Origin of the sequence: Acinetobacter sp. SH024 (genome assembly GCF_000163635.1) — a bacterium.
Lineage (GTDB): Bacteria > Pseudomonadota > Gammaproteobacteria > Pseudomonadales > Moraxellaceae > Acinetobacter > Acinetobacter pittii.
Window position 1 is genome coordinate 147,644 of sequence record NZ_GG753602.1, and the last position, 51,476, is coordinate 199,119.

At 40.5% G+C, this 51,476-nt stretch carries 41 protein-coding genes (1 of these 41 cut by a window edge); 16 read left to right on the top strand and 25 right to left on the bottom strand.

Translation table 11 applies throughout. From position 1 onward, the window contains the following. The 3 genes in view from nusA to HMPREF0013_RS17300 are tightly spaced (at most 10 nt apart) and all read left to right on the top strand, a layout consistent with a single transcriptional unit that may run on beyond the window. Nucleotides 1-250: the 3' end of a transcription termination factor NusA gene (gene nusA / locus HMPREF0013_RS17290; protein WP_002115134.1), read on the top strand. The gene continues 1,235 nt to the left of window position 1, outside the view; 250 of the gene's 1,485 nt are visible here — the last part of the coding sequence; its start codon lies off the left edge, out of view; the stop codon is at nt 248-250. A 10-nt stretch (nt 251-260) separates the two neighbouring features. Further along, nucleotides 261-2,960: a translation initiation factor IF-2 gene (gene infB, locus HMPREF0013_RS17295; RefSeq protein WP_005804148.1), complete on the top strand. Its 2,700-nt coding sequence runs from the start codon at nt 261-263 to the stop codon at nt 2,958-2,960. Beyond that, nucleotides 2,960-3,361: a ribosome-binding factor A gene (locus tag HMPREF0013_RS17300; protein ID WP_002114836.1), complete on the top strand. Its 402-nt coding sequence runs from the start codon at nt 2,960-2,962 to the stop codon at nt 3,359-3,361. Before infB ends, HMPREF0013_RS17300 begins: the two co-directional genes overlap by 1 nt. A gap of 57 nt (nt 3,362-3,418) precedes the next feature. Here the strand turns inward: HMPREF0013_RS17300 and HMPREF0013_RS17305 are convergent, their stop codons facing one another. From HMPREF0013_RS17305 to HMPREF0013_RS17375, 15 genes are all read right to left on the bottom strand, one after another. After that, nucleotides 3,419-3,823: a Na+/H+ antiporter subunit G gene (locus HMPREF0013_RS17305; RefSeq protein ID WP_005065884.1), complete on the bottom strand. Its 405-nt coding sequence runs from the start codon at nt 3,821-3,823 to the stop codon at nt 3,419-3,421. 12 nt (nt 3,824-3,835) lie between these two features. Next, a complete protein-coding gene (locus tag HMPREF0013_RS17310) occupies nt 3,836-4,111 on the bottom strand; it encodes a monovalent cation/H+ antiporter subunit F (RefSeq protein ID WP_005065886.1) in 276 nt (91 codons plus the stop codon). Then, nucleotides 4,108-4,635: a Na+/H+ antiporter subunit E gene (locus tag HMPREF0013_RS17315; protein ID WP_005065887.1), complete on the bottom strand. Its 528-nt coding sequence runs from the start codon at nt 4,633-4,635 to the stop codon at nt 4,108-4,110. The genes HMPREF0013_RS17310 and HMPREF0013_RS17315 overlap by 4 nt, the downstream gene beginning before the upstream one ends. A 2-nt stretch (nt 4,636-4,637) precedes the next feature. Further along, a complete protein-coding gene (locus HMPREF0013_RS17320) occupies nt 4,638-6,449 on the bottom strand; it encodes a monovalent cation/H+ antiporter subunit D (RefSeq protein WP_002114796.1) in 1,812 nt (603 codons plus the stop codon). Beyond that, entirely contained in the window at nt 6,449-6,817 is a 369-nt protein-coding gene (locus HMPREF0013_RS17325) for a Na+/H+ antiporter subunit C (protein ID WP_002115033.1), read from the bottom strand. The genes HMPREF0013_RS17320 and HMPREF0013_RS17325 overlap by 1 nt, the downstream gene beginning before the upstream one ends. Next, nucleotides 6,814-9,663 (bottom strand): monovalent cation/H+ antiporter subunit A, encoded by a 2,850-nt coding sequence (locus HMPREF0013_RS17330; protein ID WP_005804152.1) that lies wholly within the window; start codon nt 9,661-9,663, stop codon nt 6,814-6,816. The genes HMPREF0013_RS17325 and HMPREF0013_RS17330 overlap by 4 nt, the downstream gene beginning before the upstream one ends. A gap of 295 nt (nt 9,664-9,958) precedes the next feature. After that, a complete protein-coding gene (locus HMPREF0013_RS17335; RefSeq protein ID WP_002115059.1) occupies nt 9,959-11,344 on the bottom strand; it encodes an AAA family ATPase in 1,386 nt (461 codons plus the stop codon). A gap of 23 nt (nt 11,345-11,367) precedes the next feature. Continuing rightward, nucleotides 11,368-12,870 carry a UvrD-helicase domain-containing protein gene (locus tag HMPREF0013_RS17340; protein ID WP_002114901.1) on the bottom strand — a complete coding sequence of 501 codons (1,503 nt, stop codon included), beginning with the start codon at nt 12,868-12,870 and terminating at the stop codon, nt 11,368-11,370. A 9-nt stretch (nt 12,871-12,879) separates the two neighbouring features. Then, the gene (gene hisIE, locus HMPREF0013_RS17345; protein WP_005804153.1) at nt 12,880-13,653 is read right to left on the bottom strand and encodes a bifunctional phosphoribosyl-AMP cyclohydrolase/phosphoribosyl-ATP diphosphatase HisIE; all 774 of its coding nucleotides are present in this window, start codon (nt 13,651-13,653) and stop codon (nt 12,880-12,882) included. A gap of 174 nt (nt 13,654-13,827) precedes the next feature. Beyond that, entirely contained in the window at nt 13,828-14,214 is a 387-nt protein-coding gene (locus tag HMPREF0013_RS17350) for a VOC family protein (protein ID WP_005804154.1), read from the bottom strand. A gap of 26 nt (nt 14,215-14,240) precedes the next feature. Next, complete coding sequence (locus HMPREF0013_RS17355) at nt 14,241-15,554, bottom strand: FAD-dependent oxidoreductase (RefSeq protein WP_005804155.1); 1,314 nt, start codon at nt 15,552-15,554, stop codon at nt 14,241-14,243. A 125-nt stretch (nt 15,555-15,679) separates the two neighbouring features. Further along, nucleotides 15,680-17,299, bottom strand: a complete 1,620-nt coding sequence (locus tag HMPREF0013_RS17360) for an ABC1 kinase family protein (protein WP_005804156.1) — start codon at nt 17,297-17,299, stop codon at nt 15,680-15,682. Nucleotides 17,300-17,311: 12 nt separating this feature from the next. Next, nucleotides 17,312-17,980 (bottom strand): ubiquinone biosynthesis accessory factor UbiJ, encoded by a 669-nt coding sequence (locus HMPREF0013_RS17365; protein WP_002115145.1) that lies wholly within the window; start codon nt 17,978-17,980, stop codon nt 17,312-17,314. Between the two features lie 11 nt (nt 17,981-17,991). Further along, complete coding sequence (ubiE, locus tag HMPREF0013_RS17370) at nt 17,992-18,939, bottom strand: bifunctional demethylmenaquinone methyltransferase/2-methoxy-6-polyprenyl-1,4-benzoquinol methylase UbiE (protein ID WP_002114829.1); 948 nt, start codon at nt 18,937-18,939, stop codon at nt 17,992-17,994. A 147-nt stretch (nt 18,940-19,086) separates the two neighbouring features. Next, on the bottom strand, nt 19,087-19,794 hold the full coding sequence (locus tag HMPREF0013_RS17375) for an FFLEELY motif protein (protein WP_002115047.1): 708 nt from the start codon (nt 19,792-19,794) through the stop codon (nt 19,087-19,089). Nucleotides 19,795-20,003: 209 nt separating this feature from the next. On the opposite strand from HMPREF0013_RS17375, the gene HMPREF0013_RS17380 reads away from it, so the two are divergent. Then, on the top strand, nt 20,004-21,422 hold the full coding sequence (locus HMPREF0013_RS17380; RefSeq protein WP_002115082.1) for a polyphosphate kinase 2: 1,419 nt from the start codon (nt 20,004-20,006) through the stop codon (nt 21,420-21,422). A 22-nt stretch (nt 21,423-21,444) separates the two neighbouring features. On the opposite strand, the gene HMPREF0013_RS17385 is transcribed toward HMPREF0013_RS17380, so the two are convergent. Next, the gene (locus tag HMPREF0013_RS17385; protein ID WP_002114989.1) at nt 21,445-21,951 is read right to left on the bottom strand and encodes a hypothetical protein; all 507 of its coding nucleotides are present in this window, start codon (nt 21,949-21,951) and stop codon (nt 21,445-21,447) included. Between the two features lie 168 nt (nt 21,952-22,119). On the opposite strand from HMPREF0013_RS17385, the gene HMPREF0013_RS17390 reads away from it, so the two are divergent. From HMPREF0013_RS17390 to recD, 3 genes are all read left to right on the top strand, one after another. Further along, complete coding sequence (locus tag HMPREF0013_RS17390; RefSeq protein WP_005804159.1) at nt 22,120-25,755, top strand: exodeoxyribonuclease V subunit gamma; 3,636 nt, start codon at nt 22,120-22,122, stop codon at nt 25,753-25,755. A gap of 3 nt (nt 25,756-25,758) precedes the next feature. Beyond that, the gene (locus HMPREF0013_RS17395) at nt 25,759-29,457 is read left to right on the top strand and encodes a UvrD-helicase domain-containing protein (protein ID WP_005804160.1); all 3,699 of its coding nucleotides are present in this window, start codon (nt 25,759-25,761) and stop codon (nt 29,455-29,457) included. A gap of 108 nt (nt 29,458-29,565) precedes the next feature. Then, a complete protein-coding gene (recD, locus tag HMPREF0013_RS17400) occupies nt 29,566-31,317 on the top strand; it encodes an exodeoxyribonuclease V subunit alpha (protein WP_025464143.1) in 1,752 nt (583 codons plus the stop codon). 701 nt (nt 31,318-32,018) lie between these two features. On the opposite strand, the gene HMPREF0013_RS17405 is transcribed toward recD, so the two are convergent. After that, on the bottom strand, nt 32,019-33,317 hold the full coding sequence (locus tag HMPREF0013_RS17405; RefSeq protein WP_002114785.1) for an EstA family serine hydrolase: 1,299 nt from the start codon (nt 33,315-33,317) through the stop codon (nt 32,019-32,021). 210 nt (nt 33,318-33,527) lie between these two features. On the opposite strand from HMPREF0013_RS17405, the gene rpsO reads away from it, so the two are divergent. The 3 genes from rpsO to HMPREF0013_RS17420 all read left to right on the top strand — a co-directional run bounded on the left by rpsO (nt 33,528) and on the right by HMPREF0013_RS17420 (nt 37,439). Next, the gene (gene rpsO / locus HMPREF0013_RS17410; protein WP_002114951.1) at nt 33,528-33,797 is read left to right on the top strand and encodes a 30S ribosomal protein S15; all 270 of its coding nucleotides are present in this window, start codon (nt 33,528-33,530) and stop codon (nt 33,795-33,797) included. A 257-nt stretch (nt 33,798-34,054) separates the two neighbouring features. After that, a complete protein-coding gene (pnp, locus tag HMPREF0013_RS17415) occupies nt 34,055-36,142 on the top strand; it encodes a polyribonucleotide nucleotidyltransferase (protein ID WP_170814194.1) in 2,088 nt (695 codons plus the stop codon). Between the two features lie 85 nt (nt 36,143-36,227). Continuing rightward, nucleotides 36,228-37,439: a magnesium transporter CorA family protein gene (locus HMPREF0013_RS17420; RefSeq protein WP_002114783.1), complete on the top strand. Its 1,212-nt coding sequence runs from the start codon at nt 36,228-36,230 to the stop codon at nt 37,437-37,439. 230 nt (nt 37,440-37,669) lie between these two features. Here the strand turns inward: HMPREF0013_RS17420 and HMPREF0013_RS17425 are convergent, their stop codons facing one another. The 6 genes from HMPREF0013_RS17425 to HMPREF0013_RS17450 form a co-directional block, all read right to left on the bottom strand. Further along, nucleotides 37,670-37,999, bottom strand: coding sequence for a chaperone modulator CbpM (locus HMPREF0013_RS17425; protein ID WP_002114963.1), 330 nt, complete (start codon nt 37,997-37,999; stop codon nt 37,670-37,672). Between the two features lie 11 nt (nt 38,000-38,010). After that, a complete protein-coding gene (locus HMPREF0013_RS17430) occupies nt 38,011-38,967 on the bottom strand; it encodes a DnaJ C-terminal domain-containing protein (protein WP_005804162.1) in 957 nt (318 codons plus the stop codon). 146 nt (nt 38,968-39,113) lie between these two features. Next, complete coding sequence (locus HMPREF0013_RS17435; RefSeq protein ID WP_002115157.1) at nt 39,114-39,725, bottom strand: LysE family translocator; 612 nt, start codon at nt 39,723-39,725, stop codon at nt 39,114-39,116. 137 nt (nt 39,726-39,862) lie between these two features. After that, the gene (locus HMPREF0013_RS17440) at nt 39,863-40,738 is read right to left on the bottom strand and encodes an Hsp33 family molecular chaperone HslO (RefSeq protein ID WP_002114728.1); all 876 of its coding nucleotides are present in this window, start codon (nt 40,736-40,738) and stop codon (nt 39,863-39,865) included. A gap of 162 nt (nt 40,739-40,900) precedes the next feature. Continuing rightward, nucleotides 40,901-42,745 (bottom strand): monovalent cation:proton antiporter-2 (CPA2) family protein, encoded by a 1,845-nt coding sequence (locus HMPREF0013_RS17445; protein ID WP_002114812.1) that lies wholly within the window; start codon nt 42,743-42,745, stop codon nt 40,901-40,903. Between the two features lie 76 nt (nt 42,746-42,821). Beyond that, nucleotides 42,822-45,050: a primosomal protein N' gene (locus HMPREF0013_RS17450; protein WP_005804166.1), complete on the bottom strand. Its 2,229-nt coding sequence runs from the start codon at nt 45,048-45,050 to the stop codon at nt 42,822-42,824. Nucleotides 45,051-45,198: 148 nt separating this feature from the next. On the opposite strand from HMPREF0013_RS17450, the gene gspF reads away from it, so the two are divergent. The 4 genes from gspF (at nt 45,199) to HMPREF0013_RS17470 (ending at nt 48,107) form a co-directional block, all read left to right on the top strand. Further along, the gene (gspF, locus tag HMPREF0013_RS17455) at nt 45,199-46,404 is read left to right on the top strand and encodes a type II secretion system inner membrane protein GspF (RefSeq protein WP_005065941.1); all 1,206 of its coding nucleotides are present in this window, start codon (nt 45,199-45,201) and stop codon (nt 46,402-46,404) included. Between the two features lie 23 nt (nt 46,405-46,427). After that, complete coding sequence (gene gspG, locus HMPREF0013_RS17460) at nt 46,428-47,012, top strand: type II secretion system major pseudopilin GspG (protein WP_025464144.1); 585 nt, start codon at nt 46,428-46,430, stop codon at nt 47,010-47,012. A 267-nt stretch (nt 47,013-47,279) separates the two neighbouring features. Next, nucleotides 47,280-47,624 carry a hypothetical protein gene (locus HMPREF0013_RS17465; protein WP_005804170.1) on the top strand — a complete coding sequence of 115 codons (345 nt, stop codon included), beginning with the start codon at nt 47,280-47,282 and terminating at the stop codon, nt 47,622-47,624. 144 nt (nt 47,625-47,768) lie between these two features. Beyond that, complete coding sequence (locus HMPREF0013_RS17470) at nt 47,769-48,107, top strand: tRNA-binding protein (RefSeq protein ID WP_005804172.1); 339 nt, start codon at nt 47,769-47,771, stop codon at nt 48,105-48,107. Nucleotide 48,108: 1 nt separating this feature from the next. Here HMPREF0013_RS17470 and lnt read toward each other — a convergent pair whose 3' ends face one another. Continuing rightward, a complete protein-coding gene (gene lnt / locus HMPREF0013_RS17475; protein ID WP_002114914.1) occupies nt 48,109-49,668 on the bottom strand; it encodes an apolipoprotein N-acyltransferase in 1,560 nt (519 codons plus the stop codon). Further along, entirely contained in the window at nt 49,665-50,504 is an 840-nt protein-coding gene (locus HMPREF0013_RS17480) for an HlyC/CorC family transporter (RefSeq protein ID WP_002114976.1), read from the bottom strand. The genes lnt and HMPREF0013_RS17480 overlap by 4 nt, the downstream gene beginning before the upstream one ends. Nucleotides 50,505-50,688: 184 nt before the next feature. On the opposite strand from HMPREF0013_RS17480, the gene tusA reads away from it, so the two are divergent. Continuing rightward, the gene (gene tusA / locus HMPREF0013_RS17485; RefSeq protein WP_002053527.1) at nt 50,689-50,946 is read left to right on the top strand and encodes a sulfurtransferase TusA; all 258 of its coding nucleotides are present in this window, start codon (nt 50,689-50,691) and stop codon (nt 50,944-50,946) included. Nucleotides 50,947-51,078: 132 nt separating this feature from the next. Further along, nucleotides 51,079-51,459 (top strand): hypothetical protein, encoded by a 381-nt coding sequence (locus HMPREF0013_RS25220; protein ID WP_002114996.1) that lies wholly within the window; start codon nt 51,079-51,081, stop codon nt 51,457-51,459. Nucleotides 51,460-51,476 lie beyond the last annotated feature (17 nt).

The following is a 51,476-nucleotide window of genomic DNA, read 5'->3' on the forward strand; positions in this document are numbered from 1 at the left end:
AAGTCGTGCAAAAGAAGCAGCCCTTACTGATGCTTTGAAACAGCAAGAAAATATTCAAGAACCGAGCGCAGACCTTCTCACTATGGAAGGCATGACTTCTGAGATCGCTTACTCGCTTGCCGCTCGCGGTATTATTACTGTCGACGATTTGGCAGATCAAGCTACTGACGATATCTCTGATATTGAAGGACTTGGTCATGAAAAAGCAGGTCAATTGATCATGAAAGCTCGCGAATCATGGTTTAACTAGGAGATGAAATATGACGGACAAGTCGATTAAAGAGTTAGCTCTCAGTGTAGGACGTCCTGTTGAGAAGCTCCTAGAACAGGCTCGTGAAGCAGGTTTGCCTCAACGTACAGCAGACGACATTATTACCACTGAACAACAGGATACTTTGGTCAATCACTTGAAAAAAGTTCATGGTCAGGAAAGTGGTAACACAGGAAAAATTGCGTTGAAACGTAAAACAACCAGTACCGCTAAAGTTGCAAGTACTTCAGGTAAAGCAAAAACGATTAACGTAGAAGTACGTAAAAAGCAGGTTTTTGCTAAACCAAACCCTGAACAAATTGCAGCTGAAGCAAAAGCACGTGCAGAAGCTGAAGCAAAAGCACGTGTAGAACAGCAAACGCGTGAAACTGCCGAGCAAAAAGCGCGTCTTCAAACAGAGCAAAAAGCTAAAGCAACTTTAGATGCGATGCGTGCTGCTCATCAACAAGATAGTGCTGCACAGACAGCTCCAAAAGCTGCTGTTGTAGTGAAAAAGCGTGGTGGTGGTACAGTTAAACCTGCACCAAAACCAGCTGAAACTCCAGAACAGAAAAGAGCTCGTGAAGAGCAGTCAGCTCAGTTAAAAGCAACTGAAGAAGCTGCACGTCGTAAAGCAGCTGAAGAAGCTCAGCAACGTACACTTGAACAAATGCGCAAAATGGCGTCTAAGTATTCAAATGACGATGCTACTACGACAATTCGTGTGATTGATGATTCTCCACTTGCTTCAGGTCTAGTTGGCCAAGCTTATGAAGATTCATTTAAGCAAGAAGACCGTGAAATTAAACGCGGTGGCGCAACCACTAACCCACGTGCTGGGAAGAAAGGTGGTCGTCGTGGTCAAGAAGAGCAAAGCTTTGTTAACCATAACAAACGTGGTTTAAAATCAAGCCAAGCGAATAAGCATGGATTTGAAAAGCCAGTTAAAAAGCAAGTTTATGATGTAGAAATCGGTTCAAGCATTGTTGTTGCCGATCTTGCTCAAAAAATGGCGATTAAAGTACGTGAAGTTATCAAAACACTTATGAAAATGGGTGAATTGGTTAATCAAGATCAAGCTATTGATCAAGACACAGCGGCACTTGTTGTAGAAGAAATGGGCCACAACCCTGTTTTAGTTTCTGATACACAAGCGGAAGATAACTTGCTTGAAGCAGCTGAAGAAGCTCGTGGTGAGCAAACAACTCGTCCGCCAGTTGTTACCATTATGGGTCACGTTGACCATGGTAAAACATCATTGCTTGACCGTATCCGTCGTTCGAAAGTAGCGGCTGGGGAAGCAGGTGGTATTACCCAGCATATTGGTGCATATCACGTTGAAACAGACAAAGGAATTATTACATTCCTTGATACACCGGGACATGCGGCATTTACTTCAATGCGTGCACGTGGTGCTAAAGCAACAGATATCGTTGTATTAGTTGTTGCTGCAGATGACGGTGTAATGCCACAAACTGCAGAAGCAATTGACCATGCTCGTGCAGCAGGTACTCCAATTATTGTTGCAATCAACAAAATGGATAAAGAATCTGCTGATCCAGACCGTGTGTTAAATGAATTAACAACGAAACAAATCGTTCCAGAAGAATGGGGTGGTGATGTTCCGATTGCTAAAGTTTCTGCACACAGTGGACAAGGTATTGATGAACTCCTTGATTTAATTCTTATTCAATCAGAATTGATGGAATTAAAAGCATCTGCTGAAGGTGCTGCGCAAGGTGTTGTTATTGAAGCATGTGTTGATAAAGGCCGTGGTGCAGTAACTTCTATTCTTGTTCAAAACGGTACATTAAACATTGGTGACCTTGTTCTTGCAGGTTCATCTTATGGTCGTGTCCGTGCAATGTCTGATGAAAACGGTAAGCCGATTAAATCAGCAGGACCATCTATTCCAGTAGAAATTCTGGGTCTTCCAGATGCTCCAATGGCGGGTGATGAAGTTCTTGTTGTAAATGACGAGAAGAAAGCGCGTGAAGTTGCCGATGCTCGTGCTGACCGTGAGCGTCAAAAACGTATTGATCGTCAAAGTGCTATGCGCCTTGAAAATATCATGTCGTCAATGGGCAAAAAAGATGTTCCTACAGTGAACGTTGTTTTGAAAACAGACGTACGTGGTACTTTAGAAGCATTGAATGCTGCTCTACATGAATTATCTACTGACGAAGTAAAAGTTCGTGTAATTAGCTCAGGTGTTGGTGCGATTACTGAGTCTGATGTAATCCTTGCTGAGTCTTCAGAAGCTGTATTGTTAGGCTTTAACGTTCGTGCCGATACGACTGCTCGTCAACGAAGTGACCAAGATGGTATTGATATTCGTTACTACAGCATCATCTATGAATTAATTGATGATGTGAAAGATGCCATGAGCGGTAAACTTGCTCCTGAACATCGTGAAACAATCTTGGGTGTTGCGGAAGTACGTGAAGTATTCCACTCAAGTAAGTTTGGTGCAGCCGCAGGCTGTATGGTACTTGAAGGCACATTACATCGTAATAAACCGATTCGCGTATTACGTGATGATGTTGTAATTTTCCAAGGTGAGCTTGAATCTCTTCGTCGTTATAAAGACGTTGTTGATGAAGTTCGTGCCGGTATGGAATGTGGCCTTGCGGTGAAAGGTTATAAAGACATCAAACCACAAGATAAGATCGAAGTGTATGATGTTCAATTGATTAAACGGAGTCTTTAATGGCGGGTAGCCAACGCTTAAAGCGCATGGCGGATTCAGTACAACGTGAGTTGTCTGAGCTGATCCGTCAAGAGCTTAAAGATCCTCGCTTAGGTGGTCTAGTGACCATCTCTGCGGTGAAAGTCAGTGCGGATATGGGTTATGCTGAAGTTTATGTCACCGTTATGGGACGTGAACTCGGCGATGAGCAAAGTGAAGCAGCAAATAAAGAAACTTTAGATGTATTAAATAAAGCCTCTGGTTTCTTGCGTCATGAATTGAGCCGTCGCATTAAGACTCGTATTACGCCTCGCTTACGTTTCCATTACGATAAGACGAATGCATATGGTAACTATATGTTTGGTCTAATCGAAAAAGCGGTACAAGATTTACCAGAACGTAAGTCAGATGACCAAGAGTAATTAAAACTCAAAAATAAAAAAGCCACCTTCGGGTGGCTTTTTTATTGATTCAATTTCTTATTCTTTAGGAGGTTCCATTGGCGGTTTGTTTTGTGAAAAGCGTTGACCAATTTTGTACCGGTCCCAAGGGAGCGGGCGTTCAATGGCTTCAGGTACTTCACCACTCAGTGAGCGTAAACGTAAATGTAGCGCAGCTTGAGCAATCAAATTAGCCGAAACTGGTGCGGTAATGAAAGCTAAAAGGGTAATGAGTAGCTCGGCAAAACCGAAACGACCTTGGAAAGCAAAAAAGATCATTGAAGCGATCAGAAAGCTTCCTAAGCCGAGCGTACTCGATTTAGTTGGCGCATGTAAGCGCATGAATAAATCAGGTAAACGGACCATACCGATTGAGCCAACTAACATGAAGAAGGCGCCAAAAACCAGAAAGACCGAAACAATAATTTCCATTGTAAATTGCATTTTGACCTCTCCTTAATCGATAACATGACCGGTTGTGAAGTAACGTGCTAAGGCGGCTGTAGATACGAAACCTAACATCGCAACCAATAGTGCTCCTTCAAATAGAGAAGTCGTCATCCAATAAATGCCTAACACAACAATAAGACAAGTTGCATTGAGGAAAAGTGTATCGAGCGCTAAAAGGCGGTCTACAATTGATGGGCCCATAACCAGTCTGAAAAGGCAAAGTAGCATCGAGATTGTAACGGCAATCAAGCTAATACCTAGAGCATAGGGTAGGATTGTCATGCACTTGCCTCCGTTTTACTTTTCACATCAAAAATTTCCATAAGAGGAATTTCATAACGTTCTTTGATGTCTTGAATATCAGATTCGATATTATCTGTGCTTAAAGCATGAACCAGAATATCTCCGCGTTCCTGATCGATACCCGCAGAAACCGTACCTGGTGTTGTGGTAATGATCATTGCCAGTAAGGTGTTGACCTGCTCATGTTCTGTCTCTAAAGGTACGCGATACCATTTAGGGTGTAATTTTTTAGTAGGTCCCAAAACAAGTTTTGCGACCTTAAAGTTAGAAATAATAATATCCCAAAGAACAACAAAACATAGTTTAACTGCAGGTTTCCAGTGAATATGCGGTGTGCGGGTAATAAACGGTTTGACTAAACGAGGGATGATTAAGCCCAAAAGCATCGCAGTCAAAAGATCACTCGCATCAAGACTATGCGCCAGCATCAACCAAAATAAAACGATGAGAACCGAAACAAATGGATGTGGAAACCAGCGTTCAAGCAAATGAGTTAACTGCATTGTTATGGCTCCATAGGTTTCAATTGACTTTCATCAACAATGGTAGGCGTTTGGAGTTTGTCTTGTTGCTGAATTTGTCGTTGTTTATATTCAGAAATATGTTCGCCATTGAACGTATCTTTCGAAATAATATCTGGAACAAGATAAGCATTATGATCTTCAACCTCACCGCCATACTTGGTTTCTGGTAAGTAAGCTGGGTCATATGGTTGCACACTGATGACTTCACCGTTTTGATCTACTTTAAGAATAGAGTGTTGGTAAAGTGCATGGTCTTGGATCTGCTCTGCGGTGCTTAATGTGTAATGCTGAATTGGTGCAGCAAAGACAACATAAGCGATTAAACCAGCTAGTAATAGATAGATGACTTGATCGTTACGTGGTGGTGCGCGTTCCGGCAAAGCACGATAAAGAATATAAGCTGGATGGATTGGATCTTGTTCTGGAGCAGATGCGCGCCAGAATAAGATAAAACCAACACGTGTGAGTGCAATAATACTTAATAGGCTCACAACAAGCACAACACCAATAATCCAGCCTTGATAGCTAGCTTCAACTGTCGCTTGTAAAATGAATACTTTTCCAAGAAAACCACTAAAAGGTGGTAATCCAGCCATCATCATCGCAATCAAGAAATAAGTCAGCATAGCTGCTTTTTCTTGTTTGATTCTTGGGGCAACTTTTAAATGATCTTTAAAATCTCCACGTTGTGAAGTGATCCATCCACAAAATAGATAAAAAGCTGCACCAATCAATGTACTGTGCACTAAGTAATATAAAGCACCAGACCATGCCTGCGTATTAGACATGGCAATTGCTGTAAGCAAGGTACCAATTGAAGAAAGGACCATAAAGCCAACAAATCGACGTAAACGATCTGCTCCAATTGCTGCAATCACCCCATAAAGAGAAGTAATTAAGCCAATAGGCAATAACCAGCTTTTTAAGATTTCTTGACTAAGCGCATCGTCAAATACTGTTCCATTTACACGTAGAATAGAATAGATCCCGACTTTAGTCATAATAGTGAAAATTGCAGCTACAGGCGTACTTGCAACGGCATAGGTTTTTGGTAGCCAAAAACCGACAGGAAGCATTGCTGCTTTAATACCGAAAACAACAAAGAGAAGTAACGAACCAGCGACTGCTAATTTGTGTTGATCTGCTTCAAGTGTCGGTATAAGACGTGAGACATCCGCCATGTTGAGGCTACCTACACTGCCATAAATCATACCAAGCCCAATTAAGAAGAGAGCAGAGGCTAAAAGATTGATAATGACATAGTGAACGCCAAGCTGAAAACGAGGTTTGCCTTGTCCATGTAAGAGCAACACATACGAAGCCATCAACAGGATTTCAAAAAAGACGAAAAGGTTAAATAAGTCGCCTGTTAGAAATGCTCCACAGATTCCCATTAATAGGAAATGTACCATGGCATGGAAATAGCGACCACGCGTATCCCAGTTATCACTTGCATACCATAAAACTGGTACTGCTAATGCGTAAGTCAGTGCCAGCATAAAAGCTGAAAGACGATCGAGTACAAGCACAATACCAAATGGCGCTGACCATTCACTTAATTGGTAAACAGTAATTTGCCCCGTGCTGGCGTAACTAAGATAAACAATAGCGGTAATTAATCCGGCAATTGCTGAGATAAGGCTAATGCCACGACGCCAAGGTTGGCGCCAGTCATCTTTTAAAGCACCTGCCCCAGGGTTACCTAACAGTAATAAGATAAAAGCAGTAAATGCTGGGATGAGAATGCTAAAAATAGGCGTGTGTTGTTGCCAAAAAGATAAAAAATCAAACATCACGGCTCATCCTCACGTGGGTCGTATGTTGGGGAAGCATCTTCTTTAGCATCAACATGATCACTACCTGATTCATAACGGCTACGTAGCGCAAGTTGTACAATAAACGCTGTAGTTGCAAAACCGATCACGATGGCGGTTAACACCAACGCTTGAGGGAGTGGATCGGTTATTTTTGTTGTTTCAGTTAAAATTGCCGGTGAGCTGATTTGTAATCGACCCATAGCAAATAAAAATAAGTTTACTGCATAACCGATTACAGCCAATCCGAGCACAACAGGGAAAGTACGAGCACGTAAAATCAGATAAATACCTGTGGCAACAAGTAAACCAATAGCAGAAGCCAGTAAGAATTCTAAACTGATCATGATGATTCCTCCCGATGTGGTACAGGACCGGACATACTCGAATGACGAGAGTCGCCTAATACAGAGATGAGCAACATTGTCGCGCCTACAACGGTGATATAAACACCCAAGTCAAAACTTGCAGCTGAAGCTAGATGTAGTTTTCCTAGAATTGGTAATTCAACATAGACATGAGCACTTGTGAGGAACGGACGTAACCAGAACCATGCTGCTATACCAGTCAGACCTGCAATCGTTAATCCTGTTCCAATCCAGACTTCGTAAAGGCGGCCAGACTTCGCTTTTAACAGCTGTTCTGCTTGATCTTGACCTAGTGCAATATATTGAATGATTAGCGCCATTGAGGTGATTAGACCTGCAATGAAGCCACCGCCTGGATAGTTATGTCCTCGCAAAAAGATATAAACACTGACGACAAGCGCTAGAGGTAATACCCAAGAGGCCGTAATACGGAACATAAGCGGAGAAGGATTAAAACGGTAGGTGAGGCCTTGCGTCATGGTGGTGCCGTGTACACGCATACCATCCATTAAACATAGGGCACCAATCGCAGCAATGCCTAATACCGTAATTTCACCGAAGGTATCGAAGCCACGGAAGTCAACTAAAATGACATTTACAATATTTGAGCCACCACCAAGTGGTAAAGACTGTTGGGCAAAGAACCAAGAAATTGAATTATGATCACGGGTTAAAATCAGCCAAGTAATCCAGCCAATTCCTAGTCCTCCAATAATTGCTAAGGCAGCATCTCTCAAACGTCTAGAACGACGAGATTCATACGGCGTGAGCTGTGGAAGTAAAGATAAGCTCATCAATAAAAGAACAGTCGTTACAACGTCTACTGTAATTTGAGTCAGCGCTAAATCTGGTGCTGACATGGTGACGAAGACCATCGTTACCACTAGACCAATTGCACCACTAATAAGTACTGCCTTAATACGCTCATGGTGGAACCAGAGCATCATCCAACAGCCTGAGAACAACGTCAGCCAAAGAACTACAGCAATCCATGGAGCATGGGTGAGTTCACGTGTACCTGTGCTCAGCCCTTGATTGAGTAAAGGCAGAGTGACCATGATGATGCTAAAAGCAATGATCCAGAACAAATAACTTTGCAATGAACCATTTTCAGTTTTTTGTTTGATTTTTCGGCTTGTAAGCAGCAGATGTTTTAAAAATAAATCAAATAAGATGCGGCCTTGTAATTTGCCTAGACGTGGGTCAAGGTCAATTTTACGAATCATGCCGTCTTTTGCTAAGGCAAAGTAGAACAGCGTACCGCCTACTAAAGCAATAATACTCATCACAAGAGGAGCGTTGAATCCATGCCAAATTGCAAGGTGTGTACCCGCAAATTCTGGTTGCATTAAGCTTGCTCTAGTTACGCTATTGACCAGTGGTTCTACCAATAACGAAGGCAGAACGCCAACCAAGATACAGAGCACAGCAAGAAGAATGGCTGGAGCACGCATCCCGATAGGTGGTTCATGTGCGTCTTTATTTGGCACTTGTTTGCCAATTGGGCCGTCAAAGAAGACACCATGTACTAAGCGAATTGAATAACTTACTGCGAAGATACCAGCCAGAGTTGCAATGATGCTGGCAAAGATAACCGTTGAACCTGAAAGATTTGCCAATAGCTCGGTAAAGAACATCTCTTTTGAAATAAAGCCGTTGGTAAGTGGTACACCTGCCATAGAGGCAGCGGTGATCATGGTGAGTGTGGCAGTGAAAGGAAGTAATTGCCAAATACCACTGAGTTTTCGAAGATCACGTGTGCCAGTTTCATGATCAATAATCCCTGCAAGCATAAACAGCGCTGCTTTAAATGTTGCATGGTTAATAATATGGAAAATAGCAGCGGCAACCGCTAAAGGAGAACCGATCCCGAGTAAACAAACAATAAGTCCTAAATGACTAATGGTTGAATAGGCTAACAGTCCTTTTAAATCTTCTTTGAAAATAGCAAAACACGCTGCCATACAGAGCGTAAATAGGCCGACAAACGTAACGATATTGTGATAGATCGCAGCGCCTATAAAGATTGGAAGTAAGCGGGCAAGTAGGAAAATCCCGGCTTTTACCATGGTCGCAGAGTGCAGGTAAGCGGACACTGGTGTTGGTGCCGCCATTGCATTAGGTAACCAAAAATGAAATGGGAACTGAGCACTCTTTGTAAATGCGCCAAGCAAAATAAGCAATAACATTGGAATAAAAAGAGCGTGGGCTTGGATCGCATCTTTCATGCCCATGATTTCGCTAATTTCATAGGTCCCAGTGATTTGTCCTAAGAGAACAAATCCACCTAGCATTGCTAAACCACCCATTCCTGTAATGGTGAGTGCCATCCGAGAGCCACGTTGAGCAGCTTCATAATGACTCCAATAACCCACTAACAAGAAAGATGAAATACTGGTGAGCTCCCAAAAGACTAATAAAATAATAAGATTATTAGAGAGCGAAATACCCAGCATTGCTGCCATAAACAGCATGAGTAACGTATAGAGTTTACTTAATGAATTTTTAGGGCCTAAATAATAATAGGCGTATATATAAATGAGTGTACCGATACCGGTAATAAGTAAAGAGAATAATAAACCAAGAGCATCGAGCCTGAAGCTCAGATTGATCCCTAATTGAGGTAGCCAATCCCAGCTTTGTTGAATGCTTGCACCACCAAGCACAGTTTTAGCTTGAGTCAGTAATAAACCAAAACTGGTTAAACTGACTCCAATTGCCCCTAAAGCCGTTACTCCACGCGAGAACCGTTGAAGCAATGAAACAAGGGTGGTGCCTAATATTAACGGTAATAAGATAATTATCGGTAGCACACTCGTATCCATATGTGATTTAGGCCGAAACCTAAAGGTGAAATTTTAATTTCAGAATAGATAGGAATTCAAAGAGAGTTCCAAAGCTTATTATTCCGAAAACCCAACCAAATTAGAAAATAAAGCGAGAAACAAGTTGTATTGCGCAACTTGAAGAATAAAAACGCAAAATGAAATTTATTGTACACTAAAAAAGCATTGAAAATCTGATGTTATTACATGTAGTAACAACATCTAGTTATTTTAATGCCTAAAAAACCGTACTCCACCATATATTCTGTGAGTGTGGTTTTTTTGATTATAAAATTCAAACCGAAGGGCTTTCTTCTGGTGTGTCTCCCGCATGAATCATCTTTAATAATTCATTTTTTTGTTGTTCATTTAACCCCTGAATCTGCTGAAATAAAACCTCAATCTGTGCTGGTGTTGGATCTATTAAACTCAGAGGCTGTGCTTCTATAGATGGTGTTAAAGGTTCGCTTCTTTGAAGTAAGGTATAGATATGTTCAAGCTGTTGCTTGGTCGTATTTAGGTCCAGATGGCTAATTTTACCATGCTCTAATTTTAGGCATTGATAGGTCGAGGCATGTTCAAGTAGCTCTTCACGACTTCCTGTTGCAATAATTTGTAGGCGTGGAAATGCTTGATGAAGCCGATTTAAGATTTCGGAGCAATGCGTTGAGTCGAGCTGTGTATCAATCTGGTCAATGAGTAAAACTCCATCCCCCTCAAGACAAGGGTTTAGGCTTAAAGGATTGAGCAGACATAGTCGGCGGGCTATATCACCTACTAAAGCAATCCAGGTTTTTGTTGTATTTGAAAGTTGCTGAAAAGGTAAGGTTTGATCTTCATAGTCGACCATGAGTTGCAGTCGAGGCTGATATTGTAGATATAGATCTTTAAGCTCAGGCAGAACTATACTTAATGCATTCTTGAGGGCGTAGAGATTGGGTGAAGTGAGCTGTTTAGGTTGCCCAGATAATTCTTTTTGAAGCTCATTTAATAATTCTGTTTGATCTTGCTGATCTGATTGTTTCGATCTAATCCGTTGTACTAGATATGCAGCTTGAGCATTTTCGATATCGCTAATTTCTCGTAACCATTCAAAAAAGCGAGTAAAAGTTGTAAACGGTAGTGGACTAATGTCATAGGCTGAAATGGCTTGAGTAATGCCGGGTAAATTTTTATTAAGCAGATTAATATCATTTACAAATCGCTCGGTTGGGTAGTAAGCGATTAAGGGAAGCCCCTGTAATGGATCTTTTTTTATGACTTGTTGATAAAGAGCCATGGTTTGATCAAGTTGCTGAGTTTCAACTTGGCTCACTCCAATCCCGCTTGCATTTAAGGTTTTAAAAAGTTTCCAGCTACACAGCGAAGAATCTACCTGCTGAGCAGAGGTACTTTCTGGTAGATGACCAATTTCAGAAGGAACTTGAATGGTCACTTCAATTTTTGATTGTAGACGCGACTGAGTAATGTCTTGATCAGGCATGACAATACCGGGACTACGCAAATCTTTAAGGCGAGCAGGGAGCCAAGTTAAAGCATGGTAAGTATGTTTGAGCAACATACTTTTACCAGTTGCCTGTTCACCTAAAATTAAGGTGATTGGCTGTTTTTCATAGTGAAAGTGTATTTTAAGGTCGTGAAACAGAGCAATATGTTTAAATTGAACAGATTTAAGTTTCATAGGCTCACCTAAATATGAGCGCTTCAACCAACCGACTGACGAAGACTTAAAGGCGCCCTTAGTTTTAATTGTTGTATCAGATCATAAAGATGATGGATATTTAGACTTACTTTAGCACGAGTACAGGCAACGTACAGTAGTCTTAACTCTTCATCAGTAATCTTGTGTTCTAACCCATTAATTTTAAATTGATAGTCATCTTCAATATGAACACGGTTCCATTCTAAGCCTTTTGCTTTATGGGCTGTAGAGATGACATAGTCAGCTTGCTCAAGTGGTGTAATCTTTGCAAGCGCTTTTTTTAGTGGGTCAGTGCCGTGATCATCCACCAATTTAACCAATGGTTTAATATCACTACCTTCATTGGTTTCACAGTATTCATGGACATCATGCCATGAGTTGAACCATGCTAATTCAGGCACATCAGTAACCCGTTTTCCTTGTTTTAAGAGACTTGCAGCATCTACAAAACGGTTTAGTTTTTGATGGTCAGCTTGCAAACTCACTTTATCGCCGTGAACTAAACCAGCTAATAAAAGTTCCATGGCCCGAGCATTGGTACGGCATAAAATCGCATCACGCATTTTGGTATGCGGTTTATTTACGACACTTGATTTCTGATTTGGATTACCAAGCAAAGGAACAGTTTCATTTAATCCGCCTAGCAATGCATTGGCAACATCTGCAATCGTTTCACCAAAACGAAAAGAAGTGGTGAGGCGAGACTCTGGCAACGGTAATTGTTGCATCGCATTGATTGCACCACGCCATGCATAAATTTGCTGATGTGCATCACCTACATAGATGACCTGCGTACTTTTTTGGCGAAGTAAAATACCCAGCATTAAAGGGTCGGCATCTTGTGCTTCATCAAATAGTACATAATCGGCTGGGATGTTAGGTTCAGACAAAGCCCAAAGTTTGAGGTAAATATCATGACCAATTCCTGCCTGATGATTTGGGTCGATGGACTCTAACCAACGGCGCTCTACAGCAGGGTAAAGGTGAGTTTGTAGCTCGGTAATATCATCCGGATGTAACCAGTTGGGCGCCTGAATATGTCGAGGAGCTGGATATTGAGAACTGGTTGAACAGAAATAGCTGACAGCATTAGCGACAAGGCTTGCGAGGCGACTTGGCATTAAGACGTATTTTTCATAACGTCCACCCATCATGCGTCGTAAAGTAATAGGTTCTAGTCGATATTCTTTGGCAATAAAGCTTGGACTTAAGCGAGGTAAGCGTAATTTATCAGTCACACCGCGTGGCACACTGCGAAACGCGAGTGAGTGAAAAGTCCGGCAGTCTACATTACGATGAAATTTGTTTTGTGCTTCACCAGCAATTGCTTTGTTAAAAGCCAAATACATACCGCGCCGTTCAGGCATGGCATCACTAATCATTTGTAACGTAGTAGTTTTACCTGTACCCGCATAGGCAATCACTTTAAATGATTGCCCAAGACGTCCGTTATCTATGGCAATTGCTTGCTCATAGGTGGCTTTAGGTTTTTCGATATTCGACACTGAGTGATTTTAAACCTTGTTGCGGTTAGCTTTTTCAACTAAACCAGATAAACCCTGACGACGAGCTAATTCGTCAATAATAAGTTGTGGATTAAGATCGAAATAACCCAACATGACAATGCTATGGAACCACAAATCGGCAGTTTCATAAATCAAGTCATTTAAATTGCTTTCTGTATTTTGAGCAGCGTAGTCTTTCGCAGCAATAATAGTTTCTACGCTTTCTTCGCCGACTTTTTCTAAGATTTTATTGATACCTTTTTTATAAAGGCTTGCAACATATGAAGTGTCTGCTTCTGCTTGCTTACGCTCTTGCATCAATTGCCCTAAGTGAGCAAGTACATCCACTTGTTCAGTAGTATAAGCATGATCGTGGCTTTCAGTTTTAGCATTGTCACCATAAATTGCAGTAGGGTCTTTTAATTGTGCATCGACAATTTCCCAGCCCTGTGGGGTGAGTTTACGGTAGAAACAAGACTCACGACCTGTATGACATGCGATACCGCCATGTTGCTCAACCTGTAATACAATCACGTCGCCGTCACAGTCTAGACGAATTTCATGGACAGTTTGAAAGTGACCTGATTCTTCACCTTTGTGCCAAAGTTTTTGGCGAGAGCGAGAGAAATAAACAGCCTGATTTTTTTCTGCTGTAAGTGCAAGTGATTCACGGTTCATCCACGCTACCATCAAAATACGTCCGGTTTGATGATGTTGAGCAATGGCAGGGATAAGACCTTGTTCGTTAAATTTTACTTCATCGAGCCATTGCGTGTTATTCATGAGGAATCACCAAAGAAATAGGAACTATAAATTGATTTCAATCAGATGCTAAAAAATAGCTTGTATAGTGTACGGCATCAACGTCGCTTTGCGGAAAAATTCTTTGCGCTTTTTGCCTTTGTCATAGTAATACGCATCTTGTAACGCTTACCAGTCGGTATCTTATTCAAGTGGCTAAGACGTGAGGATATTTGAAATCTCAATCAAATTTTGATCTGGATCGCGAATGTAAACTGAAATAATAGGATGCATTGCACCGGTACGTTCAACGGGGCCTTCCTCAATTGTAATATTTAATTGATTAAGGTGTGCAATCACTTCGGAAATGGGAGTTTCTGAAATAAAACACAGGTCGGCAGATCCAGGAGTTGGCTGTAGTGCCTTGGGTTCAAACTCATTGCCTTGCTGATGTAAATTTATTTTTTGATTTCCAAACTGTAGAGCCTTTCTATCACCTTTAAAAGTGATGACCTCAAACCCTAAGACGGTTTGATAGAAATTACAGGTAGTTTCAATATTTGAGACGGTTAAAACAAGATGATCAAGATGGCTGATTTTCATGTGTTATTCACTATCATTTAGTTGGGTTAATAGTCCGACAGAGATTCACTTTTTAAATGAAAAGCACTGTTTTCTTTAGGCAATTGAGCAACCTGATCATAGTCAAGTTGTTGGAATGGACCTGTCTTTAAGCCTGAAATTGTAATTGCCATTTCTTTTCGAAAATAAGGGATTTGATACATCCAAGGGAAAACTAAATCTCTTAAACCTCCAGCCCACCAATGGTCAGATTGATAAAGTGGTGTTAGTAAACGACTGAGAAATTGATAAAACTGGGTAGATGAACGGCGAAGCTGGTGATAATGCTGCCAGAGTAGGGACCAATCAATATTTTGGTTCTTTTGAGCTTGTTGCAATGATTGAGAAAAAGCCCAAGCATCCAATAATGCCATATTAGCCCCTTGTCCTAACTGTGGACTCATTGCATGAGCTGCATCTCCAATTACTCCAACTCGACCCTGACCAAATTGAGTCAGGACGACATCGCGGTAGTTTGCAGATAGCCATTTAGGCTGAGTTTGACTGTTATACAAAATTTCTTTCAGCCATTCTGCAACTTTGGACCAACGTTCTGAGACTTGCTTTAACCAAGCTTGTTTAGCCTGCTCATCTTGTAAAAAGCTTTGTAGTTGTGGTGTAGGTAGACTCCAAAAAACACTTGAAAGGCGCTGTTGAGGTTCAGTTGGAATCGCTCCTGTAGGAAGAATTCCCATCATAATTTTCGAGCGATCATAAAATTGATGCAGAATTTCAGAATCGAGAACTTGGCACTCAGGCACGATACTCCACGCCGCACCCCAAGGGTAGGATTGGTCAACCTTTACCCATGCTTTAGGTCTTAATTGACTACGAGCACCGTTGGCAATAAGTAGGCCATCAAAGCAAGCATCAACCTTTTGGTTTTTATGTATGCTGAATAGCCGAATTTCATCGTTACGTTCTTCAAAACTTTCAACAGAGTGGCTCATACACCAAGTAATTTGGCTTGAATACTCGCTAAGTTTTTGAGTGAGTACATGACATAAAGTGGCTCGGTGTAGACCTAGGCCATAAAGATTTGCTGATGCTTCATGATAATGACTGTTAACTAAAAGACGCTTGTCTGGAAGTTGGCCTTCTAAGCCTGTGACTTTTGCACCTAATGTTAGAGCTTTATCGAGCACACCTAAGTGTTCAAATACTGCTAAGCCCGCAGGTTGGAGTAATAAACCAGCACCTACCGGAGATAACTCATCAACTTGTTCAAAAATAGTAACGTTATTGCCTTGGCGGGCGAGCAAAATGGCGGTGGCTAAACCTGCTGTACCTGCACCGATAATGGCAAAATGAGGTGTTTTCATTGTTTGTTCTTTTGAAGCATTTATAGCTTCAATTTAGCAATGAACGAATAGCTGATCTATAAATTTTTTGAAAATTAAATTTTTTCCATAAAAAAAATCCCTTGCACTGGCAAGGGATTTTGAACTTATTTCAATATACGCCAAAGCGCTAATAAGCTACTCAGCACAATTAGAATAATCGAAACAAACCAAGGACTAATAATCGCAATAGTCAGTAAAATCACCATGCTACTACCGAACATCCAGCTACGGCGTTGCTGATGCTCCATTTGCAAACGAAGTTGTTGAATTTCGCGTAACTGGCGGTCTTGCCAAGCCGACTGATTTTTTAAACCATTTAAGCTATCAATAATTAAACTTGGGAAATCTTGAGCACCTAAAAGCAGGTCAGGTAATTGCTGGCCGAGTTCTTTTACATTTTTGACGGGGTTCATGTTGGATTTGACCCATTCCGTCAAAATTGGTTTTGCCAATTTCCAGATGTCGAGCTTCGGATAAAGATCAGTACCTAAGCCTTCTACATGCACTAAAGTTTTGAGTAGCAGCATGAGCTGTGGTGGTATCTCAAGATGGAAGCGTCGAGCAATATCCATGACTTGAATTAAGATACCCGCAAAATCAAGTTGATCCATTGGTTTAGACACCATTGGCCCAACAGTGCGGCGCATTTCACGTGCTAAAGCGTCTTGGTCTGTACCTGGTGGAATCCAGCCAGCTTGATGCACAATTTGAATGAGCTGCATAAAGTTACTGTTCATGACCGCAAGCAACATGCGGGCAACCGTCATCTGGTCGTGTTTAGATAGCTCGCCCATAATCGCACAGTCCAGTGCAATAAAGCGTGGATTGTTTGGATTAATGGTTTCTACAAAGACATTACCAGGATGCATGTCGGCATGGAAAAAGTTATCGCGGAAGACTTGCGTGAAGAAAATGGTTAACCCTTTTTCTGCAAGTTGTGCGCGGTCCATGCCTAGACGGTCAAAGGTTGCCGTATCTGAAATCGGCACACCAGTAATGCGCTCAGCCACCATGACATCTTTGGTGTCCATGTAGACTTCTGGCACATACATCATGGTTGAGCCAGTAAAGTAATGACGCATACGACGGGTGTTATCCGCCTCAATACTCAAGTCGAGTTCGTTTAAAATGATCTGGCGGTAGTCTTGAATAATTTCGGTGAGATGCAACGCACGAGCAGCTTCAAGGCGGCTTTCTAGCGTGTTGCCTAACCATGCCAAAATTTCAAAATCTTGTAAGATTTGATTGCGGATGTCAGGGCGAGTCACTTTAACCACAACTTCGCGACCATCATGTAATGCAGCAGTATGAACTTGGGCAATTGATGCAGCAGCTAATGGCTGGTCATCAAATCGTGCAAACAAGGTATTAACGTCAGCTTTTAACGATTCTTGAATACGTTGTTTGGCAACATTGCTATCAAAAGGTTTTACCTGATCTTGAAGTAAGACCAATTGAGCGAGTATTTCAGGTGGAATTAAATCACGTCGAGTTGACAATAATTGACCAAGCTTGATTGCAAGCGGCCCCATCTCTTCTAAAGCTTCTTTGAGCTTTAAAGGATTTTTACGTTCGCGACTTGACCATGCAGCTGGGTGCATTTTAATAACACTTAATGCACGTTGAGCTTTAACTGGTAATTCATCCGCAGGGAACAACGTATCGAGTCTATAGTGCGCTGCAATACGCCAAAGTTCGAGTAAACGTGAAACGTGCGGAATCATATACAGTCTTACCTAGTCTTGAGAGGGTTGTAGTTGTGTGTTGAGTTGCTGCAATCTTGCTTCTAGACGGTCAATGTCTTGATTAAGCTTGCGAGTTGCTTGAGTTAAATCATCCATTTCCCAACGAGGGGCAAATAGACCACTATCTTCTTTTAATGCGTCTTCTGCAAAAAATAGATGACTTTGAAGAGAGCGTTTTAAATGTTTGGGTGCAAGTTGAATCTTGCCAATTTCGTGGGCGAGTTGAGGACCGACCCATCTTGATAAGTGCGAAGCTAAATCTGGTTCAGCTTGCTGCATAATCTTTTGAATATCCTGTAGCAGGTGGTAATCACCTTGCAATGGAATATTGCCAATCTGATCTGGATCGCTGACCAATAATTTAATCAGTTCGACGACATCTTTAACATGCAAAGTTGCTGTTGCTTCAGAAATTTTGAATTGCGCATCAAAAGGGCGCTGTTCAAAAATAGAAGGCTTTTCACTATGACCTGTTACGGTAGGTTCAAGACGTACTTTTTCTTGGTCAAAGAATACATCGACAGAAAGCTGCGGGCTATCAATCACAACACGCAGCATTTTGCCCTGTAACTGATTAAGCTGAATGCGTGTAACCGCATCCAGATCGATCAGATGATGAATGATACGTTCGACTGCACCGAGTGCCAGAATCGACCACATATCGTTATCCCTTACAGTTTAAAGCCACGGTGAACGGCAACGATACCAGCAGTAAGGTTGTGATAGTCACAGTTCTGGAAACCAGCATTTTCCATCATACCTTTTAAAGTACGTTGGTCTGGATGCATACGGATTGATTCAGCCAAATACTTATAGCTTTCTGAGTCATTCGCAACCAATTTACCCATGATCGGTAAAGCAGTGAATGAATAGAGGTCATAAAGTTTTGAGAATGGCTCAAATACAGGTTTAGAAAATTCAAGAATCAGTAAACGGCCACCTGGTTTTAATACACGGAACATAGAAGCAAGTGCTGCGTCTTTATCTGTCACGTTACGTAAACCAAAGCTAATGGTTACAAGGTCAAAGCTGTTGTCTGCAAAAGGTTCTAAAGTTTCTGCATTGGCAAGAACGAAGTCAACATTGGTACAGCCTGCATCAATTAGACGGTCACGGCCAACATTGAGCATAGATTCGTTAATGTCTGAAAGTACAACGTGACCTTGCGGACCAACTTCACGGCTAAATACTTTTGCTAAGTCGCCTGTACCGCCAGCAATGTCTAACACGTGTTGACCACGGCGAACACCAGACATGTTAATTGCAAAACGCTTCCACAAACGGTGAATACCAAATGACATTAAGTCATTCATCAAGTCATATTTGCTTGCAACTGAATGGAAAACTTCTGCAACTTTTTGTGCTTTATCTTCAGTTCTAACAGTTGAGTAACCAAAGTGTGTGGTTTCACCAACGTTGCCAGTATTACCAGCACCACGAGGTAAATTGTATTTAGGTACAGAACCATTCACAGGTGTGTCTGTTAAGGTTTGCTGTAAAGTTTGTTGTTGCCCTTGAGGAGTACCTTGAGGTAAAGGTGAGCTTAGGAATGGGCTAACTTTGTCTGAACTTTGTGCCTGCTCAGTTGGAGATGTTGGCTTTTGGTTTTCGTTAGACATATTGTCTCTCCTAGACTCAAACTCAAGTGAAACGGAATAAGTTCTGCATGATGACAGATTTTGTCTATTTTTACAGGCATCATCATGCAAATATAATGAATAAAATCTCAACTTCGTGAGGTTGAGTTTTTCTATGTGCCGACCTTATCACACTCTAAACGGATTCGGATGCCCTGAATGTACATTTTCAATAATCTGGCGTTCTTTTTCAGTAAAAGTCTTGATAAAGGTCTCGGCTGATTTTAACGGTTTCATCGCACTAAAACCATCTTGAATGAAATCATACATCAATTCGAAGTGATATTTTTGGGCAATACCTTTACACATTTTAAAAGCAGTAAACATCATAAATGAACGCATGTATTTATCGAGTGCTACTCCTAAATCGTCAAGCAGAGCAAGCTGCTGGTAACGAGCTTCTGCTTGATCGAGCTTAATTAAGGTTAAACGCATAATCTCATCAGTGAGTACGGTATCTGCCGGATAGTCCTCAAGAAGTTGCATTGCTACTTGCTCATCAAGTTGAGTTGCAAGTACAGCTAAACTTACCGATTTAGTGCCTGTTTTAATTGCATTTTCAGGTAAGACTTTTTCTGCTTTATGCGCATATTTCAATAAGCGTTCGATTTGAGCTGCAAGAGCATCAAATTCTGGGCCACCATATAAACGATTTAAAAAGTACTCTGACATGAGCTTGTGCGCTGGCAGATTAAAAAAGTCATGATGCGTATCTTTCATCCGCTCTTTTAGCCATGTTTGTACATCTTGCAAACGCTGAGCAAGCACCGGATTATCGTGATAATTAAATGTTTTATATTGTTGTAAAAGTTCATCAAAAGCAGCGAGTTTAGACATTTAAGGCTCTAATATTGGGCTATTTGCAAAAAATCATAAAAGGCATTGTAACCTTGTACTATGGCGAGTAGATGTAAAAAAAATGATTCATGCGTCAATTCTTAGACAGATTTTTGTCGCAATGACATAATTTGTATAGCAATTCATCATTTAACCGCATAAGTTAAAGATCATCGAAATTAAACAATAAAAGATTAGAGCTGTGGACTATGAGTGAACAACAACCAAAATTTGAGATTCGTGATGAAGAACAGCTTTCAGTCGACTTGATTGAAGCACAATATGCGTTAAAAGAAAGTCGGGGCAAACCCAACGCTAAAAGCACACTGATATTAATGAGTGGTATTGAACTGGCTGGAAAAGGCGAGGCTGTTAAGCAACTTCGTGAGTGGTTAGACCCTAGATATTTACGAGTCAAAGCAGACGCGCCACGTGTGCTGACAGATACAGAAGCATTTTGGCAATCTTATTCGGGTTTTATTCCTACCGAAGGTCAAATTGTGGTGATGTTTGGTAATTGGTATAGCGATTTGCTCGTTACCGCAACGCATGTATCTGAACCTTTAGATGAGGCACGCTTTGATGCTTATGTTGAAAATATGCGGGCATTTGAACAAGATCTAAAAAATAACTATGTCGATGTCGTTAAAGTCTGGTTCGATCTTTCATGGAAATCGCTGCAAAAACGTTTAGATAAAATAGATCCATCTGAACAACATTGGCATAAGCTCCACGGCCTAGACTGGCGTAATAAAAAACAATATGACACTTTGCAAAAGTTACGCCGTCGTTTTACCGATGATTGGTACATTATTGATGGCGAAGATGAAAAGCAACGTGATCAATTTTTTGCTCAATACCTTTTACAACACATGCGTCAACTTCCAGAGCATGAAACTGAAGTTAAAGGAAAATGGCAGCAAGCTAAAATTCCAGAGAGTTTATTAAAACCTTCTAATGAACCACTTGAAAAAGCTGAATATAAAAAAGAGCTCGATAAACTGAGTAAAAAAATTGCCGATGCCATGCGTTTTGATAAACGCAATGTCGTGATTGCTTTTGAAGGTATGGATGCTGCTGGTAAAGGCGGGGCCATTAAGCGAATTGTTAAAAACTTAGACCCACGTGAATATGATATTCATTGTATTGGTGCACCTGAACGTTTTGAAGCTCGACATCCTTACTTATGGCGTTTTTGGAACCGCATTAATGAAGCTGAAAAAATCACGATTTTTGATCGGACATGGTATGGGCGCGTGCTCGTTGAACGGGTTGAAGGGTTTGCTTCGCCTTTAGAGTGGCAGCGTGCCTATGATGAAATAAATCGCTTTGAAAAAGATTTATTTGATAGTCAAACGATTGTAGTAAAAATTTGGCTAGCGATTAGTAAAGATGAGCAAGAGCAGCGTTTTAAGGCCAGAGAAGAAACACCGCATAAACGTTTTAAAATCACAGCAGAAGATTGGCGTAATCGTGATAAGTGGGACGATTATTTAAAAGCAGCAGCCGATATGTTTGAGCGAACCAGTACTGAATATGCACCTTGGTATATTGTCGCAACTGACGATAAATATACGGCACGTCTGGAAGTATTAAGGGCGATTTTAAAACAGCTGAGAGCAGATTAAGCTCTCAGCCATAAGGCATAGATTAATTTACAATGGTGGTACGGCTTTTTTGCTGAATACGTTTTGCAAGGTTATAACTATCATTCAGATGAGTTTCTGCTATTTTTTTCATCATGAAATAGCCTAAACTTGCTGCTACAATTTGTCCGCCTAGCGGTATAAATTTAGTCACCTGTTTTGTTACGATTTTGCCTAAAAAGCCGTTAAATGTTTTTTTAACGGTAGTACGTGCGACTACAAAACCTGAAAATTCAAAACCGCGTTTACGTAACTCATCCCAATGAATAGTTTTAGTTTTTGGGTCGTAAACGCTCACGTGTTCAGGCGCTAAACCAAAACGGGAATTGATATCTGGAATCAGGTGCGACAAAATTCCCAAATCTACCGCCACGTCAAAAAAAGGAATCGGTACAATTGCCGCTCCGGCTGAGACGTAAGCTCTTTTTTTGATGAGATCATGGCACTCATCGCGAATTTGTTCCAGATTTAGGCTAGGATCAATATAGTCAGGAATCTTGTCAATTTTCATAATGTCTACCTGTATAAGTTCTTGATGGCGTCATTCAAACCAAGTGTAAGTGACACCTTAAGTTAAATTATGCTGTGTTTAAACCAACGTGACATAGTCAGATTCAGTTGTATAGTAATGAATGTTTATGATTTTGTGCATAAATTATGCAAGCAGGAAATGAAATAAATGGGGATCCATGTTATTCAAAGTCAACGTATTGATGTGTTGTTGCAAGGTGTATTGGCGTCTACATCTCAAGCTTCAACGCATCCATTACAGGTTTTGAAAACCCAACATTTTATTGTTCCAAGTCCTGTGGTCGAGCAGTGGCTGATACAAAAACTTGCAGAACAGCAAGGCATGAGTGCCAATTACCAGTTTCACCAACGGGTACGAGGTTTCCAATGGTATGCCTATCAGCAAGTTTTAACTGCGCATAAAGAGCAGGTTCGTAAAGCGAACATCCCGCGTTTGATTTTTAAATGGCGGGTGCATCAGGCTTTGCACGAATTTATTCAACCTGACACGATGAGCATAGACACATCGCATCCTTTACATTCTATTGTTCAGCGTATTTATGACAGTGCAGATCGACTCGAACAAGGCATAGATAAACAATTAAAAAAACAAAAAATGCTGTATTGGGTCGCTGAGCAGGTTGCCGATCTATTTAGCAACTATATGATTTATCGTGGACAGTGCCAGCGTGGTTGTGAAAATAGTTGTACCTGTCCGGAAAACTGGTTGTCTGCTTGGGGACAGGGCCGAGCACTCGATATTGAAAAATATATTGTGCAAAAAGATGATGAAGTGACTGCTTTTGCATTACATCAAACTGAGGAGTTAGAACGCTGGCAGCGTTGGTTGTGGCAGCAACATTTTCATGATGACTTTTTGCAAATGCAGCAAATTGACGCGTTGTTTTGGCAAGAGTTAGATCATCCAGACCGTGGTAAGCGTGCTATTTCAAGATTACCTAATCAAGTAGTGATTTTTACATTATTAGATTTGCCGCCAAGCCAGTTACAGTTTTTGCGCCGTTTAGGCCAATATATTGATGTCTTGATTTTGCACTATAACCCTTCACAAGAATATTGGGCCGATAGTGTCGATCCACTGTGGAAGCAGCGTTATGACTTAGGGGTAAAAGAGCGTTTTATTGCGAAAAACCCAAAGGCTACAGATGCTGAAATTAGCGATTTCTTTAATAAATTCACACTCAACTTTAATGCTGAAGCGCGTGAGTCTAGACATCCGCTTTTAACCAGATTGGGTAAACAAGCCCGCGACCACTTTTCTTTATTATCGAATTTATCTACGGGTGAAGAAGGTAAGTGGGTTGATGCTTTTGTGGATGATTTTCCTGAAAGTTTACTCGGTAAAGTTCAGTCAGATATTTTGCATTTGGTAGAACCGCAAGCTAAGCAATATGAACTCGCTCCAGACGATGACTCTATTCAGATTCATGTTTGTCATTCGACTTTACGTCAACTTGAAGTATTAAAAGAGCAATTGATTGGTTGGTTGGCTAAACCGCATGAACAGCCGCGCCGCCCAAACGATATTTTAGTTTTAGTGCCTAATTTGGCTGATATAGAGCCTTTAATTCGAAGTGTATTTCCCGCTACTGCCACTGAGCAAGGTGTACATTTGCCAGTGAAAATTGCAGGTGTTGCATCACTTGATGCACTTAATGCTTGGCGTACCGTAATTGGGCGTATTCAACTGATGCAGGGCCGTTTTAGCTTTGATGATTTTGCTGATTGGTTAAGCTTGCATGCGACCCAGCAACGTTACGAACTTGAGTATGTTCAGGTCGAGCGGATTTTAAATTTGCTTGCCGATGCGGGCTTTAAACGAGGGCTTGATGCAGAGCATCTCAAGCGCAGTTTGTGTGACGGTGATGATGATTATCGATATAGCTTTAAATTTGCCTTAGAACGATTGGCTCTTGGGATTGCCGTGCCTGTGCATGCGACATTTAATCAGGTGTTGAGTTATGCCAAAGTTCAACCGGGTGATTTTGAGCTGATTGGTACACTCATTCAAATTTATCAAGATTTGAATGAGCGCCGTGATTGGCTAACGCTGCATGAACAAGGAAAAGTCTATACCGTTGAATATTGGCTCCAAGTGCTGGGCAAAGATATTGTTGAATTTGAGCAGGTCGGTGTTGCTGCTCTAAAAGCTGTGCGGGAAATTGTTAAGAAACAAGAGCGAATGTTGACACTCGCAAGTTATTACGCCGAGACAGAAACCGGAACTTTGCGCAAAATTACTTTGCCTCTGCCTTATATTATTGAAGAAATTCAACGGACATTAGAAAGCCAAAGTGCACAAGCTGAACCGACAGGGCAAATTACCTTTGCCCAAATTGGACACATTCGACCGTTACCTTATCGTTTAATGGTCATGCTAAATCTTGATGCCGGACAATTTCCAAACCGTGATACACACGTTCCATTTGATTTGATGGATGCACTGCGTCAACAGTTAGGTGACCGCTCTCGACTTGAAGATGATCAAGGTGCTTTTTTAGATGCTTTATTATTAGCCCAAGAAAATTTATGGCTGTTTTATAACGGCTTTGATGTGAACGATGGCGAGGTGCGCGAACCTTCCAGTATTCTTCAAGAGTTTCGTGAACATCTTGCGTTGATTGTGAAAGCTGAAGATGGTGTATCTGAAAGTGTCGTTATTGAAGGAATTGAGATTCCATCACAGTTAAAACAACTCTATCACTTACATGATTTACAGCCCTTCGACCCGAAAGGTTTTACTGTAGAAAAAAGTGTTATTCGCTACCAAGATCACTGGTTTAAGGTCGCTTCACAAATTCAGCAAGTTTCAGGAAGCCGTCAACCTTGGGCGAATACGACCTATCCGCTACAAGCACCTGACATGCTGGTTTTAGAGAGCCAGCATTGGATACAGGATGTGACGTTCCCTGCACGATTATATTTGAAAACTTTAGGGGTAGAAAACTTAGGAAGTGTCGGAGTGCTCGACCAAAATGAACCTTTATTATTAGATGGTTTAGGGCGCTATGCGATCCGACATTTTTTACAACAATCTGAACAGCAAGCACAACCTGAAGTATTAATTGATCAGTTGCCTGTCGGTAAAGTCAAATATAGTGCATGGCAACAAGGTGTGTTTGAGCAAGAATGTTTGCTTGAGCGCCTTCACCATTATGCACCAGCAGTGACACAAACAACTCAGCGTATTTGGCGAATTGCTAAACAGCTTCATATGAATATTACAATTCCGAAGTCTGAAACTCGGGACTGGGTGAGTATGGAACCTTCAAGCGCTCGGGCAAAAAGACGCGCTAAAGTCTGGTTAGAATATCTACTCTGGTTAGCTTATTTGAATGAGGGAAGTGCAGGAGCTGAAAAGCGCCGTATTGTGGTTTTTAGTGATCAAACTGTGATTTGTAGTGGCGTAAGTTCTGAGCAAGCTCGGCAATATTTGCAGCCATGGTTTAAAATCTGGCGTCATGCACAGCAACAACCATTGGTTTTACCAGCAGCCTTATTATTAAAGCCGCTAGAAAAAGCTAAAGCATATCAGTGGGAAACAACAAATCAGACAGAAAAAGCAAAACTGGATGAGAAGAGCTATGCTGAGCTGCTAAAATACTGGAATGAAACAGGGTCATTTACCACGATGGATATGACTCAAAATGAAGCTTGTAAGTTGCATCAAGACTGGAGCTTTATTTTACAAGAACAAGATGCGCAAGCTTTGCTTCAACATGCTTGTGATGAGTTTGCGTATGATTTGTATCATCCGGTTTTTCAATTTCAACATTCGGAGTAAGGCATGAACTCAAGAGTACAGGTGTCTTATCAACCTATTATTGATATTGAATTTAGTGGTTTACACTTAATTGAAGCTTCGGCAGGTACAGGGAAAACCTATACCTTATCAAGTTTGATGGTCCGTATCTTTCTTGAAAAATACTTGCCTAGACAAGTCATTGCGACCACGTTTACCCGTGCAGCCGCTGCCGAGTTAAAAAGCCGTATTCGTGCCCGTTTGGTTGAAACGTACCGTTATTTAGATGCCAAGCGTAGTTTTACAGAACACGAATTAATTACGCAGGCAGAGCAAGAACCTGACTTATTACTCCAGCACATTCTAAAACATTTTGCGACGCGTATTGCCTATGCGTGTGAACGTTTAAAACTGGTTATAGATCAATTAGATGAGTTATTTGTCGGGACACTCGATAGCTTTAGTCAAAAACTATTACGAGAGTTTGCCTTTGAGAGTGGCAAAATTGAACGTGCTCAAATTACCGATGATGCCAAAACCTATAGCCGACAACTGATTCATGATGTTTTGCGTGAATGGATACAGTCTCAACCTCAGACCGTGATTGATGCGTTGTATCTGGCAGGTGAATTAAAAAGTGTCGATAGTTTTGTCAAACTTGTTGAAGACTCACTGAATTTTAGTTCTGCTCATTTTAAACTTCCTGAAAAACCAACCATTCAATTTGAAGAACTCACGCAGCTCAAACAATTAGCGGCAGAAATCGATATTAGCCTTTTAGAAGCATATTACTTGCTTGATGGTGAACACTACAAGTATGTGAGCGGGACAGTATTTCGAAATGGAGCGTTTAATAAGTTATTTAGTGAATGTTTGCCGCAGCTGTTGCAAGTTCTAACGCAAAGCGACAGCATTTTGGTTTTTGATGGGTCTTTGACTGCACAACGTGAGCTTGTTTTTAAGTTTTTAGGTCAACTTGCCGATCAGAAAGTTTTCAAGAAATGTCCTGCTGAAATTTCAGATGGATTCTATCAACATCCTTGTATCCAACAGATTCAACAGCTATTTGGTGTGCTGAAAAACTACGCCGAGCAGTTCGACCAGCTTCATATTTTTTTAAAAGCCTATTTATGTGTAGAGGTGAAAAAACGTTTACCTCAGGTTTTGCAAAATAAAGGTGAAACTACTTTTTCTCAGCAAATTCGTACACTTTCTGAAGCTTTAAAAGGTGAGCAGGGGCAGCGTTTTGCTGTATTCGTTCAGGCACGTTATCCCTTAATTTTGGTTGATGAATTTCAGGACACTAACCAAGATCAAGACGATATGCTCGCCAGCATTTGGCGCCATCCAGAGCGCTACCAAAAAGGTTGCATGATTATGGTGGGGGACCGTAAACAGGCGATTTACGGTTTCCGTGGTGGGGATATGCTCACCTTTTTAAATGCCTATAAAGATATTCAAGCCAAACATGGCCGCGAATATAAGTTAATTCATAACCATCGTTCTGTTGCTGATCTGGTTGATGTGGTCGATGCCTTATTTCAAAGGCAAATCGACTTTGGCGAAGAAGTTCAATATGACCCAATTCGAGCGGGCACTCGACCTCATCCTGTACTGATTGAGCAGAACAATCATAATCCTCACCCTTTGCGCTGGTTAATGCTCAAAGATAAAGAAACAGAGGCTCAGCAAGTTGCATGGAAGATTCGAGATCTACTTAACCAGTCACATGCTGGACAACTATATTTTCAAAAAGATGCTCAGACTCAAGTCTTAAACGAAGATGATATTGCGGTATTGTCTCGTAATCATGATGGGCTGGATAAAGTTCAATTTGAGCTAGAGCGTTTAGGAATTCGGGTTAACAGGCCTTCAAAACGAAGTGTTTTCGACTGCACGATTGCTCAAGACGTGGGGGCTTTGCTGACCGCCATACTTCATCCTTACGATGAGGCAAAAGTGAAGCGAGCTTTGATTAGCCGTCTATTTGCCATGGATTTAAAACAACTCTTGCAACTTGAGCAGACAGCCGAAGGGTTAAGCCAGTTTATGACTGGTTTTGACACGATTAGAGAGTTGTGGTCCGCTCAAGGCTTTTTAGTGGCATGGCAACAATGTCTCATCCAGTTTGATATATGGCAAAATTTGGTTGTTGCCCAAAGTAAAGATAATGAACGGGTTGTGGTGAACTTGCGTCATTTAACTGAAATTCTGAGTCAGCATAGTGAAAAATACTCAGGTGCTCAGAACCTTTATCACTGGTATCTCAAACAGTTGCGTTCTCCTCTTGACCGTGATTGGGAGTTAGAACGTAAATTATCGAGTGAAGCTGGTGTTCAGCTCATGACAATTCACCAGTCAAAAGGGCTGGAATTTAAGATTGTATTTTTATTAGGTGCAGACAAGCCCTTTCGAGAAAATAATAAAACACTCAATTTTTCGACCCAAGATATTGTCAAACCGGACTCAAACCAGACTTTGACTCAACGTGTCGTTGCGATTGCTGACAAGACTTATTTGAATGAAATAGAACTTAAGCAGCACGAAGAACGAGCGCTCGCTGAACAGAATCGTCTTTGGTATGTCGCTTTAACGCGAGCAAGCCACCGCGTCTATGCTGTCCTACAAGATATTGATGGCAAGTCAGTATCAGGTCTCGCTTTTTGGAAAAATAGAGCTGAACCTTTTCAACACCGTTGCTGTACGGATGAAATGGTTTTGGAACAGATTCCACAAGCAATTCATTTAACCAAGCAAACCAGTGTTATTGAAATACAAGCAAAACGGTTTCCTGAACAACGTTTTTATTCGAGAGGGAAAACCAGTTTCAGTTACTTGGCACAGCATTTAAAACATAAGGCTGGCACAGATTTATTGGCCAGCCAGAGCAATGATGCTGTATTAGCAGAAGATGAGTTGGACTTAATCAATACTGCTGAAGCAATCAGTGCTCAGCCGATTGACTGGATAAAGAATAACTTTCCTAGAGGAACGCTTGCCGGTAATTTCTTGCATGAAATATTTGAACATATTGATTTTCAATGTTCAGATGACTGGGTCATAGAAATACGTCGTCGTTTTAAAAATGACTATAGTAGCCTTTGGCAAGATTTACTCAGTAAATATAACGAGAGCTTCCCAGAAGAGGAAGATGCAGAAAATCTGCTTTACCAGTCAGTTGCAGAGTGGTTAAAAGATATTTTGCGAACACCGCTTTCTCAAGGCTTTCGATTAAACCAGCTCCAACAAGATCAGTATTTGTCAGAGTTTCCTTTTTATTTGGCACTCTCAGATCGGGTTTTAGCAATGACACGTATTCAGCAGCTCTTCGCTGAGTATGGGTTGAATATGCCGGAGTTACTTGAGGCTCGTTCAGCGCGTTACCTTAATGGTTCTATCGATTTGGTTTATTTTGATGGTCAGCGTTACCACATTGCCGATTATAAAAGTAATTACTTAGGGGATGATCTTGCAGATTATCGTAGCGATAGCATTGCTCAAAGCATGTCTTTGGCAAGTTACTGGCTACAAGCAGGTTTATATCTCGTTGCGTTACATCGCTATTTGCAAGTCAAAATGCAGGATTACCAGATTGAGCAACACTTAGGTGGGGCAACTTATCTTTATTTACGTGGCATGAATGGTGAAGCAGAGCAGGGGTACTATTATTGGGAACCTAGCGTCGAGTTTATTCTGCGTCTTGATGCCATTTTAGGGTATTTTGCTGAGGATAAAATTGCATGAAAAATGCTGATAAATTATGTAATTTTAATATTAACAAATACTTGGCATGTGGATAAGCCTGTCTATAACCATGTGGACAAGCGTGTGGAAAACTAGGTGGATAAGTGTGTGGACAATCTAAATAGCTCTGAACAGGCCGATTTAAGCTGGTTAACAACGTGGAGTAACTTCTTAAATCAGGCTCCATTTACTGAACAATCGCAAGTGTCAGAAGCCACTTCTTACTTGCAGCAGCTTATTGAAGCGAGCTTACAAGGCGATAGTTGTATTGATATCAGTTCAGAGCAAATTGCAGCACTTGGTCAGCTTGCTATATCTGCCGATCAAGCAACCTTAAAAGTTGCGCCGTGCGTCTACGATGAGCAGGGGTTGGCATTATACCGATATTGGCACCTAGAGCAACGACTTGCAGAACAAATTTGTCGATTAAAGCAACAATTAATTCAACCAGTCTCTTGTGATGACTATTTAGACCTGCTTACCGATCCTCATCAACAGGCAGCTTTACAAATGGTTGCTCGGCAGAGTTTGAGTATTATTACCGGTGGGCCAGGTACAGGTAAGACTTATACACTTGCACGTATCATTGCTGTACTTAGCCAAGCAATTCCACATATTCGTGTAGCGATGGCTGCTCCTACAGGTAAAGCAGCACAGCGAATGCAAGAAGCCTTACAGAACTCGTTTAATGATCCTAAATTGCTTGAGTCCGGATTAGTGAGTGAAGAGCTCAGAAATCAGGGAACACAAACGATTCACCGTTTGTTGGGGATGGGACATAGCCAGACACCACGGTTTAATCAAAAACAGCCTTTGCCTTATGACGTGATTGTGGTGGATGAAGCTTCCATGCTGGATTTAAATCTGGCTACTCTTTTATTTGAAGCAGTGCCTGAGTCTTGTCGAATTATTTTATTAGGAGATGCAAATCAGCTCGCTTCTGTCGATGTCGGTGCGGTTCTTGCAGATTTGCAGCAAATACAGGCGTTGGCTGATAACCGGGTACAATTACAAACCAGTCGTCGTTTTGCTGAAGGTGCATTGATTGGACAAGTGGCTAAATTTATTCAGGCTCAAAGCTATCAACAAGACCATGTAGAGGTTTTACAGCGGTTTGAAGTTGATATTGTTCAGGTTTCAGAATTAAAGCCCATACTTTTACAAAGAGATATGCCTGATGTTGTTCAGCTTGAGTATTTACCAGAAGGAAATCACGCAGAAGTCGAAATTTATTATCAGAAGCTCATGCTCGGTTTTCAAGGGTATGTACAGAGTCTAAAAAATTATTTAAAAGAAGAGCGCTCGATTGAACAGGTCCAAAATGTAGTAAAAGCATTTGATGACTACCGGATTTTAACCGCGGTTCGGCATGGCCCGTTTGGGTTGCAGCAGTTAAACCAATATGCGCAGCGTTGGTTGCAACAGCAACTTTCAATAGTGACTCTTGGAGGATGGTACGTGGGTCGTCCTGTAATGATGACTTATAACGATTATCAGCTCGGTATTTCAAATGGCGATATTGGTTTGTGTTTTGAGCACAGGACTCAGCCACAGCAGTTTGAAGTATATTTTCCAAGTTTGAACAAATGGGTTGCTGCAAATCGATTACCTAAAAGTATTCAAAGTGCATTCGCCTTAACAATTCATAAATCGCAAGGGTCTGAATTTACTCATACTGCTGTCGTTTTAGATCAGGCTGCCAAGAACTTATTAAGCCAAGAACTTATTTACACTGCAATTACACGAGCTAAGAAAGTAGTCAGTCTTTTAGTACATCAAGAGGCTTTATTACAAGCATTTACAGTTCGTACTACACGAAAAAGCGGTTTAGTTCAAAAAGTTAATCGATTAGTTCGTTAAGACAAACTTAATATTTTCACCCTTGTAAGAAAAAGCTTACATAGATTCGAGATATTTGCTGCTAGAGTACACCCCGTGTTTTTGAGATTATAAACGCACAACGAGCTTGGCACGGAATGTCGGGCAAAATCGCACAATAATAATAACTTAAGTCGAGAGACTGCGAACTTACAATGAAGTAGGTGTATAAAGAGGAAACTTACAGCCGCTAAGCCTTGTAGTTTTGGGAGAGACTACAGGGCTTTTTTATATTCTATTTTTCACTATGTTTAAAAAAAGCATTACAACATTTCGTTTTTAGCACTATCTTCACTCTGTTTTTGTCTAAAGATTTAAATCAATAATATCAATATATTTATCTATAATATGATTTCAAAACAGGCATTTTTCCTGTGAATTGTTAAGTTATATGTTATACAGAACTGTACGTTAAAGGTTAAAATGGCGATTTACCAAATATTATACAGACCTGTACGTTTTCACTTACATGATGATAAGAAAAATACTACTTTTCTTCATAATTGGATATGTCACAATACATCACATAAGGAAATAGAAACAAAAACATCGGAAGTGAGTTAAAACAACAAGAAGGATGTGACTAGCATCTCACCAACGACAATAAAAACAGTAATAACACGATAAACAAAAACTACAGCGCAAAAAACCCAAGCAGAAATGCTTGGGTTTTTTATTTGTTTCTACACTAAGTCAGTTTCATGAGAATCACTACCAAATAACGAACGGCGTTGATCTCTTGGTATACGTGGACATTGGGTTGAGATTTGATAGAGCACTTTAGCTAAAGCAGGCAGGTGAGTACCTACTACAGATTTACCAGTTGTTAATAGAGAAACACTGATATCTCTTTCAGGGTCGGCCCAACATAAAATGTTAGAGAATCCTAAATGACCAAATGCTTGTCCTGTCATTGGGCCAAAAAGACCTACAGGATTGCTACCTAACATTGGCCCCAGAGCATAGCGCATTGGAATTAACAAAGTACGGTCAATGTTAACGCCTGTGGTTGGCAGTGTTGCTCTGAAAATTGTTTTCTCACTAAAGATTTGCTGACCGCCGTAGCTTCCTCCACTTAAAAGCATTTCAAAGAAACGGCCGGCTTGTTCTGCACTGGTATAGATGTTTCCAGCTGGGCAAATGGTGTCCATAAAACGACTATCATTAGTCACATCAACTGCAAGTTGTAAACCGCCACCTAACACATGATTCAGGTAGTGATCGGTACCAAGGCGTGGATGTAGACCTGTTGCACAGTTTAAGGCAACTTCTGAACGGTATTCTGGATTTAAGCCATAATTGAAATAAGGCATCCCCATTGGTTTTTCGATAGTTTGATGTACAAATTCACGTAAATCCTGCCCAGTCACCCGTTCAATGACTTCTCCTAAAATATAACCTGCCGTAACAGCATGATAGGCAAGGTGATTGCCAGCAGGAGACACAGGTCGGGCAGCATATAAACGTTTTAAAATTTCGTCTTTATCAAACAATAAATCTGGTGTGACATCGCCATCAATATAAGGAATGCCACCACGATGTGCTAATAAATGAAAGATCGTTGCACGACGCTTACCGTTGACACCATATTCAGGAACATAATAGCTCACGGGATCAAGTAAATTGATTTCACCCTTTTCATCTAATAGATGAATCAACATGGCTGTAATCATCTTTGATGCTGAAAATAGGCAAACAGGTGTATCAGGTGTTGCAATCAGGACATTTTCTTGAAGTCCTGCCGGAGAGTTTCCTTGGGCATATCCAATGCTTCGATTCAGCAAAATTTTACCTTGTCTGCGTAAACAAAAGGTAATGAGTGGATAGTTTCCGGTTTTATATAGTCCTTCTATACTTTTCCAGATTTTTTGAATCTGGTGATCACTCATTCCACCCTGTTCAGCAGCAACTTCATCTTTTTGTCGAATGACTTGCTCAATATTGTCCGGTACTGGACAAGTGTTGGTTGAAAAAATTTTCACACGTCCCTCGCGCTTCTTTCTTTTTATTCGAGGCTAGTGTGCAGGGTTAAGGTCCTCATGTCAGTGTCTAAAATGACAAGTTACTGAAAACTATTTTGCAATCCACCTATAGATACCTTAAAATAGGCGACTTGCTGTAGTGATGCACGGCAGTCAGTTGCCTCAACTGATTCATATCGTTTACTTTTTTAAGCATCTCGGAGAAATCGAATGGCTTTAACTAATGCAGACCGCGCAGAGATCATTGCTAAATTTGCTCGCGCTGAAAATGACACTGGTTCACCAGAAGTACAAGTAGCTTTATTGACTGCTCAAATCAATGATTTACAAGGTCACTTCAAAGCTCACAAACACGACCACCACAGCCGTCGTGGTTTGATCCGTATGGTTAACCAACGTCGTAAATTGCTCGACTACTTAAATGGTAAAGACCACGGTCGTTACACTGCTTTGATCGGTGCTTTAGGTTTACGTCGTTAATTCGATTTTCACTTTGTTTTCGCTATTTCGCATGTCGCAATGCTTTATCGCTGAAAAGAGAGTTTCACTTAATGTTAGGTTAAGTGATTTTTAGAAGGGGCGCTTGTGCGCTCCTTCTTTGCGTTTAACTTATTTTAAATAATTGATCTAGTGTGATGGCTTCTAAGCTTTGTCATTTATCTACCAATCGGTGTAGTCTGAATGCCAAACCTTAGGGGTCTCACTAGAATAAAATTAGGAAAATACAATACATGTCAATGTTTAATATCGTTCGTAAAGAATTCCAATTCGGTCAACATCAAGTCGTTTTAGAAACGGGTCGCGTTGCACGTCAAGCAAACACAGTTTTAATTACTATGGGTGGCGTAACTGTTTTAGTTGCAGTTGTTGCTCAACCTAAAGCAAAAGCGGGTCAAGACTTCTTCCCGTTAACAGTTAACTATCAAGAAAAACAATATGCAGCTGGTCGTATCCCTGGTGGTTACGGTAAGCGTGAAGGTCGTGCTTCTGAAGCTGAAACTTTAATTTCACGTCTTATTGACCGTCCAATTCGTCCGTTGTTCCCAGAAGGTTACTTCAACGAAATTCAAGTAACAGCAACTGTTGTTTCTTCTGACAAAACTATGGATGCTGACATTGCAGCAATGCTTGGTACATCAGCAGCATTGTCTATTGCTGGTACTCCTTTCCGTGGTCCAATTGGTGGTGCACGTGTTGGTTTAATCAACGGTGAATATGTTCTTAACCCGAACTTCGAACAGTTGAAAGAAAGTGACCTTGACCTTGTGGTTGCAGGTACAGAATCTGCTGTATTGATGGTTGAATCTGAAGCGAAAGAACTTTCAGAAGACCAAATGCTGGGTGCTGTTCTTTTCGGTCATGACGAAATGCAAATTGCAATTCAAGCGATTAAAGAATTTGCTGCCGCTGCTGGTGCTGTTGAGTCAACTTGGGTTGCTCCAACTAAAAACGAAGCTCTTCTTGAGCAATTAAAAGCAGCTTTCGAAGCTAAAATTTCTGAAGCATATACAATTGCGGTTAAACAAGATCGTTACGCAGCACTTGATGCACTTTATGCAGAAGCTGTAGCTCAGTTCGTTCCAGAAAATGACGAAACTGGTATTGCTGATGAAGTAAACGAATTATTCGAAGACCTTAAATACCGTACAGTACGTGACAACATCTTGTCAGGTAAGCCACGTATTGATGGTCGTGATACTAAAACTGTTCGTGCTATCGACGTTCAAGTTGGCGTATTAGATCGTGCACACGGTTCTGCCTTATTTACACGTGGTGAAACTCAAGCGTTAGTAACAACAACTTTGGGTAATACTCGTGATGCGTTAATGGTTGATACCCTTGCTGGTACTAAAACTGACAACTTCATGTTGCACTATAACTTCCCTGCATACTCTGTAGGTGAAACAGGCCGTGAATCTGGTCCTAAGCGTCGTGAAATTGGTCACGGTCGTTTAGCACGTCGTGGTGTTCAAGCAGTTCTTCCTGCTGCTGACCGCTTCCCGTATGTAATTCGTATTGTATCTGACATTACTGAATCTAACGGTTCATCTTCAATGGCTTCTGTATGTGGTGCTTCATTATCACTTATGGATGCAGGTGTTCCGCTTAAAGCACCAGTTGCGGGTATCGCAATGGGCTTAGTGAAAGAAGGCGAGCGTTTCGCAGTACTTTCTGACATCTTGGGTGATGAAGATCACTTAGGTGATATGGACTTTAAAGTAGCAGGTTCTGCAAACGGTATTACTGCGCTTCAAATGGACATCAAGATTGAAGGTATTACTGAAGAAATCATGGAAGTTGCATTAAACCAAGCATTTGCTGGTCGTATGCACATCCTAAACGAAATGAATAAAGTCATTTCACGTGCTCGTGCTGAAATCAGTGCTCATGCACCGACGTTTGAAGTGATTAACATTAACCCAGACAAGATCCGTGATGTTATTGGTAAAGGCGGCGCAACTATCCGTCAAATTACTGAAGAAACTAAAGCTGCAATTGATATCGAAGACAACGGTACAGTTCGCGTATTTGGTGAAACTAAAGCTGCTGCTAAAGCTGCAATTGCTAAGATTCAAGCAATTACTGCTGAAGTTGAACCAGGTAAGATCTATGACGGTAAAGTAATCCGTATCGTAGAATTCGGTGCGTTTGTAAATATCATGCCAGGTACTGATGGTCTTCTTCATATTTCGCAAATTTCAAATGAACGTATTGCGAACGTAACTGATGTTCTTAAAGAAGGTCAGGAAGTGAAAGTACAAGTTGCTGATGTTGATAATCGTGGTCGTATCAAATTGACTATGAAAGACATTGAACAAGCATAATTGTTCTAGTGACATGAAAAAGTCCGCTTGATGCGGACTTTTTTTATGGCATGATGCAAGTAATACAAAAACAGATCATTGTGGTATGCAGGTTTATTACTTTTATCGCCATCAAGCTGACGGTTATGTCTTTTTAAGCCGTGAACAGCATAATGAACACATTCTGGAGTTTTTCTGGATTGATAGTGTCAGAGCTGATGTGGTGAACCATAACGAAGAATGGCAACAAAAGATTCAGCAGCTTTCAGGTGTGGTTATTAATGAATTTCATATGCGAGATATTGCGAATATTGAGCACCCTTGTGCATTTGATACGCTTGAAGAATATGACCTGCTTATTTTTAGAAAGCTCGTTACACCTGATGATGAAATTAAAAATGGGGAATCCCATGAGAGTGTATTTGGCCTAGCAACCACGCCGATTAGCTTTATTTTTACTCCTAAAGTTCTGATTAGTGTTCGTGAGCAGGGCAATAAGTCGATTGAAAACTATATTCAACGTCTCGAAAATATTTTATGTAAAACTTTGGAAGAACAAAACAAAACCCGTAAGCTGCCTAATTCACCTGTAGATTTATGTTTACGACTGCTTAATAGTATGGTGGATGGCTACCTTGATATCCGTTCACCTTTGACTAGAAGGGTCGAGCATTGGCAACAGCAATTGCTGCAAGGTAATCGCCGTTTTAAACAATGGCATCAGCTGTTTCATGAAAACATGGCCTTTCAGCAGGTTGAAAATTTATGCGAAGAGCAAATCGAAACCTTACAAGAGTTTCGAGATGAAATTGTAGAAAACTATCATCATGTTATTGGTGAGAAGACACATAATTCTCAAGATCTTCTGTTAGTTCGTTTGAATGATTTAATGAGTCATGTCGAACGTATTCAAAAACATACTTTACGTTTACGTAGCGCTATTCAGTCAGCGATTGATTTGCACTTCTCAGCAATTGCAAACCAGACCAATGAGAATATGCGTATTCTTGCCATTATTACTGCCGTATTTGCACCGCTTACTCTTTTAACGGGTATTTATGGAATGAACTTTGAGTTTATTCCAGGGCTTAAGTCACCAGTAGGTTTCTGGATTATGCTGGGTGTCATGCTGCTAAGTACGATTTTCTTGCTTTATTACTTCTATCGACAACATTTGGTAGGGCGCGGTGAAAAAAGTGTGATTGATTTATTGGCTCAACAACATCGTCAGGATCGGATGAATTTGTTCTGGTTTTTGGAATATGAACCGATTAAGCAGACTTTGAAGGAAGTGGAAAAGATTACTCGGTTGAAATAATTCTTCAATTTTTATTGAATTTTTTCCAAATTTGCTTGAGCTAAGCGTCATCCACAACCTGCCCATAATTTAAAAATTATTGTTTTTGCAAAGTAATATTTTAAATGAAAGTAGTGAACAGGTTTTGTGGATGACAATGGTTTTGGTTACTTTTGCCAAAACAAAAGTAACGTAATTAACTGATGAAATAGATAGGGAGTGCCAGTAGGACTCCGTCGTGACTATCTAATCTAATGAAAATGCTTCAACTGTTTTCTAAGTTGTTGCACTTCATCAATCAAATCTAACATCACAGCAACTGCCGCCAAACTTGCGTCAAAGTCACGTTGTAGACGATACGCTTTACGTGCACGTGCGACATCTTCGCCCATAAACTGGTGTGCTTCAGGTGTGTTCTCGACTGATAAAATATCATATTCAATGAGCTGAAGAATCCAGTCAGGACTTTGGCCGCAAGCTTGGGCAAATTGTTGTAAATCAAAAGTCGATTGTTCATCAACGACCTCTGCACTAAAGGTATGGCCGTCATATACAATTTCTCGATAGTGAATGGTTGTCATGATCTTGCTCCCTAATGAGATGAACGAGGTTCGAATGAAGCAAATGCTTCTGCCAGTTGCTGATACGCTTCTTTTTCTTTTTCAGAATTTGCAGGCGGGAATACAATATTTAAAATTAAATACAGATGCCCTGGCGTTTTATTTGGTATCCCTTTGTCTTTTAAACGTAGCTGTTGTCCTTGTTTTGCATTTTTAGGTAAATTTACATGTAAAGATCCTGCTGGTGTTTTTACTTCAATACCTTGGCCTAATGCTGCTTCCCATGGAGTTACATCTACAGTCAGATATACGTCACTGCCTTCGACATGAACACGGTCTGTATCTTTATACTGGATTTCAATATAAAGATCGCCGTTAGCACCACCATTAATCCCACTTTGGCCTTGCCCACTTAAGCGGATTTGCTGACCTTCTTTCATGCCTTTTGGTATTTTTACCTGCAAGGTCTTGCGTTGAACTTCAGGCTCGCCATAAGCGTTCATGGTTGGAATTTGCAGAGTAATTTGCTGGGTTGAACCATGATAGGCAATATCAAGATCAACCTCTATGCTGGCATGTTGATCTTCACCGCGATAACTACGTTGTTGTCTTTGATATTGTTGTTGGCCACCGCCAAAGCCTGCACCAAAGCGACCAAATAAATCTTCAAAACCACTAAAGTCTGCTTGTTCACCGCCTGTAAAACTTTGACGATAAAACTGTGCTTCATCAAAACCACCTTGTGCAGCACCTTGACCAAAGTTATTAAAACCTTGAGGATGATCTAACATTTGGTCATATTCGGCTTTTTTATCTGCATTGCTTAATGTGTCGTAGGCAACATTAATGGCCTGCATTTTTTCTTCTGCATCTTTTTCTTTGCTGATGTCGGGATGATATTTACGGGCTAATTTTCGATAAGCTTTTTTAATTTCATCAGCAGAGGCTTTGCGTGTAACCCCTAATTCTTCATAATAATTTTTTGCCATAATGTTTTATCACGATGGTGTTGTTTATTTCATTATGAAACGATTTTTAGAGTTTTCAATAAGCTAGATTGTATAAGAGTTGTTCTATTACGAAATACAGAGGAACGTAAAGAGGTATAGAAAAATTAGACTATACCTCTAATGAATTAGATGAAACTCTGATATAAGCCGTAAAGAGCAATAAGTAGAAGTAATAAACCGCAGAGGCCTAATATTTTTGGATATAAATGACTGTTAGAAAGGCGACGGAAGAATATATAAACCAAAGATAAGGTGAGGAAGTCTAAAACAATCCATGTCAGAGTAAGTAGGGTTAAACTTAAATTTAACTGAGGGGTAATAGAGACAAATTGCGGAAAGAAAGCCGAGAAAAAGATAATATCTTTTGGGTTCGAAATACCGACAAGAAAACCTTTTTTAAAGCCACCATTTTGTGCTGAAACTGTTTGTATCGCTTCTGGGTGAGGTGCCTGAATCACTTCTTTGAGAATACTAAAACCCAAATAACCAATATATAGGCAGCCTAAAATACGAATGATATTGAGGTAACTATCATTAACACTCAGTACTCCTTTTAAAACTAGTACTGAAATAAAAATTAAAACAAGGGATGCTAGGTTTGTACCAAAAATGGTTTCCAGTGCTTTTTTATAGCCCCCTTTAAGTCCAGCGCTTGCAACTAAAATCATGACAGGGCCAGGGGTCGCAATCATAATAACTACGCTAAAAATAAAGAGAAAATAATCAAAATAATTCATGGTATTTAGGCGTCTTATTTATTAGGCTATAAAGTAGCCTTATATTATCCTATTTAAATTAACATGTTGAAAATTATCATCAAAAAATACAGGTAAATAAAAAGGCGGTATAACCGCCTTTTTATAAAGTTAAAATATTAACTTAAATGTTCACCAAATAACGCTAAAGCTTCTTCAGCGGTAAAGGTATATTGCGTATTACAGAACTGACAGTCCATACGAATCGGGTTCTGCTGTTCTAGAGTTTCATGAACAGCGTCTACACCAATTTGAATCAGGGCATTTGCACAGCGTTCTTTTGAACATGTACAGCCAAATTTTAATGCTTCAATTTCTGGTAAACGAACTTCTTCTTCGTTATATAAACGATATAAGATTTCATTTGCATCTAAATTGGTAAGCTCTTCAGCTTTTAATGTTTCGGTCAACATCGTCAAACGTGGCCATAAATCTTCATCGACCAAGTTTTGCTCTTCTTCATCATGACGTGGTAAGAGTTGAATCAGTAAACCGCCAGAACGCTTATCTGTACTTGCCAACACAATACGAGTTGGAATTTGTGCAGATAAATCATAATATTGCATTAAGCAACCCGCTAAAGTCACTTGATCAAGCGGCACGATCCCTTGATAACGTTCGCCAAATTCCGGTTCAATATTAATAAATAAAACCGGATTAACTAAAGCGCCAAGAACTGTGCTGCTGTCTGTTGCTTCAACAAAGCGAGGGTCGGTTTCATAGTCCGCTAAAGCACGAACCTCTCCTAAATGGTTACATTCAGCCATCGCCCATTTGAAGGTGCCGCTAGCCTGGATTTGCAAGCTGATACGGCCTTTGATTTTTAGTGTACTTGCAAGTAATGCAGTGGCACTCAACATTTCACCTAGCAGAATTTTAACCGCAGGCATATAGTCACGTTGAGCTAAGATAGTTTGTAGGGCTTCTTCTAGATGAACTACTTCTCCACGTACTGGAAAGTTCTCTATATAAAAGCGTTGGCGTAAATCAGACATAATATTCTCCAGGGCCCTAAGCAGAGTATAACTATTTCGTTTTAATCAAGCTCAGGAAATGCAGCTAAGCCGCAAGCCGGACAGGGGCAGCTTTGGCCCATTGTCCAATTATTTAGGCAATGTGAATAAGTCCTTAATATAGCCATTTTCTGAAATCTCAAGTTATTCTAGATGATCTCTTGTAATGTCGATGCGATTTGGTTGTAAATGACGCTTTAAATTAACATCATGTTTTGATGTAGCCTGTTGCTGCGCATCACTTTCAAACAAATGTTCAAGCTCGGCTAAGGCATTACGATGTGTTTCAAAAATCTTCTGTTCATCAGTATAAATACTTTGCTGCTGTATGAGCAATTTCTCATCATAATCCCGAAAGATTTCGATATTGTTATAGGCTTGTTCATCAGAGATTCCAAGTTCTCGTAAAGCGCGATAAGCCATACCTAATGAAGATAAATACGTTTCACGCCAAATGTATTCAACACCTAAATCTCTTAAAAGATGGACATGGTGGCGGTCACGAGCACGAGCCAACAGCTTTAAGTTTGGATAATTTAATCTAAGATGACGCGCGACATTCATAGAGTCTTCAACATCATCAATCGCTAAAATAAATACTTTAGCTTTTTCAATACCGGCAGAACGCAGTAAATCGGGCTGGGTTACATCGCCATAATAGAGCTTGCCGCCGTAGCGACGAACAAAGTCCACTTGATAAAGATTGTTGTCGATTGCAGTAAAGCCTAAATGCTGTAGGCGGGCAATACGCGCGATGATTTGTCCAAATCGACCAAAGCCAGCAATGATAATCGGGTTATCTTGCTGAGGAATCTCGTCATATTCAGGTGGACGTTCTTTATTAAACAGAGGAATGACCTGAGTTGCCATGATCCAGTAAATTACTGGTGTAAGTACCATCGACAATGTCACGATCAGAGTCACGGGTTCTAATATAGCTTGAGTTAAAACCTTCTCACTTTTTGCAAGACTCAAAATTACAAAAGCAAATTCTCCACCTTGTGCCAAGCAAGTACCTAAAAGCAAACTGTTATTCCAACTATATTTTTTATAGCGGGCGATGGCGGTCAATATCAGCGTTTTGATGAGTAATAAGCCGACTGCTCCACCAATAATAAGCAAAGGCATTTCAATGAGCAGTGACAGCTGTGTAGTCATGCCGACGGTCATAAAGAATAAGCCAAGCAATAAACCTTTAAACGGTGCAATACTCGCTTCAACTTCGTGGCGAAATTCTGAATCTGCTAATAATACACCTGTAAGGAATGCACCTAATGTGGTGCTAATTCCTAAAGTGTCCATAAGCAACACAACAGCAAGAATAATAAATAATCCTACTGCTGTAATAAGTTCAGTCGCTCCACTTTTAGCAACAAAGCGGAAGAAGGGACGCATCACATAGCGACTAAACAGAAATAGACCAGTAAACGTTGCAATGATAGCCGCAAAATAAGCCACTCCATGATGGGTTGATTCTGTTCCTGCCAATAATGGAATGATGGCAAGTAAGGGAATAGCCGCTATATCTTGGAAAAGTAAAATGGAAAAAGACTGCTGACCATAAGTCGTATTGAGTTGCTGCTTTTCGGTCAGAAGTTGTAATACAAAAGCTGTAGAAGATAGCGCAAGGGCAAACCCAATGACAAAGCTGACAGAAAGCTGTTGTTGAAACAGTAATAGTACGATCAACATAAGAACAGCCCCACTAATGAGGACTTGCAGACTTCCCATTACAAAAATAGAGTCACGCATTTCCCATAAACGTTGGGGGCGTAACTCTAAACCAATCAGGAACATTAATAAGATAACGCCAAATTCGGCAAGTTCCATAATTGCTTCAGGGTCATGTGCAATATTTAAAACACTAGGACCCAGAAGTATTCCTGTAAATAAATAGCCTAAAACTGTTGCTATCCCTAGGCGTTTGCCAAGAGGGACTAAAATCAGAGAAGCTCCAAGAAAAATTGTTGCTTGCAGTAAGAATGACATTCATTGCCTCGAATGTATTAGTCTCTTTTAAGTGTAAAGCCAAAAAAGCTTCTTCACACCATGATATTCAAATCATCTAATTAAATTCTTGCGGATCAACATCAATTGATAGCCTAAGTTGATGCTGCCGTGGTGCATGAACCAATTGTGACCACCATTGTCTTAAGTAAAAATGTAGGCGAGCACGGTCAGCAGATAAAATCACCATGTGGGCGCGGTAGCGCCCAGCTTTACGTTCCATCGGTGCTGGAATCGGACCCCAAATATCAACAATTTCACCTGCAATTTGGCGTAATTGTTCCGCCGCTTCATTTAAAAAATGTAAGGTATAGTCACGATCTTTAGATTCTGCACGTATCAGTACTGCATAACGATAAGGTGGCAGCAATGCGACTTTACGTTCCGCAAGAGTCTGTTTAGCAACCGCCCGATAATCTTTTTCGATGAGTGTGGTTAGTAAAGGGTGATCTGGTCTTAAGGTCTGTAAATAAACATGGCCTTTGTGTTCACCACGACCTGCACGACCAGCGACTTGTACAATTAATTGCGCAGTACGCTCTGGCGCACGAATATCGACACTCAGTAACCCAGCATCAATGTCTAAAATAGCAACCAAAGTTACGTGTGGGAAATGATGACCTTTTGCCAACATTTGAGTGCCGAGTAAAATTGTTGGTTTGTTTTGATGAATACGGTCATAAATTTTTTGCCAGCTACCGACACGACTGGTACTGTCACGGTCAACCCGAATCACATCATAGTCTGGAAATAGTTCTTGTAAGTGCTCTTCAACCTTGGCTGTCCCTGCTCCTAGGGTTTTTAAGCTTTTTTGCTGGCATTCAGGGCAATGGTCTGGCAAGCGATGAACAGTGCCGCAGTGGTGGCAGTGTAAATAAGAATAAGGCTGAGTATGTAAAGTAAAATGGGCATCACAATGCGGACAATTTGCTTGCCATCCACAACTTTCACAGACCAGTACAGGTGCATAGCCACGACGGTTTAAAAAGATTAAAACCTGTTCTTTTCTGGCTAGGGTATTTTTAATCTGTTCGATTAAAGGCTGGCTAATTCCATGCTGTTTTTTGACAATTTTAAGGTCAATCAAATGCATTTTAGGCAAAAGTGCATGTCCAGCACGTTTGTTGAGTTGCAGTGCAGTTAATTTGCCAGTTTCGACTAAATAATAACTATCTATGCTTGGAGTTGCTGAACCTAAAATAACAGGGCAGCTTTGTAAGTGACCTCGATAAAGAGCGACATCACGCGCATGGTAGCGGAAGCCTTCTTGTTGCTTATAAGACAGATCATGTTCTTCATCTAAGATGATGAGGCCCAAACGTGGCAGTGGCGTATAGATGGCTGAGCGGGTTCCTAAAATAATAGATGCTTTGCCAGTCTGGGCCTGTTGCCATGCCTGCAAGCGTTTGGAGTCATTTAAGCCCGAGTGTAATAGAGCAATATCACAGTTAAAACGTGATTTAAAACGAGAAATCGTTTGAGGGGTTAGACCAATTTCAGGGACTAACACCAGTACTTGCTTACCTTGCTTTAGCACTTCGTGCATGATGTGCAGATAAACTTCAGTTTTACCGCTTCCTGTTAAACCATCTAATAAAAAGGCTTGGTATTGATGCTGTGCGTTTACGACGTGCTGGGTTGCTTTCTTTTGGTCTTCATTTAGCGTGAGCGGCATTTGTGCCAATTCAACAGGCGATGGGCTAAAGTCGTGCGGTTCAAGCGTACAGTCAACCAGTCCTTTCTTTTGAAGTGCTTTAAGCGTAGCCGTTTCTACACCACTTAAATTAAGAATATTCTCTGTAGTTCCGGCAGGGTGTAATTTTAAAATTTGATACGCGTCTTGTTGCTTAACAGAGCGTTTAAGAAGTGCTTCAACATTATCACATGGTGTGATTTTCCAAAGATGGAACAAAACATCCATTGGTTTGCCCTGACGCAATAATGCGGGTAGGGCGGTTTGCATGACCTCGCCAATTGGAAATTGGTAATACTGGGCTGACCATGTCAATAAACTTAAAACTTGTTCATCTAAAATAGGCTCATCGTCTAAAAGGTCAGAAATGGCTTTAAGCTGAAAGGTGCCTGTAAATGATTCACTTGGGTCAACTTTTTCAGTAATGATGCCAATCAGATTTTGGCGTCCAAATGAAATAGCGACGCGTGAGCCTACGTGAGCCCGTTCATATTGTGCTTGGGTGAGTGTATAGTCAAAAGTGTCGTACAGATGTACAGGTACGGCTACACGCACACGATAAACAACTGAATCAGGCTTTGGCGTTATGGTCATAGAGGCTCATTTCGTCAATTTTAAAAAACGGCATAGCGTCGTGAAGAGGACTTGGGTATTCTACACAGGCTATAGAACGAATATGAATGATTGCGTAGCATAGATGCAACAGCAGCGACTATTATTTTTGGAAAATTAGAACATTACCATGCCTGCATATCAATTTACTGCCATTGATGCTTCAGGGAAGCAGCAAAAAGGAGTGCTTGAGGGAGACTCAGCGCGCCAGATTCGCCAACAATTACGCGATAAAGCATGGACACCAATTAGTGTTGACCCTGTTGAACAAAAAGATAAACATCAGAGTCAGGGGTTATTCCAAAAAAAGTTCAGTGCTTACGATTTGGCACTCATGACTAGACAACTTTCGGTCTTGGTTGCCGCTGCTATTCCACTTGAAGAAGCTTTGCGCGCCGTGAGTAGGCAAAGTGAAAAAACACATGTACAAAATCTTTTATTATCTGTTCGTTCTCGAGTCTTAGAAGGGCATTCACTTGCACAAGGTATGCAGCAGTCTGGACGTTTCCCTGACCTTTATATTGCAACGGTGGCTGCTGGCGAGCGCTCGGGACATTTAGATCTCATTTTAGATCAGCTTTCGGATTACACTGAAAACCGCTTTGCCATGCAAAAGAAAGTTCAGGGTGCCATGATTTATCCAATCATTTTAATGCTGATGTCTTTTGGTATTGTGATGGGTTTAATGACTTATGTTGTGCCAGAGATTGTAAAAACTTTTGATCAAAATAAAGATGCTTTACCGTGGATTACAGTCGCTTTAATGAAAGCCAGTGATTTTATTCGTCACGCGTGGGTGTTTATTATTCTTTTTGCAGTGGTAGGTGTTATCGCATTCGTTCGGTTTTTAAAAACCACTGCTGGACATTATGCTTTTGATCGATTAACACTCAAATTGCCATTATTCGGTAAACTGTCACGTGGTATTAATGCTGCACGATTTGCCAGTACCTTATCTATTTTGACCCGTTCAGGTGTCCCTTTGGTCGATGCCTTAAAAATTGGTGCAGCAGTGACCAACAACTGGGTCATCCGAGACTCAATTGCTCATGCGGCTGAGCGAGTGACAGAGGGGGGTAACTTAGGTACGCAACTGGAGCGCAGTGGTTATTTCCCACCAATGATGGTACAAATGATTCGAAGTGGAGAGGCATCAGGCGAGCTTGACAGAATGTTAGAACGAGCATCGACCATGCAAGACCGTGAGGTGACGACATTTATTTCAACCTTACTGGCATTACTTGAACCGCTTATGCTGGTTTTAATGGCAAGCATTGTACTGGTTATTGTAATCGCGGTTATGCTGCCAATCGTAAATATGAACAATATGATTTAATAACTTTGATATTAGAGATAATGATGAAAGTAAAAAATATTCAAAGCGAAACAGCGATGGAACAACATAGTGAATCTGCGGTTTCAAATCAGTTTGAGCCAACGTGCCATTCCGAGCATAGCTCTCTATCAGATATTTGCTCCTCAAGCACAGCTTTCGGACTTGCGGCACGTTCGAACGGTGCTCGAATGAAACGTGCCTCAGGCTTTACGCTCATTGAAGTGATGGTTGTGATTGTAATTTTAGGCGTGTTAGCAGCTTTAATCGTACCAAATGTCATGGGGCGTAGTGAAAAAGCTAAAATTGATACGACTCAAATTGCATTAAAGGGGGTAGCGGGTGCTTTAGATCAGTACAAGCTTGATAATGGCCATTTCCCAACCATGCAAGAAGGTGGGTTAGATGCTTTGGTTAACCAGCCTGCTACAGCGAAAAACTGGATGCCAGGTGGTTATGTAAAAGGTGGTTATCCTAAAGACAGCTGGAAAAATGATATTCAATATGTCATTCCTGGGGCAGATGGGCGAGCTTTTGATTTGTACTCATTTGGAGCAGATGGCAAAGAAGGCGGTGAAGGTAATGATGCAGATATTTATTATCAACCTTAATTAAAATGTAATGGAGATTATCAATTCAGTTAAAAAGTTAAAATGATAAATACGAATTGATAATCTCTCTCAATCAGAAAAATATAATAACTAATTGAAAAATATAAATTAAAGTTAAAATCAATATTTGAGATTTATAATAAGAATTATTCCCATATTTAATAGTTACAAGAAAGTTAAAATGTAGAGAAAAATAAGCTATATATTTAAATAAAAGCTTTGCATAATAAATAAAAAGCACTTTATTCAATTAAAAGGAGAGATTAAATGAAAGCATTTCTCATATTAGATGAACTGACTCAGTTTCATTGGGTAATGCTCAAGTCTGTCCTATTGATTTTGGGTTTATTGCCGATTGCTGAGGTTTCATTAAAGTTATGGCTGAGTACAGAGGGAAGTAGCCAAATCATGATTGGTTTCTTCGCATTAAGTATTGTGAGCGCATGGTTAATGGTGAGCTTCTTTACTGCATTAAAAGCGAGCGTCTGGCAAGCTAAACAAATCTCTACTCAATATGAGCAATTCCTTTTTAAAGCTTACCGTTATGTACCCATGGTTTTTTTATCGAGTTTAGTTGCTTATTTATCTCTGCAACTATCGATTGCTTTTTAATAATATTTTAAAACCAAATTTTAGATAAAACGTAGACTAAACATCTACGTTTTATTTTTTAACTGGACTTAAAAACAGGGTGTTTCTTCATTTGTACATATTATATGCTTCAAATCAGCAATTTAAGAAAATGAGAAATATGAAATGGAACAAATCGAGTGGAATGATTTTTTAAAAGTAGAGCTGCGTGTTGGTAAAATTATTCAAGCCGAGGTTTTTGAAAAAGCACGTAAACCTGCCTATATTTTACATATAGATTTTGGTGAAGAATTGGGTGTGCGTAAATCAAGTGCACAAATTACCAAGCTCTATCAACCACAAGATTTGGTGGGTAAATTAGTCGTTGCCGTAGTGAATTTCCCTAAAAAACAAATAGGGCCTATTCAGTCAGAATGTTTGGTGACAGGGTTTCATAATGCAGATGGTGATGTCGCACTTTGTATCCCAGAGTTTGAAGTGCCTCTGGGTACAAAGTTATTGTAAATTAGCGACGAGATTTAAAAGAAACGTCAACTTTACGTGGACGATAAACCCAACCTAAAATCAGCAGTAAGACTGCAAATCCTAAAATTGGATAATCGCCTAAACGGTTATAAAGAGTTTGGCCTTGCATGGCTGGTAAATCGCCTCTCAAGACAAACTCTTTATCGATTGGTGCTTGTTCAATGATATGACCATTTTGATCAATAAACGCTGTTACACCTGTGTTGGTTGCACGAACAAACCAGCGGCCATTTTCTTTCGCACGCATCTGCACCATTTGTAAATGTTGCCAAGGCCCAGCAGTGCCCGTAAACCAAGCATCATTCGATACAGTTACCAAGAAGTCGCTGTCTTCCGCATTACGTCTTGTCAGGTTGGGGTAAGCCACTTCATAACAAATTGCAGCAGCAAGTGCATGCCCTTTAATTAAGAGGGGCTTCTGGTCACTCTCACCACGTGTAAAACCGCTCATGCTGATATCATTTTGCATGGCTGGTAACACCCAAGAGAGTAAACCTGAAAGAGGGATGTATTCACCAAATGGAACAAGACGCTGCTTTTTATAGAGTCCACTTGAATCACTACCAGAAGCCATAATACTGTTGTAATATAGTGGGCTACCAACTTGATGTGATTTTGCAACATCCCAGTAGGGAATTCCAGTTACCCATGCAGTATGGTTCTTTTTAGCTTGTGCATCCATTGCATCCAAAAACGGTTCAATATCGGTTTGGAAAAGCGGAATTGAAGACTCAGGCCATACAATCAGATCACGGCCCCATTCAGATTGTGTCAAACCAGCATAAATTTCTAATGTTCTAACTTGATATTCAGTCAGCCATTTTAAATCTTGTGGAATGTTACCTTGAATGAGCGAAACGCTAAGTGGCTTGGCATCTTTAGGTTTTACAAACTGTATATATGATGCTCCCCATGCACCCAAAACTAACAGGGCAGAAGGGATAACCCAGAAAATACGTTTACGAAGAACTTCGACTAAAGCACATGCTAATACAATGACAACGAAGGAAATTGCATAAATACCAAATAGCGGTGCATAACCATCGAGTAAGCGTTCAGTAAAAGCGTAACCTACAAATAACCATGGGAAACCTGTAAATACCCAAGTTTTTGCCCATTCAAAAACAATCCAAAGTGGGGCAAAAGTAAGTGGAGTTTCAGGGAAGAATCGTCGGTAAACCCATGTCTGAAATGCTGTAAATAAACCCATGACAAGGGCCATAACAGCAATCATACACACGCTTAGAAAAGCATTGGTATCGCCATATACATGGATGGAAGTATAGAGCCAGAAAGCGCCTACAAACCATAAGCCAAAGCCATAGCTCCAACCAATAGCAAAGGCTTGTTTAGCTGAGCGCTTATGTAATGTTGCATAGAGTAGGGCTGGAGATAAAATTGCCAACCACCACCAATAATAAGGTGCCAGTGAAAAACTGAACACGGCACCTGAAAATAAAGCAATGAGTAAAGGAAAAATTAAAGGAAGCTGTTTTTGTTGTTGCGAAGAATCTAACAGCTTTTCAAAGTATGCTCTCATTGACGTACAGCTCGAATCAGATGAATAGTGCGGGCATCTGCTTCAACGATTGTAAATAACCAATTTCCAAGCTCAACAGTTTGACCTTGTAAATCACTTACCAGACCAATCTCTTGAAGCAATAAACCGCCGACAGTTTCTACTTCATCGTCAGAAAAATCAGCATCTAAAACAGTATTGAAATGTTCGATTGGTGTAAGTGCTTGCACCATCCACGCATTTGCTACCGTATGGTCATTGTCAGGAACAATGTACTGAGCATCTTCATCGACCGTGTCGTGCTCATCTTCAATTTCGCCAACGATCTCTTCAAGAATATCTTCAAGCGTAACAAGACCGGCTGTTGAACCATATTCATCAATCACAATCGCAATGTGAGTCTGAGTATGTTTTAACATGCGCAGTACCTGATCGGAACGTGCACTTTCAGGAACAAATAACGGTTGGCGCATAAGAACTCGAATATCGACTTTGGTATTCGGTTCAGTTAGAAACGGCAACAAATCTTTTGCGAGCAAAATCCCGACAACATTGTCAGGTTGATCGGCAGAGAAGACTGGAAAGCGTGAGTGAGCAGACTCGACCAGTACATCAAGAATATCAAGTAATTGATCATCTTCTTGTAAACTGATCATTGCTGTTCGTGGCGTCATGACTTCACGAATTTTTGTGGCTGGAAGGTCAAGAACGCCTTCAAGCATAGCAACAGTATCTGGTTCTAAAAAGCGGCGTGAATTTTGGACTAATTTTAATAATTCATCACGGGTTTCTGGCGCTGTACCTAACCATTTTCGTAAGCCTCGCATTCCCCACGACGGACTTGGTTCCTCTTGCATGATCTTTCCTAAAGACTCAATGTATCAAATGAATACACAGATCATACCGAAGAAAAGATGCTTATGCATCTATAAAACAAGCTAAAAGACAAAACGTATATTGTTATGTAAAAGCCAGTTACAGTTAACAGCTCAGTAATTTGTTTATGCTAAAATGTGAAAATTCTATTTGTTCGAGTTTGTTATGTCAGAGCAACCCATTTCACCTACTGTACAACTCAATACGCGTGGTTTACGTTGTCCGGAACCTGTCATGATGTTGCATCAAGCCATCCGCAAATCTAAGTCTGGGGATGTGGTTGAAGTCTTCGCAACAGATAATTCGACCTCGTGGGATATTCCTAAGTTTTGTATGCATTTAGGCCATGAGTTGTTGTTGCAAGAAGAACGCTTAGATGAAAATGGTCATAAAGAATTTCATTATTTAGTGAAGAAAGGTTAATAGAATAATAAGGCTTCTAATAAAGACGATTAGAAGCCATGAATAATTTAACTTTAATTTGAAATGATAATTTTTTACAAATAAGAATCGTTATATAATTTATAAAATTAAGTATATAAATGACGTATAAAAATGAATGATTATTTTGTGAAAAGAAGCTTATTAATCTGTCTTTGGTTTTTCACTATTGCTGGTTTATTACATTTAGAGATCTCTTGGTTATCTGAAACTGTTGCTATCATTATTATATCTATTCTTATTGTTTTAGGTTCAATTCTACTCGGTTATAGAAATACATATTTTGCTCCTGAACCAAAGATAAAGATGAGTTTGATCTTGCATACAAGGTTTATCGGGTTGATGTTAATTCTTGATTTATTATTTGGTAAATCGGTTTGGTACTACGATTTAGCGCGGAACTTTGGTTTTCTTGGCTTATTTTTATTAGGCACATTTATTTTCTATAAAAAGAATTTTAATTTAAACGTAGCAAAAATACCGCCTTTTCAATAAGTGGATACTAATAAAAA

Bases quoted from the DNA above. Each gene is read 5' to 3' on its own strand.
- tusA (WP_002053527.1), top strand. From the start codon at position 50,689: ATGTCAGAGCAACCCATTTCACCTACTGTACAACTCAATACGCGTGGT.
- gspF (WP_005065941.1), top strand. From the start codon at position 45,199: ATGCCTGCATATCAATTTACTGCCATTGATGCTTCAGGGAAGCAGCAA.
- HMPREF0013_RS17385 (WP_002114989.1), bottom strand. From the start codon at position 21,951: ATGAAAATTGACAAGATTCCTGACTATATTGATCCTAGCCTAAATCTG.
- HMPREF0013_RS17380 (WP_002115082.1), top strand. From the start codon at position 20,004: ATGAGTGAACAACAACCAAAATTTGAGATTCGTGATGAAGAACAGCTT.
- lnt (WP_002114914.1), bottom strand. From the start codon at position 49,668: ATGAGAGCATACTTTGAAAAGCTGTTAGATTCTTCGCAACAACAAAAA.
- ubiE (WP_002114829.1), bottom strand. From the start codon at position 18,939: ATGTCTAACGAAAACCAAAAGCCAACATCTCCAACTGAGCAGGCACAA.
- HMPREF0013_RS17390 (WP_005804159.1), top strand. From the start codon at position 22,120: ATGGGGATCCATGTTATTCAAAGTCAACGTATTGATGTGTTGTTGCAA.
- HMPREF0013_RS17450 (WP_005804166.1), bottom strand. From the start codon at position 45,050: ATGACCATAACGCCAAAGCCTGATTCAGTTGTTTATCGTGTGCGTGTA.
- HMPREF0013_RS17425 (WP_002114963.1), bottom strand. From the start codon at position 37,999: ATGACAACCATTCACTATCGAGAAATTGTATATGACGGCCATACCTTT.
- HMPREF0013_RS17320 (WP_002114796.1), bottom strand. From the start codon at position 6,449: ATGTTTGATTTTTTATCTTTTTGGCAACAACACACGCCTATTTTTAGC.
- HMPREF0013_RS17335 (WP_002115059.1), bottom strand. From the start codon at position 11,344: ATGAAACTTAAATCTGTTCAATTTAAACATATTGCTCTGTTTCACGAC.
- gspG (WP_025464144.1), top strand. From the start codon at position 46,428: ATGAAAGTAAAAAATATTCAAAGCGAAACAGCGATGGAACAACATAGT.
- HMPREF0013_RS17330 (WP_005804152.1), bottom strand. From the start codon at position 9,663: ATGGATACGAGTGTGCTACCGATAATTATCTTATTACCGTTAATATTA.
- rpsO (WP_002114951.1), top strand. From the start codon at position 33,528: ATGGCTTTAACTAATGCAGACCGCGCAGAGATCATTGCTAAATTTGCT.
- HMPREF0013_RS17420 (WP_002114783.1), top strand. From the start codon at position 36,228: ATGCAGGTTTATTACTTTTATCGCCATCAAGCTGACGGTTATGTCTTT.
- HMPREF0013_RS17435 (WP_002115157.1), bottom strand. From the start codon at position 39,725: ATGAATTATTTTGATTATTTTCTCTTTATTTTTAGCGTAGTTATTATG.
- HMPREF0013_RS17440 (WP_002114728.1), bottom strand. From the start codon at position 40,738: ATGTCTGATTTACGCCAACGCTTTTATATAGAGAACTTTCCAGTACGT.
- HMPREF0013_RS17465 (WP_005804170.1), top strand. From the start codon at position 47,280: ATGAAAGCATTTCTCATATTAGATGAACTGACTCAGTTTCATTGGGTA.
- HMPREF0013_RS17305 (WP_005065884.1), bottom strand. From the start codon at position 3,823: ATGCAATTTACAATGGAAATTATTGTTTCGGTCTTTCTGGTTTTTGGC.
- HMPREF0013_RS25220 (WP_002114996.1), top strand. From the start codon at position 51,079: ATGAATGATTATTTTGTGAAAAGAAGCTTATTAATCTGTCTTTGGTTT.
- HMPREF0013_RS17355 (WP_005804155.1), bottom strand. From the start codon at position 15,554: ATGAAAACACCTCATTTTGCCATTATCGGTGCAGGTACAGCAGGTTTA.
- HMPREF0013_RS17300 (WP_002114836.1), top strand. From the start codon at position 2,960: ATGGCGGGTAGCCAACGCTTAAAGCGCATGGCGGATTCAGTACAACGT.
- HMPREF0013_RS17310 (WP_005065886.1), bottom strand. From the start codon at position 4,111: ATGACAATCCTACCCTATGCTCTAGGTATTAGCTTGATTGCCGTTACA.
- HMPREF0013_RS17430 (WP_005804162.1), bottom strand. From the start codon at position 38,967: ATGGCAAAAAATTATTATGAAGAATTAGGGGTTACACGCAAAGCCTCT.
- HMPREF0013_RS17480 (WP_002114976.1), bottom strand. From the start codon at position 50,504: ATGCAAGAGGAACCAAGTCCGTCGTGGGGAATGCGAGGCTTACGAAAA.
- hisIE (WP_005804153.1), bottom strand. From the start codon at position 13,653: ATGAATAACACGCAATGGCTCGATGAAGTAAAATTTAACGAACAAGGT.
- HMPREF0013_RS17360 (WP_005804156.1), bottom strand. From the start codon at position 17,299: ATGATTCCGCACGTTTCACGTTTACTCGAACTTTGGCGTATTGCAGCG.
- HMPREF0013_RS17325 (WP_002115033.1), bottom strand. From the start codon at position 6,817: ATGATCAGTTTAGAATTCTTACTGGCTTCTGCTATTGGTTTACTTGTT.
- HMPREF0013_RS17470 (WP_005804172.1), top strand. From the start codon at position 47,769: ATGGAACAAATCGAGTGGAATGATTTTTTAAAAGTAGAGCTGCGTGTT.
- HMPREF0013_RS17315 (WP_005065887.1), bottom strand. From the start codon at position 4,635: ATGCAGTTAACTCATTTGCTTGAACGCTGGTTTCCACATCCATTTGTT.
- HMPREF0013_RS17445 (WP_002114812.1), bottom strand. From the start codon at position 42,745: ATGTCATTCTTACTGCAAGCAACAATTTTTCTTGGAGCTTCTCTGATT.
- HMPREF0013_RS17395 (WP_005804160.1), top strand. From the start codon at position 25,759: ATGAACTCAAGAGTACAGGTGTCTTATCAACCTATTATTGATATTGAA.
- infB (WP_005804148.1), top strand. From the start codon at position 261: ATGACGGACAAGTCGATTAAAGAGTTAGCTCTCAGTGTAGGACGTCCT.
- HMPREF0013_RS17350 (WP_005804154.1), bottom strand. From the start codon at position 14,214: ATGAAAATCAGCCATCTTGATCATCTTGTTTTAACCGTCTCAAATATT.
- HMPREF0013_RS17375 (WP_002115047.1), bottom strand. From the start codon at position 19,794: ATGTCTAAACTCGCTGCTTTTGATGAACTTTTACAACAATATAAAACA.
- pnp (WP_170814194.1), top strand. From the start codon at position 34,055: ATGTTTAATATCGTTCGTAAAGAATTCCAATTCGGTCAACATCAAGTC.
- HMPREF0013_RS17365 (WP_002115145.1), bottom strand. From the start codon at position 17,980: ATGTGGTCGATTCTGGCACTCGGTGCAGTCGAACGTATCATTCATCAT.